This window comes from Hymenobacter perfusus, assembly GCF_003944765.1.
Lineage (GTDB): Bacteria > Bacteroidota > Bacteroidia > Cytophagales > Hymenobacteraceae > Hymenobacter > Hymenobacter perfusus.
The window spans coordinates 461,373-519,043 of sequence record NZ_RWIU01000003.1 but is presented as its reverse complement, the minus strand read 5'-3'; the positions used below and the strand labels follow the sequence as shown (position 1 = coordinate 519,043).

Here is a 57,671-nt window from a genome sequence, read left to right as displayed (position 1 = left end):
TTTATTTTTATCGCACCATACTTCCACTACTACTTCATTCAACCATAATCTAAAAAAATCCTCCTTGTAACTTGTCACTATATCCTCTGCTTGAATCTTTTCTCTTCGACTATTCATGTATTCATACCAAAATACATCTATACTATCATTGGAAACTAATGATTGACTCATTACATTTTTCGATAATACCGTAAGCATTATAGTTAAAAAAACACCAAGAACCAGCTTCATTTTATCAAGAATTTACTCTGACTATTTTCCCGATTTTCTGCATCCCGCCCAAACAGCCACCCGTAGTACCCCAGCCCGGCCACGCAGGCCCACTGGATGGCGGTGAGGCCCCAGCCGGCCGGGGCGGGCGTGGGTTTGAGGAACTCCACCAGCAGCCGGAACAGCAGGTAACCTACCATAAAAAACCGGAACCGCCAGCCATCCGGCAGCGGCCCGCGCCGCTCCCGCAGCCAGAGCAACGCCCCCAGCAGCAGCAGCCACAGAATTTCGTAGAGGTTGGTGGGGTGGCGCGGCACGCCGTCGCCGAAGTTGATAGCCCAGGGCAGCGTGGTGGCCGTGCCGAAAGTGCCATCCTCAAGGCCCGAGAAATGGCAGCCGAGGCGGCCGATGCTCATGCCCAGAATGACCGGGTACACCATCAAATCCCCGCTGGAAGAAGTTACCCCGAGGCGCTTCTTGGTCAGTTCCACGCCTACCAACCCGCCCAGTAGGCCGCCCACGATGGTTTTGTTGGTGAAGTAGTACAGCCAGCCGCCGGGCGGATTCGCCAGCAGTTCCGGGTGCTCCAGCAGCCCCAGCATCCGGGAGCCGAGCAAAGCTCCGGCCGCGCAGCCCACGAATATCCAGAGGCGGTTTTCCTCCGAAATCGGGTCGAGGGTGCGGCGGCGCAGGTGCTGGTAGAGCCGGTAGCCGCCGGAATACGCCAGCACCTCCAGCAGCAGATGCACCGGCAGCACCAGCGGCCCCAGGGAAAGGTGAACGGGATAAGTCAAGTCGGTTGCCGGTTGTTGGCGGCAATATAGCGGCTTCCGGGATGGTGCCACCGGTCCGGCGGGCGGAGCCCGTCGGGCCGGTTGTTGCGTGCTGACGTTGTGACGTCGTTGTTCTCACAATGCAGACGACAACCGGCCCGACGGCTTCCAGCCGCCGGACCGGAACGCCCTACTGCTTTGTTCGGGCGATTCACTAGCCCAGGGTTTAAACCCTGGGCTATGGAGCGGTTACGGCCGGTTACTTTGGCAACCTCAGCACGCAAGATGCTTCGACTACGCTCCACTTGATGCGCAGAATGCTCAGCATGACGTTCTTTGAATTATTACCGGCAACGCACAACCAACTACACGCCCCCCCTAACGCTCGTTATTCTCCGCTTCAGCTTTGCGGGTCAGGGTGGTGAGCCAGGATTTGGTTGCCTCCGATTCGGCCTCGTAGCCGAAGCGCCGCTCGTTGCCGACGACGTCGGCGGGGCCGGGCAGGCTGCGGTTGGCCCAGCTGAGCAGGTCGGCGGTGGTGCCGGGCAGCAGGCCGTGGAAGAGGGAAAGCAGCTTGGCCGGCAACCCCAGAATCACCTCGGCGTCGCCGCGGCGGCAGGCGTTCCAGATTTCGCGGCCGGCCCGCTCCGCATCCATCGAAATGGCCGGCAACGAATCGGCAATGCTGAACCAAGCGTACTCCTTCTCGTGCTGGCCCTTGAGCGTGGCGTTGCGGGGGCTGCCGGTGCGCATCAGGCCGGGGCACACGGTGGTTACCTGAATGCCGTACTGCAATAGCTCGGCCCGGAAGCCTTCCGAGAGGCCCACCAGCGCAAACTTGCCCGCGCTGTAGGGCACGAGGTGCGGCACCGCCACCTTGCCGCCCACGGAGGCAATGTTCACGATACGGCCCTCACCCCGGCGGCGCATGGCCGGCAGTACGGCCTGCATGGCATGCAGCGGAGCCCAGAAATGCACTTTCAGCGAATCCTCGTAGTCGCGCACCTCCATGTGGTCGAGGGCGCCGACGCTGATGAGGCCGGCGTTGTTGATGAGCACCTCCACCGGCCCGAAGCGCTGCTCTACTTCGGCCACCAGCGTACGCACCTCGGTGGGCTCCGACAGGTCGCGGGCCAGGGCCAGCACGTCGGCCCCAGCGGCGGCCAGCTCCTGGCGGGCCCGCTCCAGCTCGTCGGCGTCGCGGGCGCAGATGGCCACGCGGGCACCCTCGGCCACGGCCTGCCGGGCCAGAATCAGGCCCAGCCCTCGCGAGCCGCCCGTGATGAGCACCACCCGCCCGCGCAGGTCGTAGTCGCCCCGGCGGTTGGCGTAGAGCGTGGCGGCGAACAGACCGATGGCGCTGGCAGCGGCCACCAGCAGGGAATTGCGGGTATCAGGTTTCATACGCGGGAGGGTTGGGGAGAGTAGACTGCCGTTGTAAGCGAATCGGGGGGGAAAGGTTACGCCGTGTATGCAGGTGCCCGAATATTTTTCCGCCCGAAATGGAATACCCCAGCCCGTTGTGGCGTTCTGGCAGTCCGGTTTACAAAACTGGCATCATCTTTACTGCCTCAACTCCGAAGCGGCGCTTCCCGCCGGCTTCGCTACTCACTACTTTCAGATTACATGAAGACTCCTTTGCTGGCCGCGCTGCTGACCCTCACTGCCACTCCGGCCCTGCTGGCCCAGACCACGCCGGGCCGCTCTGCTTCCCAGGCCAAACCCTCTACCACCGCTGCCGCCCGCCCTGCCCCGGCCCTTAACGAGCAGCAGGTGGAAGCCCGGGCCAACGCCCTCACCGACAACATGCAGAAGGCGCTGGGCCTGACGCCGCAGCAGCTGGAAAAGGTGCGCCAGATCAACCTCATCAGCGTGCGGGGCGTGGAATCGGCCCGCCAGAAGTACGCCCGCAACGTGCGCAAAATGGCCGGTGTGGTGGACGACATCGGCCAGTCGCGCCTCTCCATGCTGAAGGAAACCCTCACCCCCGCCCAGTTCGACAAATACCAGCGCAAGCGCGAGGAAAAGATGGGCGTGCCCAGCTCGCAAGGCGCACAAGGCAACCCCGTTCCCGGCCTGCCCGGCGGGGAGTAAGAGTTAGGGTAAGAGTGTGTGAGGGTAGGAGTTAAAAAGGTGTCATCCTGAGTATGTCGCGCATCAAGCGAAGATGAAGGACCTTATCACTTCTGAACGGCAACCGGCAGTGCGGTTCGTGCCAACGTGATAAGGTCCTTCATCTTCGCTTGATGCGCGACATCTGCTTAACTCCTACCCTCACACACTCCTACCCTCCTACCCTAAACCTCGCTCACCATCTGCCAGCCCAGCTTCAGGATAAAGGCCGAGACGACGACCAAAAACAGCCCGCGCACGAAACCGGTACCGTGGCGCAGCGCCAAGTGCGCGCCCAGCGTGGAGCCGATAATGTTGCTGATGGCCATAGGAATAGCCACCGCCCACAGAATCTGGCCGGTGTAGGCGAAGTAAGCCAGGGCCGCTAGGTTGGTGGCAATGTTCACCAGCTTCGCCGAGGCAGAAGAGGTTATGAAGTCGAAGCCGAACAGCCCCACGAAGGCAAACAGCAGAAACGAGCCCGTGCCCGGCCCGAAAAACCCGTCGTAGAACCCAATGACCACGCCCACGGCCGCCCCATAGAGCGGCTCCCGCTGCGGGGACAGCTTGGGTGCGTGCAAAGAGCCGAAATCCTTGCGCCAGAAGGTGTAGATGGCAATGACTATTAGCAAGCCCAGCACCAGTTTCGGGAGCAGCTCCTGGGGCAGCTGGCTTACCACCCGCGCCCCCAGAAACGAGAATACACCCGCCACCACGGCCGCCGGCCCCACCGCCCGCCACTGAATGGGCACCTGCCCGGCGTAGCGCCGAAAGGCCGCCGCCGTCCCCAGCAGCGAGGATACTTTGCCCGTTCCCAGAATCGTGGGCGTGGGCATGCCCTTCAGCAGCAGCAGCATGGCCGGTAGCTGAACCAGGCCGCCACCGCCCACAATGGCATCAATTAAACCGGCCAGAAAAGCCGCCCCACACAACAACCCCAGCGTCAGCGTCGAAATCATACGGCCGCGAAGGTACTGTGGCAGGTGGCTACATCCGCGTATGTTTGCCTCTCATTCTACCCGCTATGACCGGCCCCAACCCTTCCACCTTGCACCCGCTGCCCCACCACCGCAAGCTGGTGTTTCTGAAAAATCTGGTCACGCGTCCTACTATCGAAGTTGGCGACTACACCTACTATGATGACCTGGAAGATCCAGCCAACTTCGAGCGGAACGTGCTGTATCACTTCGACTTCATCGGGGACCGACTCATTATCGGCAATTTCTGCGCTCTGGCTTCCGGGGTGAAGTTCATCATGAACGGCGGCAACCACGAAACTGCCCCCGTTTCCACCTATCCGTTTGCCATTTTCGGCGGCGGCTGGGAAGCGGCCATGCAGGGGCAGTCGGTAGCCGAAAAATATCCTTCCAAGGGCGACATCGTGGTGGGCCACGACGTATGGATTGGGCACGAGGCCACCATCATGCCGGGCGTGCGCATCGGCAACGGGGCCGTGGTGGCTACCAAGGCCGTGGTGACGCGCCATGTACCGGCCTACGCCATCGTGGCCGGCAACCCCGCCCAGGTAGTGCGCTTCCGCTTCGATGAGGACACCATTGCCCGCCTGGAAAAGCTGGCGTGGTGGCACTGGCCGGCCGAAAAAATTACGCGTAATCTGGCGTTGCTCGGGGCCGCCGACGTGGCCGCCCTGGAGCAAGCCCAATAGCCGGCAGCGGCAAAACTCAGAACGTCATGCTGAGCAACTCCGCTAACCGTTCCATAGCCCAGGGTTTAAACCCTGGGCTAATGAATCGTTGAGACGAAGCAGAAAGAACCGGGAACCAAACCGGCCGGCCGATTTGTATACATGAACAAATGATCATACATTTGCATACCGTATGGCTCCTACCACTGCTCCCGTCGAAATGAACCTGTCCATCGAGAAGATGGAGAAGGTGGCCTTCATCCTCAAAACCACCGCCCACCCCACCCGCATTGCCATTGTGCAGTTGCTGGCGGCCCAGGAAAGCCTGTCGGTAAACGACATCAGTGAGCGGCTAAACATCGAGCAGAGCCTGGCCTCGCACCACCTCTCGGGCATGAAGCTGAAAGGCATCCTGAGCAGCTCCCGCGACGGCAAAAACGTGTTCTACGCCCTCAAAATGCGCGAAGTGGTGGATGTTATCCAGTGCATTGCCGCGTGTACGTTTCTGTAACGGCGCGGCTTTTTTTTGCCGTAATACATGAACAATCATTCATAAATACATACGTTCAGCTTTTCATGTTACACGCCATTGGATACTTCGCCGCCATTTTTATCGGGCTTTCGCTGGGCATCATGGGTGGGGGCGGCTCCATCCTCACGGTGCCCGTGCTGGTGTATCTGATGGGCGTGAGTCCGGTGCTAAGCACGGCCTACTCGCTGTTTGTGGTGGGCTCGACTTCGGTGGTGGGCGCTTCGGGCTATTTCCGCAAGGGGCTGGTGTCGCTGAAAACGGCACTGGTGTTTCTGGGGCCGTCATTGGCGGCGGTGTTTGCGATGCGGCGGCTGGTGATGCCGGCCATTCCGGCGGAGCTGTTCGTGGTGGGTGGCCTCGTGGTGACCAAGGATTTGCTAGTGCTGGTGGCCTTCGCCGGGCTGATGGTGGTGGCCGCCGCATCCATGATCCGGAGCCAAGGGCCGGAAGCGACGCTGGAAACCGATATAAATCCGCCGTTCAACTACCCGCTGGTGCTGGGCATCGGGCTGGTGGTGGGCACGCTCACGGGCTTTGTGGGGGCGGGCGGCGGCTTTCTGATTATCCCGGCCCTGGTGCTGGGCGCGCGCCTGCCCATGAAGCTGGCCGTGGGCACGTCCCTGGTCATCATTGCCCTGAATTCGCTGATTGGGTTTAGCGGCGACCTGAGCGCGGGCACGCCCATTGCGTGGCCGTTTCTGCTGGGGTTTCTGGCGTTTGCGCTGGCGGGCATCGTGGCGGGCACCTACTTGGCCCGCTTCATTCCCGGTCACAAACTCAAGCCGGCTTTCGGGTGGTTTACCCTGGCGATGGGCACGTTCATCCTGCTGCGGGAGCTGGTTTTCTAGCGTTCCGGCGGCGTTTTACGGGGCCGACGCTGGCGGCCTCGCTATCCATTCATTTTCCTGTTTAGTTGCTTTTTACCATGAAAATCGAGCAGTTTGAAGACAAGGGCCTGGCCCACTTTTCCTACGCCATTCTGAGCGAGTGCGCCCGCGAAATCGTGCTCATCGACCCGGCCCGCGACCCGCAGCCGTACTACGATTTCGCCCAGGCCCACGAGGCCCGCATCGTGGCCGTTATCGAGACGCACCCGCACGCCGACTTCGTGAGCAGCCACCTGGAAATTGCCCAGACCACCGGGGCCGTTATCCGCGTCAGCCAGCTTGTGGGGGCCGATTATCCGCACCAGCCGTTTGATGAAGGCGACTCGTTTACCAGCGGTAAGCTCACCTTCCGGGCCCTGAACACGCCCGGCCACTCACCCGATTCCCTCAGCATCGTACTCAGCCACGAGGGGCAAGACGTAGCCGTTTTCACCGGCGACACCCTGTTCATCGGCGACGTGGGCCGGCCAGACCTGCGCGAAAAAGCTGGCAACCTCACGGCCCGGCGCGAGGAGCTGGCCCGGCAGCTCTACCATTCGTTGCATACGAAGCTTATGCCTTTAGCCGATGCGGTGCTGGTGTACCCGGCCCACGGCGCGGGCAGCCTCTGCGGCAAGGCCCTAAGCGGGGCCAGCAGCAGCACCATCGGCGACGAGAAATTCGGCAACCCCATGCTACGGAAGATGAGCGAGGCGGGTTTCGTGCGGGAGCTGCTCCAGGATCAGCCCTTTATTCCCAAATACTTCGGCTACGATGTGGCCCTGAACAAAGCCGGCACCCCGGCCTACGCCCCCGGCGTGCAGCAGGTGCCGCGCCTGGCGGCCGGTGCGGCCCTTCGGCCCGGCGCGGTGCTGGTAGATGCCCGGCACGAGGCCGAATTCAAACAAGGCCATGCCGAGGGCGCGCTCAACTTGCAGCAAGGCGGCAAATTCGAAACCTGGCTGGGCTCGATTGTCGGGCCGGAGGAACAGTTTTATTTGGTGGCTCCCGACGAAGCCACACGGGAAGACCTGATCCGGAAAGCGGCCAAAATCGGCTACGAAGCCCGGTGCGTGGGGGCGCTGGTGGGCACGCCGGGTACGGACGCCACCCTGCCGCTGCTGGAGGTGGCGCAGTTCCGCCAGCACCCGGCGCAGTACACCATCGTGGATATCCGCTCAGTTACCGAGCACCGCGACGAGCCGTTGTTTGCCGGTTCGCTCAGCATCCCGCTGCCCGAGCTGCGCGAGCGGGCCTCGGAAATTCCGGCCGATAAGCCCGTGGTGGTGCATTGCGCCGGCGGCTACCGCTCGGCGGCGGGCAGCAGCATCGTGGCCGCCGCGTTGCCCGATGCTACCGTTTTCGACCTGGGCGAAGCCGTGAAATCGTTCTTCTAGTTTGCATTTCCTGCTCCTTCCAACGCCAGATTGCTCCGGCAGCCTGCACCTTCTTTTCCTCTGTCTTCTTCCTGAATTATGCTTGATTTTCTTCGCCAGCCCTGGCCCTGGTACGTGGCCGGGCCGCTCATTGGCCTGACGGTGCCGGCGCTGTTGCTACTCGGCAACAAGGCGCTGGGCATCAGCAGCTCGCTGCGCCATATCTGCGCCGCCTGCGTGCCCGCCGGGCTGCCGTTTCTCACCTATAACTGGCGCAAAGAAGCCTGGAACCTGTGGTTTGTGCTAGGCATTGCCTTAGGCGGCTTCCTGGGTTACCGCGTGCTGGGCCACCCCGAGGTCATTGCCATTTCGGCAGCTACCGTGCGCGACCTGCGGGCCGAGCTGCACCTCACCGATTTTTCCGGTTTGCTGCCCCGGGAGCTGTTTGCTCTGGAAAACCTGAGTAACTGGCAGGGCTGGGTATTTATGGTGCTGGGCGGCTTTCTGGTGGGCTTCGGCACGCGCTACGCCGGCGGCTGCACCTCGGGCCACGCTATTTCGGGCCTGTCCAACCTGCAATGGGTGTCGTTGGTGGCCGTTATCGGCTTTTTCGCGGGCGGCCTGCTCATGACCTGGGTAGTGTACCCGCTGTTGTTTTAATCCAGCCTGCTTTTCATGAAAAACCTTAAATACCTGGTGATGGGCACGCTGTTCGGCGTTATCCTGACCAAAAGTGAAGTGGTGAGCTGGTTCCGGATTCAGGAGATGTTCCGGTTTCAGAGCTTCCACATGTATGGCGTCATCGGCTCGGCCATTGTCGTTGGGATGCTGTCCATTCAGCTCATCAAGCGCAACCGTCTGCGCACCATTAATGGCGAGGAAATCCGGCTAGCCGACAAGCAGTACAGCCACGGCGTCTGGCTGGGCGGGCTGCTATTCGGGCTTGGCTGGGCCATTACGGGCGCGTGCCCGGGGCCGCTTTTTGCGCAGCTGGGTAGCGGCGTACCGGCCGCCGCCATCATGATTCTGGCGGCCCTGGCCGGCACCTGGACCTACAGCGCCCTGCGCGACAAACTGCCGATGTAGCCCGGCGCATCGGTTATGCGAAAGGGCCAGTAAACTAACCGGCCCGTTCGGTGGTTATACTCCCTATGAATTCCACTGACTTGACTTCCCCAACTATACAACTCAGCGTGCTCGACCAGTCGCCGGTGCCGCTGGGACGCACCCCGCGCGAGGCTCTGCAGCACACCGTGGAGCTGGCCCGCCTGACGGATCGGCTGGGCTTCACCCGCTTCTGGGTTTCGGAGCACCACAACACCCGCACGTTGGCTGGCTCCTCGCCGGAGGTGCTGCTGGCCCGCCTCGGGGCCGAAACCCAGCGCATCCGTCTGGGCTCGGGCGGGGTGATGCTGCCCCATTATGCCCCACTCAAAGTAGCCGAGAACTTCCGCCTGCTCGAAGCTCTCTATCCCGGCCGTATTGATCTGGGCATTGGCCGCGCCCCCGGCACCGACCGGATTACGGCCCACGCCCTCAACCCCCACAACCAGTTCCGCGACGAAGATTTTGCCGAGCAACTGATGGATCTGCGGGCTTTCCTGCGGGATGAGGTGGTGGAGGACACCATTCATGCCCGCGTGAAGGCGGCCCCCTTCGTGGATACCGTGCCCGAAATGTGGCTGCTGAGTTCCAGTGGCCAGAGCGGGCTGTTTGCGGCCCACGTGGGCGCGGCGTTCAGCTTCGCCCACTTCATCAACCCCAACGGCGGCCCCCGCATGGTGCAGACCTACCGGGAGCGGTTCCGGCCCTCGCCCGAGTTGGCGGCTCCGCAGGCCAACGTGGCCACCTTTGTAGTATGCGCCGATACGGCCGGCCATGCCCAAGCGCTGGCAGATAACCTGGCTTTGCAGATGCTGAAGCTGGAAACCGGCCAGTTTACGCCCATTGAGGCCGTGGAAACGGTGAACGTGCGGGGCCTTTCCGCCGATTTGCAGGCCCGCCTGGCCTACCACCACACTCGCATCGTGAGCGGTACGCCCGACAAGGTGAAAGCCGAGCTGGAAGCCCTAGCCGCCTCCTACGGCGTAGACGAAGTAGTAGCTGTTACCATCACCCACGACTACGACGACCGGCTCCGCTCCTACGAGCTGCTGGCCGATGCCTTTGCTTTGAAAGCCCAGCACGCGCGGCAGCCGGCCCTGGCCGTGTAGCGGCCCGGGAAATCGTTCTTCCCCGCCAATACAGCTATCCGAAAACACCGTTTCAATTAATGCTCCGGCCACCTGGCCGGAGCGTTTTTTATGGCAGCCCTTTCGGCGTACCCAGCACAACCATAGCATATTGGACCCGTGACTGTGCGGGCACTGCGTAATCGGCCCGTATTTTATGTTCTGGCGAACCTCCTCCGCAGCGTAATCAGCGTACACCTTTTACCAAAGGCTTGCCGAAAAGTCAGGCTCTGCCCCGGAAATCAGGGCCGCGCCCTGCGCCGGTTGGTCTACGGTACGTACGCGTTCTTAATTAACAACACGACTATATGCTGAACATCAGCCACGACAAAACCGACACCAGCAGCTTTGATATGCAGGGCAAGTGCCCCTTCGGCGGCGACCGGATCGGCGGCGCTACCGGCACCCCGCCCGCCCTCTCCGATTGGTACCCCAACCGCCTGAAGGTGGAGCTGCTGCACCAGAACAGCCCGCTGGCGAACCCCCTCGGCGAGGATTTCAACTACGCCGAAGCTTTCAGCCGCATTGATCTGGAAGCCCTGAAGCAGGAAATCAAGTCGTTCCTGACTACTTCCGTGGACTGGTGGCCTTCCGATTACGGCAACTATGGCCCGCAGATGATCCGGATGGCCTGGCACTCGGCCGGCACCTACCGAATTGCCGACGGCCGGGGCGGCGCGGGCGAGGCCATGCAACGCTTCGCCCCCGTTGAAAGCTGGTGGGATAACGGCAACGTGGACAAGTCGCGCCGCCTGCTGTGGCCCATCAAGCAGAAATACGGCAGCTCCCTGTCTTGGGCCGACCTGATTGTGCTGACCGGCAACTGCGCGCTGGAAATCATGAACTTCCCCACCTACGGCTTTGCCGGGGGCCGCGAGGATGCTTGGGAAGCCGATAGCGTGACCTACTGGGGCCCAGAGGTAATTCATGATCTGCGCACCGCCGAGTCGCCCGACAAGATGGTGAACCGGGACAAGCGCTGGCAGGGCCGCAATGGCGACGCCAATTATGACCTGGAAAACCCGCTGGCTGCTACCCATCAGGCCCTCATCTACGTGAACCCCGAAGGCCCTTATGCCGACGGCGACGTGATGGGCTCGGCCCGCGACATTCGGGTGGCTTTCACCCGCATGGCCATGAACGACGAGGAAACCGTGGCGCTGATTGCCGGCGGCCACGCCTTCGGTAAGAGCCACGGCATGGTGCCGTCCGCCAAAATCGGGATGCCGCCCGAAATTTCGCCTTTAGAGCAGATGGGCCTGGGCTGGCACAACCCCGTGGGCTCGGGCAACGCCGAAAACACGATGACCAACGGCATCGAAGGCAGCTGGACCCAGAACCCGACTCAGTGGGACAACAGCTACCTCGAAAACCTCTTCAACCACGAGTGGAAGCAGACCAAAAGCCCCGCCGGCGCTTTGCAGTGGACGCCCGTGGACGCCGACGCGCCCCGCACGCCCGATGCCCACATCCCCGGCAAGACGCACGCGCTGATGATGATGACCACCGACTTAGCGCTGAAGGAAGACCCCGAATACCGCAAGGTGTGCGAAAAGTTTCTGAATGACTTCGACGCCTTCACCCAGGCCTTCTCGAAAGCCTGGTATAAGCTCACCCACCGCGACATGGGCCCCCGGGAGCGGTACCTGGGTCCCGAAAAGCGCCTGGAGAACGACCTACTCTGGCAGGACCCGATTCCGGTAGCCGACTACGCCATCATCGACGCAACTGACGCGGATGCCCTGAAAAAGGACATTCTGGATCTGGGCGTATCGGTTTCCGACCTGGTATTTACGGCCTTCTCGGCCGCCGTTACCCACCGCCACAGCGACAAGCGCGGCGGTGCCAACGGTGGTCGTCTGGCCTTGGCCCCGCAAAAAGACTGGGAAGTAAATCAGCGCACGGTGCCCGTTATCGAGAAGCTGCGCACGGTGCAGTCGAAGTTCAACGACCAAGCTGCCGCCGGCAAGCAGGTTTCATTGGCTGACCTGATTGTGCTGGGTGGTTGCGCGGCCCTGGAAAAAGCCGCCGCCGATGCCGGCGTGCCCACCACAGTGCCCTTTACCCCCGGCCGCCGCGACACCACTCAGGAACTGACCGACGTGGAAATGTTCACCTGGCTTAAGCCCGTGGCCGACGGTTTCCGCAACTACCTGGATGCCGACTTTAATAAGATTGCACCGAAAGTGGCCCCCGAAGAGCTGTTCCTCGATAAAGCCCACCTGCTGAATCTCACCGCCCCCGAGTGGGTGGCACTCACGGGCGGCCTGCGGGCCATGAACGTCAACCACGATAACTCGGAGCACGGCGTGTTCACGGACCGCGTGGGCGTACTCACCAACGACTTCTTCACCGTGCTGACCAGCATGGACTACGAGTGGAAGAAGGCCGATGCGAAAGGCTACGCCCTCACCCTCAACGACCGGAAAACCGGCGAAAAACGCTTCACCGCCACCCGCACCGACCTCGTGTTCGGCTCCAATAGCCAACTGCGGGCCGTGGCCGAAGTGTACGCCGGCCAGGATGGGCACCAGCGTTTCGTGAAAGCCTTCGTGAAGGCCTGGGACAAGGTGATGATGCTGGACCGCTACGACGTGAAGGCGTAAGCAGCACCCGCAGCCCCGTTTCAACTATTGTATTCCGGCAACGCCCGGCTTCGCTGTACTGCGGGGCCGGGCGTTGCTTTTTGAAGCGGGCTTTGTTCCGGTCCGGCGGGCCGGTTGATGCGTGCTACCTCCCGCACGATGACGCCTGCTGACACCCCCGCGACGAAGTAATAACCTCACCGAACGGCATCCGGCCCGACGAGCTGTGCCCGCCGTACCGGAGCGGTTTACGCATTCCCTGCGCAGATCTTGCACAGTAACCAGTTGTCTGTCAGCGTCCAATTTCACTATATAGATTTTTTCTAAGCAACTGTTTTGAATCTATCTAAATAGAGCCGAGCTTTGCATTGTTTTAAATCAATCTAAACAAGCTGCCCCCGCTCTGATGTCTCGTCCGCTACCGCTTCTGCTCCTGCTTTCCCTCGCTGCTGCTCCCGCTTTAGGGGGTGAACTCACGACAAACAGCCCGCTACACAACGGCGACGATGATACTGCGCAGCGGGGCCGCCTGAGCGGGCGGGTGTTGGATGAGAAAGGGCAACCGGTAGAAGGCGTGACGGTGGCACTGAAAGGCACGGCCTTCGGCACTACCACCAACACCGATGGCAGCTTCCGGCTGTCGGCTCCGGCGGGCACCTACCAGCTGGTAGTGAGCAGCCTGGGCTACGGCACCCAGGAAGTGGCCGTGACCGTAACCGCCGGTGAAACCACCAGTGTTCCGGCCTTCGCGGTGCAGCAGAACCAGCAGCAGCTCAACGAGGTACGCGTAACCGGCAGCCGCAGCCTCAACGAGCGGCCGGTGGCCGTGGGCAAAGTCGCCATTGCCCCTTTGGATCTGCCCCAGAGCACCTTTACCGTGGAGCGCCAGACCCTAGAGCAGCAGCAGGTATTGCGCGTGAGCGACGTGCTGGCCAACGTGAGCGGCGTGTACGTGAGCGGCAACACGGGCGGCTATCAGGAAGAAATTTCAGGCCGTGGCTTTGCTTTCGGCAGCAGCAACACCTTCAAGAACGGGGTACGTTATAACAACAGCATTCTGCCCGAAACCAGCTCTTTGGAGCGGTTTGAGGTGCTGAAGGGCAGCAACGCCATCCTCTACGGCAACGTGGCGGCCGGCGGCGTGCTGAACCTGGTCACCAAAAAGCCCCGCTTTGAGCAGGGCGGCTCCGTGGGGCTGCGCGTAGGCAGCTATGATTTCTATAAGCCTACTTTGGACCTGTACGGGGCCGTGAACGGCAGCGAGCATGTGGCCTTCCGGGTGAACACCACCTACGAAAACAGCCGCAGCTTCCGCAATGAGGTGAAAGGCGAGCGGTTCTACGTGAACCCGTCGCTGCTTGTGAAGATTGGCAGCAAGACCGATTTCCTGCTGGAGGGCGACTACCTGAAGGATGACCGCACGCCTGATTTCGGCATCGGGGCCATCAACTACCGCATTCCGGATGTGCCGCGCGGCCGTTTCCTGAACACCAGCTGGGCCAACATCGGTACGGAGCAGAAATCGGCCACCGCCACCCTCACCCATCACCTCAACGACACCTGGCAGGTGCGCGGCGTAGCGGCCTACCAGGGCTTCAGCAACGACCTGCGCTCGGCCTCCCGCCCCAGCAATGTGCGCGACTCGGTGGACGTGTTCAGCGGCGTGGACAAGAATGGCAAACCCATCAAAATCCTGACCGGCAGCTCCGCGCTGTATGGCAACCAAGTACGCGGCCTCCAAGCCAGTGAAACCAATGAGGACTACTTCCTGGGCCAGCTGGACGTAACCGGCAAAGTACAAACCGGCTTCCTCAAGCACACCGTGCTGGTGGGCATGGACGCCGATAAGTACAACACCCGCGCCATTGCCTACAACGCCATTGGCCGCTACGATTCCATTAACGTGTTCAACGCGGATCGGTATGCTGAAAACAGCGCCGTGCCCAACTTCACCCGCAACACCCGCACCTATTCGCCCATCCGGCGCGTGGGCGTGTACGTGCAGGACCTCATCGAAATTACCGAAAAGCTGAAGCTGCTGGCCGGCGTGCGTTACAGCTACCAGGAAACCGGCAGTATCGTGTACGGCTACGCCAAGCAGACCGATACCCGTACCAAGCGCTACGACGATGCTTTCTCGCCCCGGCTGGGACTGGTGTATCAGCCATTGAAGACCCTGTCGGTTTTTGCTTCTTACGCCAACTCTTTCAACACCAATGGCGGCATGGATAACACCGGCGCGGCTTTGCCGCCCTCCATCATCGACCAGTACGAGGTGGGCGTGAAAAACGAGCTGTTCAACGGGTTGCTGTCGGCCAACGTGACGGCCTACCGCATCGTGAACAGCAACCTGGCCCAGACGATTCTGGTGGGCACACCTAATTACAACATCAACATGCCCACGGCCCAGGAGCTGGCCGGGGAGGTGACCAGCAAAGGCGTAGAGCTGGACGTGCAGAGCAAGCCCATGCTGGGCTGGTCGGTGATTGGGGGGTACAGCTACAACCGCACCGCCTACACCGAGAGCAACATTTACACCGTGGGCAGCCTGCTGCGCTACAATCCCAACCACACGGCCAACGCCAGCGTGTTCTACACCTTCGAGAACGGCCTACTTCACGGGCTGAACCTGGGCCTGACCACGCTCTACATTGGGGAGCGGCAGGCCGGCCGCAGCACCCGGGGCAACGTGCAGGGCGACGCCTTCCGCCTGATTCCGCTGCCCTCCTATACCCAGCTCGATGCCTCCGTGGGCTACACCTACGACCGGCTGAGCCTGCGCCTGAAACTCTCCAACGTGCTCAACAAGTTGAGCTACAACGTCCACGACGACAACAGCGTGAACCCCATTGCCCCCCGCGTGTTCGCGGCCACCGTGGGCTACCGACTGTAAAAAACGAGTGAGTGAGTGAGTGAGTGAGTGACGAAAGCCCGGAGGCTGCTGGCTGCAACCAGTGACCTTCCGGGTTTTCACCCGATTGTCCGACCCGTGTTTTTCTGAGTTATGAAAGTCTTTTTCCGCAACATTCACCTCTACCTCAGCCTGGTTTCGGGGCTGATTATTGCCGTGGTGTGCCTGACCGGAGGCGTGCTGGTATTCGAGAAAGAGCTGGAACAAGCCTGGCACCCCGAGCGGTACTTCGTGCAGCCCGCCGCCACGGCCGCCCTGCCCCTGGCCCGCCTCCAGGAGGCCGTAAAAGCCTACAAAGCCGACGCCAAAATCACGGGCGTGAAAGTGTACGCCGACCCGGCCCGCACCGTGGAGTTCAGCCTGGCCGGCGCGCCCGGCGGCCCCGGCGGCGAAAAAGGCGGCAAGCCCGGCGAAGCCCGCGCAGAGGCCCGCCCCGAAAGTCCACGCGGCGAAAACCGGGGCGAGAGAGGCACCGAAGGCAAAGGCGGTAAGGGAGAGAGTGGCAAAGGTGAGAAAGGCGGTAAGGGTGGCGGCGAAGGTGGCCGGGGACCAACCGTTTTCGTGAACCCCTACACGGCCGCCGTCACCGGGGAGCTGAACTACCGGGAAACCGTGTTTTTCACCATGATGGTCCTGCACCGGGGCATGGTGGGCGGTGCCATCGGCAAGCTCGTGGTGGGCGTGAGCACCGTTATGTTCCTGTTCATCATCGGGACGGGCATTGTGCTGTGGTGGCCGGCCACGCGCAAAGCCGTGAAGCAGCGCCTCCAGGTGAAGTGGAGCGGCGGCTGGAAACGCCTCAACCACGATTTGCACATTGTGCTGGGTTTTTACTCGGCCCTGTTCCTGTTCGTGTTTGCCTTTACGGGGCTGGCGTGGTCGTTTGAGTGGTTCAACAAGGGTATTTACGCCGTTACCAACTCGCCCATGGAGCGCCCCGAGCCACCTATATCGGCCGCGCCGGTTGCCACTGCTCCGGAGGTTGCCGCCGCGCCGGCCGCGCCCCAAAGCCTGACCGCCGACGCGGCCCTGGCCCGTGCCCGGCAACTGGCTCCCACGGCCGTATATTACACGTTGCAACTTCCCAAAGAGCCTACCGCCAGTATTAAAGTGGCCACTCTGCGGCCCGATGCCACCTACGAAAACGCCACCGACGAAGTGTACCTCGACCAGTATAGCGGCCAGGTATTGCGCACCCAAACCTACGAGCAGCGCAACCTGGGACAGCGCGTACGCGGCCTGTTCAAGCCGGTGCATACTGGGGCTATTTTCGGCTGGCCTTCCAAAATCTTTAGCCTAGTGGTATGCCTGCTGGGCTTTACCTTCCCCATTACCGGCGTTATTATGTGGCTGAACCGGCTGAAAAAGGGCCGCAAACAGAAACGGCGCGTAGCGGTGGCCTAACCCCGCGCGGTGTTTAACCTTCCGGCCGCCGCTGCCGTACGTTTCTCAGGCGTCGGGCTACTTGTTAGCCCGACGCTTTTATTTTGCCCCGATATGCTCCAAACTGCTTCTTCTCCTGCTCCCGTGCCACCCACCGAAAACCGCTTGGTTGCCCTGCTGCGGCGGGCCGGTCTGCTCGATTGGTTTCTGCTGGGTCTGGTGGGCGCGGTAGCACTGGCGTACCTGTTCCCCGGTTTCGGCAGCAAAAGCAGCCCGATTCCCTGGAAAACCCTTACCACGGCCGGCGTGGCCCTGATTTTTTTCTTCTACGGACTGCGTTTGAGCCTTGACAAGATGAAGGCCGGCCTGCGCAACTGGCGGCTGCACGTAGTGGTGCAGCTGATTACGTTCGTGGCGTTTCCGGTGCTGGCCCTGCTGTTTCGGCCGTTGTTTGAGGGGCAGAAAGGGGTGCAGCTGTGGCAGAGCATTTTCTTTTTATGCACGCTGCCCAGCACGGTTTCCACGTCGGTGGTGATGGTGAGCATTGCCCGGGGCAACCTGCCGGCGGCCATCTTCAACGCCAGCATCAGCAGCCTGCTGGGCATTGTGCTGACGCCGCTCTGGACCAGCCTGTTTCTGCACACCTCTGCCGATGGCGGCCATCTTTGGGGCCTGGCCCTGAGCCTGACTTGGCAGGTGATTCTGCCGGTGGTGGCAGGCGTGCTGCTCAACCGCCGCTTCGGGGCGTTTGCCGAGCGCCACAAGGGCCGCCTGCGCGTCTCCGACCAAGTGGTGATTCTGCTGATTGTGTTTACCGCCTTTTGCGAGTCGTTTGCCGAGGGTATTTTCCGCAGCTACGCCCCCGCCGATGTGGCCCTGCTGGGCCTGGGAATGGTGGGGCTTTACCTGGCTATTTTCGGGGTGGTGTGGGGGCTGAGCCGGCTGCTGGGCTTCTCCCGCGAGGACCGGATTACGGCCCTGTTCTGCGGCTCCAAAAAGTCGTTGGTACACGGCAGCGTGATGGCCAGCCTGCTCTTCCCGGGTATGGCCGGCACGGGGCTGCTGCTGCTGCCGCTCATGCTGTATCATGCTTTGCAAATCATTCTGGCCAGTATGATGGCCCGGCAGATGGGCCAGCAACCGGAGTCGGCCGCGCCGGCCGGCCCCGTTGCCGGATAGGGATATTCCGGCAACCGGAACCTATATTTGACTTTGGTTCCCACCCGTCGGCCGCATTTCCCGTCATGAAAAAACTTCTTCTCGTTTTTGCGCTATTCCTGTCTACTTTCTCTTGCCTGCTGGCCCAGACGCCCACGCAAAAAGTGTACGCGGCCGTGATGAAAAACCAGCCGGCCGATGTGGAAAAGCTCCTGGCTGCCGGGGCCGATGCCAACGCTCCGGTGGAAATGATGCCGGGCTTCCCTACCACATTTCTGGTTATTGCGGCCGGCAATGGCCATCTGGAAGTCGTGCAGGCGTTGCTCAAGAACAAAGCCCAGGTAGATAAGCCCGATTCCTTTGGCGTGACGCCGCTCATGGCCGCCGCCGCCCAGGGCAGCCTGGAGGTAACGCAGTTTCTGCTCAGTAACGGGGCCAATCCCAAAGCCAAGGATAAGGATGGCAAAGACGTACTGGCAACGGCCAAAGAAGGCGGCAGTGCTGAGGTAGTGAAATACATCCAGAGTAAGCTGAAATAAACTTTCTCTATTCACAAAACGGCAACGGCCGGGCAATGTGCCCGGCCGTTGCCGTTTTGTATTTTGTCCATACACGCTCTGGATACTGATTCTTACCTGACGGCGTCAAGTCGCCGGGTCATCGGCACAATAGCAGCTATGGGTGCCCGGCTTGTGCTTTTTTCGACTGTTAGGTAGCCCAAGCAGCTGTACTATAAGCTCAACCACAACAGCACTAAACACATATATAATTGCCGAAAAAACAGAACCATTGGAACTATATATAGCTGTATCCGGCTTTGTATCGACGAACACCCTTTACTCACCACATGCTTGATTTACAGCTTACTAACGCAGGCTTCTTTGAAATATCCGGTTCCGTGGAGCCGCACCAGCTTGGCACTACCTACGTGCGGCCCCGGGAGGCGGAGGTAGTTCGGGTATTTGTACCGGCCGGAGCCGCCGAAGTGGAAGTGTACGCCGGCCCATTACGGACGGGCCGGCTGGTGTTTCGGGGGTCGGTGGAGCAGGCGCTTACTCTTCCGTGGCTGAGCCCGCAACCCAATTAGCCGCTACTGCTTCAGGCTCACGGTGGCGCAGCAGGCGCACAATCAGGCCCGTCCAGCCGGTTTGGTGGCTGGCACCCAGGCCCCGGCCATTGTCGCCGTGGAAGTATTCGTGGAACAGGAGGTAATCTTTAAAGTGCGGGTCGGTCTGCATCAGCTCGTCGTTGGCGAAGGCCGGGCGGCGGCCATTCTCGTCCTTGAGAAACAGCTTGGTGAGGCGGCCCGACAAGGCATCGGCAATTTCCTGGAGCGTGTGCTGCCGGCCCGAGCCCGTGGGATATTCCACCTGAAACGCGTCGCCGTAGTAAGCGTGGAAGCGTTGCAGTGACTCAATAATGAGGTAGTTGATGGGAAACCAGATGGGGCCGCGCCAATTGCTGTTGCCCCCGAACATGCTGCTTTCGGCCTCGCCGGGCACGTATTGCACCGTAAAATCCGTGTCGGGGGTGCTGTACACGTAGGGGTTTTCCAAGTGGTAGCGCGACATGGCCCGGATGCCGAAATCGGACAGGAACTCCCGCTCATCGAGCATGCGCTTGAGCAGGTTGCGCAGGCGGCTGCGGCGCAGCAGGCTCAGCAGGTGACGGGCTCCTTTGCCCTGCTCCTGCCAGCGGGCTACCAGCTGGGCCAGGTGCGGACGGTTCTCAATCAGCCAGCGTGCCCGTTCCGTGAATTCGGGCAGGGAGCTGAGCAGTTCCTCATCAATGACTTCCACGGCGAAAAGCGGAATCAGGCCCACGATGGAGCGCACGCGCAGCTTGGTGCGGGCGTCGTCGGGGGTGTGCAGCACGTCGTAGTAGAACTGGTCTTCCTCGTCCCAGAGGTTGAACTGGCCGTCGCCGCCGCGCGTCATGGCGTCAGCAATGTAGAGGAAGTGCTCGAAGAATTTGCCGGCAATTTCCTGGTACACGGGGTTGGTGCGGGCCAGCTCCATGGCCATGCGCATCATGTTCAGGGCGAACATGGCCATCCAGCTCGTACCGTCGCTCTGCTCGATGTAGCCGCCGGTGGGCAGCGGCGCGCTCCTATCGAACACGCCGATGTTATCCAGTCCCAGGAAGCCGCCCTCGAAGATATTCCGCTCGCTCTTGTCTTTCCGATTAACCCACCAGGTAAAGTTCAGCGTCAGCTTATGAAAAACCGCTTCCAGAAAGGCAGTATCGCCCTCGCCGTCGTGGAGCTTTTTGTCCATCTGATATACCCGCCAAGTAGCCCAGGCATGCACGGGCGGGTTCACGTCGTTCAGGTTCCACTCGTAGGCCGGCAACTGCCCGCTCGGGTGCAGGTACCAGTCGCGGCACAGCAGCCGAAGCTGGTTTTTGGCAAAGTCGGCGTCCACCATCGCCAGCGGGATACAGTGAAACGCCAGGTCCCAGGCCGCATACCACGGGTATTCCCACTTGTCCGGCATTGAGATGATGTCTTGGTTGTGCAGGTGCCGCCAGTTGCTGTTGCGGCCTTTGCGCCGGCGGGCCGGCAGGCGGGGCAAAGCCGGGTCGCCATCGAGCCACTGCGTGACATCGTAGTAATAAAACTGCTTGCTCCAGAGCATGCCGGCGAAGGCCTGCCGCTGAATATTGCGGGCATCGGCATTACCGGCCACTTCCTCCTGCATGCAGCTATAGAAGTCGTCGGCCTCACGTAGCCGCTCGGCTACAATCGTGTCAAAATCGGCAAACGGCGCGGCCAATTCCTGGGGGCTCAGCCGGAACCGCACCACCCGCGACTCCCCCGGCCCGATTTCCAGGCTGTGGTGGGCGGCCATCTTGGTGCCCTGGCGGTTGGGGTTCACGGCCGTGTAGTCGCCTTCTACCAGGTAATCATTGATGCCGTCCTTGAAATAGCGGCCGTTTTTGGCCGTGCCCGACGGGCCGCCGGTGCGGTGGTAGTTGGTATCGTTGTCGCAGAACAGCAGCGCGGCGGGCTGATCTGAGTAGATGTGGTAGCGGCCCAGGGCCGGGTGCTCGGCCTGGGCCGTGGCCGGGCCGGTAGCACGCAGCAGCGGCACCGCCGACTTGCTTTCGTAGCCCCAGGCCCAGGTGTTCCGGAACCAGAGTTGCGGCAGTACGTGCAGCGGGGCGGCCTCCGGACCCCGGTTGTGGGCCGTTATCTGGAGCAGAATATCATCGGGGCCGGCTTTGGCGTACTCGATGAACACATCGAAGTAGCGGTTTTCGGCGAAGATGCCGGTGTCCAGCAGCTCAAATTCGGGCTCCTGGCGGGTACGGTCGGCATTTTCCCGGCGCAGCTCCTCGTACGGAAACTCCTGCTGCGGATACTTGTAGAGCATCTTCATGTAGGAGTGCGAGGGGGTGCTGTCGAGGTAGTAGTACTGCTCCTTCACGTCCTCGCCGTGGTTGCCCTCGCCGTTGGTAAGACCGAACAGCCGCTCCTTCAGCAGCTCATCCTGCCCGTTCCAGAGGCCCACGGCCAGGCATAGGTGCTGCTGGTCGTCGGAGAGGCCGCCGAGGCCTTCCTCGCCCCAGCGGTAGGCCACGCTGCGGGCCATGTCGTGGGTGAGGTAATTCCAGGCGTTGCCGTCGGGGCTATAATCCTCGCGCACCGTACCCCACTGCCGCTCGGTGAGGTAAGGGCCAAATTTCTTCCAGAGGGCCGCACCAGTCTGGTGTTGGGCTAAGCGTAGTTGTTCCTGCGTCATACCGTCGGGCGTAATCTTCCCAGCGCAAAGGTACGCGCTTCGGCGCGCAGAGTTGGCCCGGCCGGTTGTGGGTTTGCCTGCATGCAGCGTACTTCACCCAAAAACCAGTCAAATCCCAACCAGCAGAACCGGCTACTTTCGCGAGTAAGTCATCGTATCTGGCTACGTTCCGCTGGGTAACGTCTTCTTATCATAGAGCATAATGTATTCTTTCGCAGAGCAGATTATCCGGCAAGCCTTCTTTCTATCCGTCTGGGGAATAGAACGATTCCACGACATGGCACCCTATCACCGCAAGGTGGCAGCCCTAAGCCAACTACCCGCCGGAACCGTGGGCAAAGAATTGGCCGATTGCCTGCTAACCCGTAACCTCACGCTGATTCCGGGCTTCGAGAGCCACGATTTAAAGCATGTCGTGCTGGATTACGAGTTGGAGCCGGTGGGAGAAATCCGGTTGCAGGCCTTCATGCTGGGCAATGGCAACTGGACGCTACCCAGCTTTGCCATCTTCCTCTTCGGCTTACTACTGCTGCCCCGGCAGTGGCGCAAATTTCTCCAAGATTTTCGGGCGGGCCGACAGTGTATTTCCCTGTCCAGCCTGGAAATTGACCACTGCCAGCACGAGTCATTAACTGGGTTCCGGGCCCGACTTTCCAGCCGCTATACTGAAATCAAACCCACCATGAAACCAGCTATTCTTCACCGTCGCATCAGTTACCTGGGCAGTTACAGCCTTATGATTATTGGCGCAGCAGCTATGCTGTTCTGCTTCCCCTTTCTCTGGTCGGCCAACGTGGCGGATTTGGTTGGCGCCGGCTTTCCATTCGTGGCGGGGGCTATCCTAGTAGTTGGAGGCCTGATCAGCCTGACCTTGCACACCGCGCCTCAAACTGAGACAACACAGGCTTAATTGATGGAAAAAGCCTCAAAACGCTGGCTCATCAGCCGAATGAAGACGTCCGGCAGCAAACGGCGCTACGTAGCTAGTGGCGACTACGCCGACCATCGCCGAGAGAAGCAACCTTCTTCTTTCGAGGAGCTACCCCAAAAAGAGCCGTTCCAACGCCCATCCCAATTCTACAATGGCAAAATCAACTACGATTTACTCCGACGCTTTCTGCGCGGACAGGTGGGCCAGCACTGGAACGTGGTTCATGCAGAAATTCTCGCTCGGATTCCCACGCGCCTGCTGCACTACCGGGAAATGATTCACTGGTACGTGGCCGATCAGGTAGAACTCCTGGATGGAAAAATCTGGAACAAACGTACCCAACGGTTTATTAGCCTGGAACGGCTGAGGCAGGCCGTCACTGAAGAATCAACTGAGTTTTACGTGCATCCGGAGACTGGCCTTTTGATGCGTTCAAGACCCTGAATGCCTGTGTAAACGGCTACTTTGCCGCTTCAATTTCGGCTACGGCGGCGGTTACCTGTTGGGCGGCCAGGGCGGCGTTGGGGCGGGCGGACTGCTGCTGCTGAATCTGGCGGAGCAGGCCAATAAGGCGGGCGGAATCGATGTAGGGTTTGTAGCGCACCGTGAGGTCTTTGATGCGGGTGATGCCTTCGGTGAGGGCCGTGGGGTCGTCGAGGCGGCCCATGATGCTGCCGATGCCGGGCAGCATGGCGAAGCGGCTGTTGGGGTCGGCGGCATCGTATTTGGTGCGCATCAGGGGCCATTGGGCGAGGCTGCCGGTCTGGCCGTACACCAGCACCAGGGCCTCGGTGAGGGCGCCTTTGTTATCGGCCTCAAGAGCGGTGGCGCGGGCTTGGGCCAGTTCCGGCCGCAGTGGCAGCAGCCCCAGCAGGGCCGCACCCTGCACCCGGTACGAAGAGTTTTCCAGGGCTTTCGTGAACAACGGCGCGTATTGCTTATCCTTGAGTGAACCTAGAGCCGTGAGGGCGGCGGCCCGCACTACCACCACGGTATCGGTGGCGGCCAGCCGGGCCAGGGCCGGCGCGGCGGCTTTGCGCTGGGCGGCGTTCTGCAGGTCGAGGGCTTCGATGGCAAACTGGCGCAGCACCTGCGACTTATCGGTGAGGCCGGCCGTCAGCAGCTGCCGGGCCAGCGCGTCGTTGGGCTGAGTTTTAAGCTGGGCTTGGGCGGCGGCCAGGGCTTCGCGCCGGTCGAGGTAGCGCGGGGCGAGGCGGAGCTGGGTGGCGTAGGCGGTGAGCGGCTTGTTGTCGGTTTTCTGCCAGAGCAGTACTTTGTCGGCGTCCACGTTTACCAACTCGGGCCGGGTGGCGGCCGGGAAGCGGAAGGTTTCGGTGGCTTGGCGCAGCATTACCTGATGCCGTTGCGGTTTGCCGTTCAGGTACACGTCCACCGCCAGCGGCAGCTGAAAAACGGGGCCAGACTGGGTTTGCCGGATGGTCACGGTTTGCTCCCGGCGGGCAGCGTCCCAGGTGTAGTCAATGCTAACCACGGGGTGGCCGGCGCGGTAGTACCACTGGTCGAAAAACCAGTTCAGATCCTGGCCCGAGGCCTGCTCCAGGGCCAGCCGCAGCTGGTGTGGCCCCCCGGTTCCGAAGGCCTGCTGGGTCAGGTAGGTTTTCAGCCCATTGAAGAAAGATGCCTCGCCCAGGTAGGTGCGCAGCATGTTCAGGATGCTGCCGCCCTTCTGGTAGCTCACGGCGTCAAACAGGTCTTCCTTGTCGGCGTACTGGTAGCGGGCCAAGGGCTTGGTGTGGTTGCCAGGGTCGCTGAGGTAGTTTTGCTGGCTGCGGTAGGCCTGGGCGGCACCGGCGTCGGGGCCGTACTCGTGCTCGGCCCAGAGCACCTCCGAGAAGTTGGCGAAGCTCTCGTTCACGGTCAGGTTGCTCCAGCTTTCGGCCGTCACGTAGTCGCCGAACCAGTGGTGAAACAACTCGTGGGCAATTTCGCGCTCCACGCCGGCGTACTCCCAGTCCAGCAGCTCGCGGGCCGAGCCCTGGGCCTGGGGCCCGAACAGCGAGGCCGAGGTGTTTTCCATGGCCCCGGCCACGTAGTCGCGCACCACTACCTGGGCGTACTTGTTCCACGGATACGCCACCCCGAGCCGCTCGGAAAAGAACTCCAGCATGCGCGGCGTCTTGCCGAAAATGGCGCGGGCCTGCCCGGCGTACTGCGGCTCCAGGTAGTAGCTGACTTCCTTGCCGCGCCAGGTATCGGTGGTTTTGCGGAAGTCGCCAATGGCCAGCATGAACAGGTAGGGCGCGTGCGGCTGGTCCATCTTCCAGGTATCGGTACGCAAACCCGCGCCGGCCGGCTTCTGGCTGACGAGGGCGCCGTTGCTGAGCGTGACGTACTTGGCGGGCACGGTCAGGCTGATTTCGGAGGTGGATTTCTGGTTAGGCTTGTCGATGGTGGGAAACCAGGCCGAGTTGGATTCCGTCTCGCCCTGGGTCCAGATCTGCACCGGCTTGCCCGCCACGGCACTGTCGGGGTTGATGAAGTACAGCCCCTTGGCATCCCCAATGGCCGCACTGCCCTTGGCCCCCAGCTCGTCGGGTTTGGCCACATACTCCACATACACCGTGTAGGCCTCCCCCGCCGGCACCGCCCGCCCCAGCTGCACCAGCAGCTGCTGCTTGTTGTAGGCAAATTTCAGCGGCTGGGGTGCCCCGTTCTGCACCAGCGCCACCTGCTTAATATCCATCCCCTTGGCATCGAGCCGCAACGAGTCGGTGGCGTAGCCGTGGGGCTTGAGCGTGACCCAGGCCTGCCCGTAGGCGTAGCGCTTGGCGTAGTCGAAGCGCAAATCCAGCCGGGTATGCACCAGGTCGTTGACTTTGCGCTCGGCGGCGCGGTAGGTGGTGGCGGGCGTCTGGGCGGTTGTGGCCGTAGCGGCGGCCAAGCTGAGTAGCAACGGGAGGAGTTGGCGCATAGGGAGGACAAGGTAGAAAACCTATACTCCGCCAGATGCGGCCCGGGTGCCAGACGTTGCCTGGGAGGCGGCAGAACGTCATGCTGAGCTTGCCGAAGCATCTCGCGTGCTGAGGTTGAAATAGTAACTCAACGTCAGCACGCGAGATGCTTCGGCAAGCTCAGCATGACGTGCTGTAGTATCCAAAATCAGCACGCGCGCCTACCCCACCACAAACGTGCGCATGCTCAGGCCGCCGTATTCCACGGCTTCGTAGGCGTGGCGGATGTCGTCGTCGGGTTCGGCCAAGGCGAGGCTGTAGAGCAGCGGGATGTAGTGGTCGGGGGTGGGCACGGCCAGAGGGCCGCTGGCACCGGCCTGCTGGTAGTGAGCCAACGCGTGCAGGTCGCGCTGGTCGATTTTGCGCTTGGCCCACTCGTCGAACTCCGAGGCCCAGGCGTAGGGCGTGGGGTCGTCGGCCATCAGCTTGGGCATGCTCTGGCGCAGGTTGTGCACGATGTTACCACTGCCCAGAATCAGCACGCCGCGGCGGCGCAGAAACCGCAGCTGCCGGGCCAGGTCGGCGTGGTAGGTCAGGGGCTGGTGGTAGTCGATGCTAAGCTGGAACACCGGAATATCGGCCTCGGGAAACACGTGGTGCAGCACCGTCCAAGTGCCGTGGTCGAGGCCCCACTCGTCGGTAGGGTGAGCGTCGGGCAGGGCTTGCAGCACTTCCCGGGCCACATCGGGGGCGCCGGGCGCGGGGTACTGCATGGCAAACAGCTCTTGGGGGAAGCCGCCGAAATCGTGGATGGTTTCGGGCCGCTCGTTCACGGTCACAAACGAGCCCCGCGTGAGCCAGTGCGCCGACACCACCAGCACCGCCCGGGGCGGCTGCCGGTTCCGGATATCCAAACCCATCTGATGCAGGGTTTGGGTGAAGGCGTTATCGGCCAGCGCATTCATGGGCGAGCCGTGGCCCACAAACAGCACGGGCATCTTGGCGGTGGTCTGGAAGCTGCGGGCGGTGTTGTGGAGGTCTTGCAGGGAGTTCATGGCGTAGGCGAAAGGTAAGTTGCCCACCGGGAAAATACGTTTTCTTCCCAGGGCAGCAACGCCTACAAAGGTACCGTTACGATACAGCCAAGTCCTTGATCTGGGATAAGAAATCAGCCCGCTGTTGGCCGCAACGAAGACTGCCGCACCTGCACCGTGGCATCGAGCACTACGCGGCTGTGTTCCGGCGGCAGTTCCTCGCGCAGCTGCCGGATTTCGCGCAACAGCAGCTCACTGGCCCGCCGGCCGATATCGTAGCCGGGCTGGGAAACGGAACTGACGCTGGGCTCCAGCATCCGGCACACTGACCAGTCGCTGAAACCGATAACGGCCATATCCTGGGGTACCCGCCAGCCGGCCTCCTTCAGGGCCGTAATGGCCCCGATGGCCACCGAATCGGAAACGGCGAACAGGGCCTGGGGCGGCTCGGGCAGGGCCATAAAGCGGAGCGCAAAAGTCGCCCCTTCTTCGTGCGTGACGGTGTGACACTCCGCCACGTACTCGGGCCGGAAAGGCAGCCCGTACGCCGCCAAGGCCGCTTGGTAGCCCAGGAAGCGTTGCCGGGTATTTTCGGGGTGCGGCGGCCCTTTGATATGCGCTATGCGGGTATAGCCTTGGTCGAGCAGATGAGCCACGGCATCGTAAGCCCCCTGAAAGTCATTAGTTACCACACTACTGGCATCCAGCAGCGGGCTTATTTTATCGAACAGCACCACCGGCAGGTCGTATTCCTGCAAAGCGCGCAGGTGGTCGATGCTCACCGTTTCGTTGGAAAGACACACCAACAGGCCATCCACGCCGGTAGCCTGCAGCATCTGCGTCACCCGGATTTCCTTCTCGTAGCTCTCATTGCTCTGGCTGAGGATGATGTGGTAACCCAGGGCTTCCATAACATCTACAATGCCGCTGATGACATCCGAGAAGAACGGGTGCACAATATCGGGCACTACCACCCCTACCACTTTGTAGGCTTGCTGGCGCAGCTTCACGGCCATTGGGTGCGGGGCGTAGTGCAGCCGCTCGGCAGTGGCCAGCACCGTCTGCTTGGTGGCACTACTGATGTCCGGGTAATTTTTCAACGCCCGCGACACGGTGGCCACGGTAACTCCCAGGACTTGGGCAATGTCGCGTAGCGTAGCTCTTTTCATGTGAGGGGAAGGTAAAGAAGCAGAACAGAGGAAGAGAAAACATCGGCACCGACATCAGCCGGCCGCAGTCAGTGAGTAAGCAACCACCCACCCAGCCTGCTACAATCGACAAAAAAGCCGGGACATAGCCAGAATCACAAAAAAAGAATGGCGTTCCGAAATCGATTACGTTACCGATTTCGGAAGAAAAATCGTATTTTCCACTGTGTTACTGCTTGATTTTGTTGGAGTTAATACTGCACCTTTAGCAGCATTCCCACTTCAAAATCCCACTGCTTATGTCGGCATTCTTACAGATTCGAGCCGGACTGGTAACCGGCTTCGTGGCGCTAACCAGTGCTGCCATGGGGCAAGGTATCATCCGAGGTACCGTGGCGGAGCCTAACGGCAACCCCGTCATTGGAGCAACGGTGCTTGTGAAAGGCACCACCGTTGCCGCCCCCACCGATGCCACCGGCAGGTACGAGCTGCGCATTGCGCCGGGCAGTTATGAGCTGCTTGTCTCCTCCATTGGTTACAAGTCCCAGACCCGGGCCGTTACCGTGGGCACGGAACCCGTGGCCCTCAACATTACTATCTCGGAAGATGCCCAGGCGCTGAGTGAGGTGGTGGTGGTAGGCTACGGTACGGCCCGCAAGCAGGACGTCACCGGGTCGGTGGCGGTAGTAGGTGAGAAAGACTTCAACCGGGGCACCTTTACCTCACCCGACCAGCTGCTGCAGGGCCGCGTATCGGGGGTGCAGGTAGGCAACAACAGCGGCCAGCCCGGCGGGCCGGCTACTATCCGGATCCGGGGTAACTCGGCCGTGACGGGCACCGGACAGCCGTTGTACGTGGTAGATGGCGTGCCGCTGGATGGTCGCACGGCCCGGCCGGGCTTGGTAGCTTCTGCTGATGTGGGAGCTGGCGCGGATAGCAATCCGCTCAACTTTCTTAACCCCGATGATATCGAAACCTTTACCGTCCTGAAGGATGCCTCGGCAACGGCCATTTACGGCTCCCGGGCGGCCTACGGGGTGGTAATTATCACGACCAAAAAAGGCAAATCAGGCGCTCCTTTACTGAATGTGGGCGTATCCGGGGGCTTCTCCAGCTTACTGCGCCGGCCTGAATTCCTGAATGCAAGCCAGTACCGGGAAGCCATCAAATACTACGGTGCGCCGGCCGCCAACGACAAGGGAGGCGACGTGGACGCCCTCGATGAAATTCTGCGCACCGGCTACCTGCAAAACTACAACGTGGCCATGAGCGGCGGCGGCGAAACCGGCCGGTATCGGCTCTCTTTGGGCTACCTCGACCAGGACGGCATCGTGCGCAAAACCGGGTTTAAGAAGTACAGCGCTAACCTTTCCACGAACCTGCAGTTTCTGGAAAGCAAGAAGCTGGGCGTGGACGTGAACATTGCCACCAGTCAGTTTCGGGAAGAGCTGGCCAATATCACCACCGACGCCGGCTTCCGGGGTAGCCTCATCGGGCAGGCCCTGCAGTGGAATCCCACGCAGCCGCTGCGCAACCCCGACGGCTCCCTCTACATTGTGGCGGGCGACGTAGTGAACCCTCTGGCCGCCCAGGAGCTGTACAACGACAATTCGCGGGTGAACACCATCCTGGCCAGTATTGCGCCCTCGTTTAAATTCACCGACTGGCTCAACTACCGGCTGCTGCTGAGCGTGAATTACAACTCCGGTGAGCGGCGTACTTCCATCAACCAACGCCTGATTAACTACCCGGGCATCGAAAACCAGGGCTTCGCCGCCATCAGCAACAATGAGCTGACCACGCAGCAAATTGCCCATACGCTGAACTTCAACAAAGCCATTACCACCGATCTGAACCTGAACGCGGTGCTGGGCTACGAGTACACGAAGTTCATTAACCTGGGCTCCGGCGTCAGCGCGTTTGGCAACCCCGCTACGGGCGGCTTCGGCAATTTCGGCCTCGACTACACCGACTACATCCAGACGTCGGCGACCGGGTCGCGCAGTATCACCTCGTTCAAGGACCCCACGTACGCCCTACAATCATTCTTTGGCCGGGCCATTTTCAACTTCAAGGAACGCTACGTACTGACTGGTACGCTGCGTCGCGACGAGAGCAGCAAGTTCGGTAGCAACAACAAAGTAGGCTACTTCCCCTCGTTCGCCTTCGCCTGGGATTTAAGCCAGGAAGCCTTTTTCCCGTCCGAACAGCTTACCCAGCTGAAGCTGCGGGCCGGCTATGGCCTCACTGGCAACCAGGAGTTTCCGGCGGGTGCCGCCCAGGACCGATTCGAGGTGCGCGACAACGGGGCGCAGATTCCTCTCAACAGCCGCAACGAGAACCTAAAGTGGCAATCCGACCGCCAGTTCAACGTCGGCATTGACATTGGGGCGCTGGACAACCGCTTCACCTTCACGGCCGACTATTTCAACAAGACCACCACCGACATTCTGTTTCCCACCGTGCCCGGGCAGCCCGCACCACAGGTGCAAGCCATCTTCTGGGATAACCTCGACGGTAAAATCGTGAACAAAGGGGTAGAAATGGCTTTGAACACGGTGCTGCTGCGCAGCGAGAAAATGGAAGTGGGCTTTAATGCCAACGCCACGTTTATCCGCAACGAAGTGAAGGACCTGGTAGGGCCCGAAATTATCACCGGCGCTATTAATGGGCAGGGCTTGTCGGGGGCTACGTCGCAGCTTATCCGGAACGGGAACCCCATCAACGCCTTCGTGCTGCCCAGGTACAACGGCCTCAACGACCAAGGACTGTCGAATCCGGTAGACCTCGCCAACCCGGTGTACGCAGGCAGCCCGAACCCCCGCACGCTGCTGGGCCTGAGCGCCAATGCCCGCTACGGCAAACTCTCCCTGATTGCCAACATGACCGGCGTGTTCGGCCAGTACGTCTACAACAACACGCTGAATGCAGTGGGCAACGTGGGCCAGATCGGGGCCGGCAAAAACATTGCCCTCTCTACGTTCGAAAACCCCATTAAGGAATCTATCGGCAACCCGGCGGCGGCCACCACGCGCTACCTGGAAAAGGGTGACTACCTGAAACTGTCCAACCTGACGCTGGCCTACGGTTTTGGTGACATAGGCAGCTTTGTGAAAGGTGCGCGCGTGTACATCACGGGGCAAAACCTATTCGTGATTACGAAATACGATGGGTTTGATCCGGAAATCAATACGGTGAAGCGCGGGGCCAACCAGGTGCCTTCGGTTGGCATTGATTACCTGCCCTACCCCAGTGCCCGAACCTTCACGCTGGGCGTCAATTTCAACCTGTAACCTCTAAGTCATTCCCACCATGAAATACGCTAAGATTGCCTATGCAACTGCCTTGCTGTCTTTGCTGCAGGGGGCTACTAGCTGTGACGTTGAAGAAACCCTGCAGGGGCAGCTCGCGCTGGATCAGATTCCGCGCGGTGACCCCGCGGCCCTGCTGCAAGGCGTGTACAACGCGCAGCGCGACCCTATTCAGGGGTGCGTGAGTGTATTTGCCCTTGAGGAAGTCTCGACTGATGCGCGCATTATGCCCACCCGCGGGCCTGACTGGGACGACAATGGCAAATGGCGGGCCCTGTTCAACCATACCTGGGACGGCAACAACGAGCGGGTGCGCGACACCTTCAACCAGCTGGAGGGCATCATTTTCGCCTCCACCGACCTGTTGCGCTTCGAACCTACTGTGCAGCAGCAGGCTGAGGCGCGGTTTCTGCGGGCCTGGGCCACCTTCCTGCTGCTCGACCTCTACGACCAGGTACTGTACCGGGAACCCGGCGAACCGCTGAACAACCTGGCCAAGGTGCGCAAAGGGACGGAGGCGCTCAACTACATTGTGAGTGAGCTCAACGCCATTCAGAAAGACCTCCCTGATGCCCCCGTCAGCCGCGCTACCAAGGACGCCGCCCGGGTGCTGCTCATGAAGTGCTACCTCAACAAAGGCGTGTACGCCAACCGGGCGGCCCCAACCTTTGCTGCCGCCGACATGAACCAGGTAATCACGCTGGCCGACGAAATCATCAACAGCGGGAAATATTCCTTCACCACCAACTTCTTCGACAACTTTGCGCCCAACAACGGGGCCATCGGCCGGGAGAATATCTTCACCCAGGAAAACACGTTCGGCAACGCCGGGCCCACGCGCGACTTCTGGAAGTTTGTGTCGCACTACAACATGCGCCCCGTAGATGGCTACAACGGCCCGGCTACCACGGCCGAATTTTACGATCTGTTTGAGGCGGCCGACAAGCGCCGGGGCGTGGCGTACGACATTGCCGGCGGCCCCGCTAACCCCGGCCGACGCATTAATGTAGGCTTCCTAGTTGGTCAGCAATACAACCTCACCACCGACGCTGCGCTTACTACGCGGGGCGGGGCACCGCTGAGCTTCACCAAGGATATCAACCTGTCTGAAACTGGTGCCGACCTCGAAGCCAAAGGCATCCGCCCAATCAAATACCCCGTCGATTACGTGAGCGAGGGCAAGGGTGGCAACGGGTGCGAAAATGACCACGTAACCTTCCGGCTGGCCGACGTGCTGCTGATGAAGGCGGAAGCTATTCTGCGGGGCGGCACGGGCACCAGTGCAGGCTCGTACGGCGCCACGCCGGTAGCCATCGTCAACTCTTTGCGGACGCACCCTTCGCGCGGGGCCAGCTCCCTCAGTTCGCTCACGCTCGATGTGCTGCTGGCTGAGCGGGGCCGGGAGCTGTACGGCGAGTCGTGGCGGCGGCAGGATATGATCCGGTTCGGCCGGTTTCTGCAGGCGCGCAAAGACAAGCCCCAGAGCGACCCAAAATATCTGCTGTATCCTATTCCCAAAAACCAGCTGGATATTAACCTTAACATCACTCAAAACCCTGGCTACTAGCTTCACATCCGTATTCAACAGCGTATAGGCAGGCCGTTGGCTACTGCTGCCCGGCAGCGGCCAACGGCCTGTTTGCGCCTGGCATATTTTCTACTATAGTTTCCGGCAATGAGAATCCTCACGAAACTACTCCTGGCGGTGTTGCTTGTGGCGGGCCTGCCAGGCAACGTCTGGGCGCAACCAAAACCTGCCCTAAAACCCGCAGCCACAAGTCAGGCCGAAACCTGGTGGAAGGAAACGGTGGTGTATCAGATTTACCCGCGCAGCTTCCAGGACAGCAACGGCGACGGCGTGGGGGATTTAAAGGGCATCATCAGCCGGCTCGACTACCTGAAAAGCCTGGGCGTGGGGGCCGTGTGGCTGAACCCCATCTACGCCTCGCCCAACGACGACAACGGCTACGACATTTCCGACTACCGCCGGATTCAGCCAGAGTTTGGCACGATGCAGGACTTCGATGCTTTGCTCAAGGGACTGCACCAGCGCGGCATCCGGCTGGTGATGGACATGGTGGTGAACCACAGCAGCGACGAGCATGAGTGGTTCCGGCAAGCCCGCAGCTCCCGCACCTCACCCTACCGCGACTATTACCACTGGTGGCCCGCCGAAAAGGGCAAGCCCACGCCGCGCTACAGCTTTTTCGACGTGAACAGCGACGCCTGGAAGTACGACTCGCTTACCAACAGCTACTACCTGCACTACTTCTCGCGCAAACAGCCCGACCTGAACTGGGAAAACCCCAGGCTGCGCCAGGAAGTGTACAGCATGATGCGCTTCTGGCTGGATAAGGGCGTGGATGGCCTGCGCATGGACGCCTTTCAGTACGTGTCGAAGGACCCCAGCTTCCCGGTGCTGCCGGCCGGTTACGAGAAAGACATCATCCGGTACTACGGCGGCGGCCCGCACCTGCACGACTACCTGCAGGAAATGAACCGGGAAGTACTCAGTAAATACAACATCATGAGCGTGGCCGAAGGAGCCGGCTCCGGCCCCACCGACGCCATGCTGTTCGTGGACCCAGCCCGCCGGGAACTGGATATGGCCTACCACTTCGAGGGCGTGGATCTGGGCAGTGGCCCTGATGGCTATAAACTCACGGATTTCAAGCGCATCTACACTCGTTGGGACAGTGCGTTTGCACAGCGCGGCTGGCTCGCCATCTTTCTGGCCAACCACGACGTGCCGCGCATGGTCAGCAAATTTGGCGACGACCGGCCCGCGTTCCGGGACGCTTCTTCCAAGCTGCTGACGACGTTTATCCTGACCATGCGCGGGACACCCTACTATTTCAACGGGGACGAGCTGGGCATGACCAATATTCGCTTCGAGCGGATTGAGGACTACCGCGACGTGGCGACGCTCAATGGCTACCAGCAGGTGAAGAACCAGGGCGGCGACCTAACGGCGTTTCTGGCCACGGCCAAGCGCCAGGCCCGTGACAACTGCCGCACGCCGTTTCAGTGGGATGCCACGGCCAATGCGGGTTTCACCACCGGCACGCCCTGGCTGAAGGTCAACCCCAATTACCGCACCCTCAACCAGGCCGATCAGAATAAGGACTCGAACTCCGTACTCAACTATTTCCGCAAGGCTACGGCCACCCGCAAACAGCATAAGGTGCTGGTGTACGGGCGGTATCAACTGCTCGACGCGCGCAATCCGCACATTTACGCCTACACCCGCACGCTGGGCAAGGAGAAGGTGCTGGTGGTGCTCAACTTCACGGCTGAGCAGCGCAGTTGGCCGCTGCCCACTGGCCTGACACCTAGCGGGCAGCCCTGGCTCAACAACTACCCCAGCTTTATGGCGGGCCCAACGCTGGCGCTGCAGCCCTGGCAGGCCGTGGTAGTACCGCTGCGCTAAACTTGCCTCCACCCGATCCGGCAGCAACCAGCTTATCCCTTTCCCGCGCTCCACTCCCACCCGTATGTCCACCTGCTTTCGTTTTCTCTTACTCTTCCTGCTGGCCACGTCCGCCGCGGCCCAGTCGGGCGCGCCCGACCCGTGGCGCCTGACGGCTACTACCATCGACTCCAAGAATTACTACGGCGTGACGGTGGCCAACGGGATGCTGGGCATTGTGTCGTCGCCGGAGCCGTTTCAGGTGAAGAGCGTGGTGCTGGCCGGGGCCTACGACCAATACGGCCGGGGCCGGGTGAGCAACTTCCTCAACAGCTTCAACCTGCTGAACATGTACCTGGAAGTGGATGGCCGCCGCCTCTCGGGCAAGGATGCCAGCAACTTCCGCCAGGAGCTGGACATGCAGCGCGCCAGCCTCACCACCTCCTTCGAGTACGCTGACAAGGCCACCATCCGCTACACCTACTACGCCCTGCGTCACCTACCCTTCACGGTGCTGCTCGACGTGAGCATCACGGCCAAAAAGGACCTGCAGCTGGGGGCCGCCAGCGTGATGGAAACCCCCGATGCTTTGCGCGACGCTCAGAACTACTACAACGAAATCGACCGGCCGCACGTGACGCTGAGCCTGCTCACGTCGTCGGCCCGCAGCCCCACCGGCAAGATGCAGTTGTGCGCTTCCAACACGTTTTTGTTTGGAGAAGGCCACGGCCAGGAGCCCAAGGTGATCCATGAAATGTGGGACAACAACATGCACCTGATGAAGTTCGGCAAGGCCCTGAAGGCCGGGCAGACCTACTCCTACGCCGTGGCAGGCTCCAGCATCACCTCCAGCCACCACCCCGACCCGCTCAACGAGGCCGAGCGCCTGACCATCTTCGCCCGCCTCGAAGGCAAGGACCGCCTGCTGGCCTACCACGCAAAAGCCTGGCAGGAGCTATGGCAGAGCGACATTCAGATTACCGGCGACGCCCAGGCCCAGCAGGACGTGCACAGCATGCTCTACCACCTCTACAGCTTCACCCGCGCCGGCACCGACTTCTCGCCCTCGCCCATGGGCCTCTCGGGGCTGGGCTACAACGGCCACGTGTTCTGGGATACTGATGTGTGGATGTTCCCGGCCCTGCTGGTGCTGCACCCGGACATGGCCAAATCGATGATTGAGTACCGGTTTCGGCGGCTGGAAGCGGCCCGGCGCAACGCCTTCGGCCACGGCTACCAGGGCGCACAGTACCCCTGGGAAAGCGCCGATACGGGCGTGGAGGAAACCCCGGTCTGGGCCCTGAGCGGGCCGTTTGAGCACCACATTTCGGCCTGCGTGGCCCTGGCAGCGTGGCAGTACTACTGCGTGACGCAGGACAAGGACTGGCTGCGCGAGAAAGGCTACCCCATCCTGTCAGCCACGGCTGATTTCTGGGCCAGCCGGGTGGAGCGTAACGGCCCCGGCCACTACGATATCAAGAACGTGGTGGCGGCCGATGAGTGGGCCGAAAACGTGGATAACAACGCCTTTACCAACGCCGCCGCCCAGGTAAACCTGCGCAACGCCACGGCCGCCGCCCGGCTGCTGGGCCTCAAGGCCAATCCCGACTGGGCGCACGTGGCCCAGAACATTCCGATTTTGAAGATGGCCGACGGCGTGACCCGGGAGCACGCCACCTATCAGGGCGAAGGCATCAAGCAGGGCGACGTGAATCTGCTGGCCTACCCGCTGGGCGTCATCACCGACCCCGCGCAAATCCGGAAGGATTTGGCCTACTACGAGACCCGCGTCCCCACCGAAGGCACGCCCGCCATGACGCAGGCCATCTTCGCGCTGCTGTACGCCCGCCTCGGCAACGCCGACAAGGCCGCCCACTTCTTCCAGGATGCCTACGTGCCCAACCTGCTGCCGCCCTTCCGGGTGGTGGCCGAAACCAAGGGCGGCACCAATCCCTACTTCGCCACCGGCGCGGGCGGCGTTCTGCAGGCCGTTCTGATGGGCTTTGGCGGCCTCGACATCACGCCCGCCGGCATTTCGCAACGCAAAACCACCCTACCCACGGGCTGGCAATCAGTCCGCATTACGGGCGTTGGGCCGCAGCGCAAAACCTACTCCGTCACGCGCTGACGGTTATTCGTTGGCCTTGCTTGACGCGCAACAAGCCCGGAATCATAACAGAAAACACATCCGTAACGCCCGGGCTGGCTGCAACCGGCCGCGTGGCGCTGCCGGGCTGGGGAGTGGCAGGAGGCCTCGTGGGAAGGGCCGCGTGTCCGCCGCTCGCCGCAAGGCGGGCGGCACTTTCCCCCTCCCGTACTCCCTGCCCCCATACCCTCCTACCCCACCACTATGGCCCTTAGCTCTACTCTTCCACACGCGGCCCCGGCCGTGGCCTCGGTGCCCAAGCCGCGGCTGGCTTTCTGGCAGATCCTGAATATGAACGTGGGCTTCTTCGGGATTCAGTACAGCTTCGGCTTGCAGCAAACCAACATGAGCCCCATTTACAGCTACCTCGGTGCCGACCCCGAGAAGCTGCCGTTTCTGTGGCTGGCCGGGCCCATGACGGGCCTGCTGGTGCAGCCCATCATCGGGGCGCTGAGCGACAAAACCCTCAGCCGCTGGGGCCGCCGCACGCCCTACTTTCTGATTGGGGCAGTGCTCTGTAGCTTTTGTCTGCTGGCTATGCCCTTCAGCCGGGCCGTATGGATGGCCGCCAGCTTGCTCTGGATTCTGGATGCGGCCAACAACATCACCATGGAGCCGTACCGGGCCTTCGTGAGCGACAAGCTGCCGCCCCCGCAGCACAGCGTGGGCTTCCTCACGCAGAGCTTCTTCACGGGCCTGGGCATCACGTTGGCCAATTTCACGCCCTCGGTGCTGGTGTATTTGGGGCTGGTCAGCGCCACAGCCCGCAGCCAGAACAACATCCCGCACACCACCTACGCGGCCTTCCTGATTGGGGCGGCCGTGAGCATTGGGGCCATTCTGTACTCGGTGTTCACCACCAAGGAGCACCCGCTCAGCGACGAGGAAGTGGCCGCCATCCGGGCCCAGCCCAAGGGCCTGAGCCACACCCTGGCGGAAATCGGCGGGGCTATCCGCGACATGCCGCTGACCATGCGCCGCATGGGCCCCATGATGCTGTGTACCTGGTACGCCATGTTCTGCTACTGGCAGTATATCACCCTGAGTCTGGCCAGCACCGTGTACGGCGTCAGCAGCTCGGCCGCGCCGGATTTTGCCAAGGCCCAACTCCTGACCGGGCGCGTGAACGGCACTTATAACGTGGTAACGTTTTGCGCGGCGTTCGGGCTGGCGTGGCTGGCGCGGCAGTGGGGCCCGCGGGCAGTTCACATGCTGAGCCTGAGTCTGGCCGGTCTGGGGCTGCTGGCGTTGCCCCTGATTACCGACCCCAACCTGCTGCTGGCTCCCATGATCGGGCTGGGCATTGGGTGGGCCAGCATGATGGGCACCACCTACGTGATGCTGGCTGGGGCCATTCCGAAGGAGCGCACTGGTGTGTACATGGGCATTTTCAACATGTTTATTGTGCTGCCCATGCTGCTCCAGACGGTGTCGTTTTCCTGGGTGTACCGCCATTTGCTCAGCTCCCGCCCCGAAAACGTGATTCACCTGGCCGGGGCCCTGCTGCTGGCGGGGGCGGTATGCGTGCTGTTCATTCCGCGCACCAGTCCGAACCTACAATTTGAGGAGCCGGCTGCTACCTGAACCGAACCAGCGGCCCATAGAGACGCGTACTCGCGTCTCGAGGCATGCTGATGGTATTTACTGATGCGCGGTTTCGGTCGCTCTGGCGGGAGATGCGAATACGCGTCTCTACAGGCCACTATCCCCTTTTGCCCTCGCGCGGCCCCACTCCCACCTTTCCCGTCATGACCTTTCAGTCCGAACCCGCCCTCGACCTCCTGCGCCGCGCTGCCACGCCTTATGGCTTTGTGGCCAGCGTGCAGGACATCAGCAACTACCAGCGCATCTGGACGCGCGACGGCGTGATAACCGGCCTGGCTGCTTTGCTCTCCGGCGAAGAAGACCTGCTGGAAGCCACTGAAGCAACCCTGCGCACCCTGTTCGGGGCCCAGCACGCTGTGGGATTTTTTGCCTCGAACGTGGATCCGCGTACCGGCCAGGCCAGCTACGGCGGCAACTGCGGCCGCGTCGATAACGTGAGCTGGGCCATCATCGGGCTGCTGCAGTTTGCGCACTGCACGGGCACCACGGCCCTGGCTACGGCCTTTCGGCCCCAGGTGGAGCGGGGGCTGACGGTACTGGATGCCTGGGAGTTCAATGGCAAGCACCTAGTATACGTGCCCCAGAGCGGCGACTGGGCCGATGAGTACGTGCAGCACGGCTACGTGCTCTACGACCAGCTGCTGCGGGTGTGGGCGCTGGAGCTGGCTGGCCACTACTACCAGCGGCCCGAGTGGCTGGCTAAGGCCGCCACCATCCGGCGGGTACTGGAGCGCAACTACTGGAACGATGATACGGCCACCGAGTCCACCGAGACAGCTCCGCTCTACGCGCCCAACCTCGTTCACCAACGGCGGCAGGCCCCGCGTACCTTCTGGCTGATGGGCTTCAACCCGGCCCGCGTGTACGGGCAGTTTGATCTGGCAGCCAATGCACTGGCCCTGCTGCTGAACCTGGGTCCGGCTACCCGGCAGACCACGCTCGTCACGTATCTGCAGACGCAGTGGCAGCAGCGGCCGTTTCTGTTCCCGGCCTTCGCCCCGGCCCTCACGCCCGCCGACGGCCTCATGGCGGAGCTTACCGACAACTACGCCTACGAGTTCCGGAACCACCCGCACGAGTTTCACAACGGCGGCCTCTGGCCCGTGTGGAACGGCTGGCTGGCGGCGGCACTACACCAGTTGCAGCCCGAGCTGGCAGCCCACCTCCGCACCAGCCTGCACGCGGCCAACCAGCTTAACCCCCAAAGCAACGACTGGGGTTTCTACGAAAACTTTCACGGCCTCACCCACGCCCCCATTGGGGTGCCCTACTGCACCTGGAGCGCCGCCGGGCAGCTGTTCGCCGAAGCCTATGCCGCCGGGCAGCGGCTGTGGGTGCCGTCGCCCCTGGCAGACTAGCCGCTGCCTGCCTGAAGCTCATTCTCTCACGCCTGCTTACAACGTCACTCATGCGCCCTTCTTCCGCTTCCGTTGCCGGGCCCGTCGGGTCGGTATCCGCCGGTCGGCTGCTCGCCATTGGGGAGGCCCTGCTGGATATTCTGACCACCGATTTTGTGGGTGACCTGTCCCAGGTGACCACCCTGCAGGCGGTGGCAGGAGGCAGTCCGGCCAACCTGTGCCGCTTTGTACAGCAGTGCGGCGGCACAGCTACGCTGGTAGCGGCCGTGGGCCAGGATGGCCTGGGCGACCTGCTGCTGCGGAGCCTGGCGGCGGCGGGCCTCAGCACCCAGCACGTTCACCAGCTCGCCGACCGCGCCACCAGCCTGATTGTGGTGGGCCGTAGCCGCGATACGCCGGCCTTCATCCCCTACCGCAGCGCCGACCGGTACCTACCCCCCATCGACCCGGACCTGATTGCGGATGCTACGTTGGTGCACACCACTGCCTTCGCCCTCAGCCGCCAACCCGCCCAGGACCACATTCTGGAAGCCTTGGCCACCGCTTACGACCAGGGCCGCGCGGTATCAGTTGACTGGAACTACGCCGCCCCCATCTGGCGGCGCGCCGACAATGCCCCCGACGTATGGCAGCGGCTGCTGGCCTACGAGCCCCTGCTCAAAGTCAGCCTCGATGATGTGGCCCGCTTCGGCAAGGTGCCGGCCACGGTCGAAGCCGCCAAGGAGTTTCTGCACGATACGCCGGCCCGCGTGCTCTGCCTCACCTGCGGCTCCGAAGGCGTGTGGTACCGCCACCGGGGCGGCCAGTGGCAGCATCAGGCCGCGCCCCCCGTGGAGGTTATGGACGCCACCGGAGCCGGCGACGCCTTTTGGGCGGGCTTTCTGACGGGCTGGATGCGGCAGGCCCCCATACCGGAATGCGTGCAGGCGGGCATCAGCACGGCGGCGCGGCGGCTGCAGGGGCAATTGGCGTAGCGTAACTCAAAGCCCCTCTGCTAACAATTCTGTTTGCTAAGTCATTTGAAACTACCTGAACCGTCATGCTGAGCGGAGCCGAAGCATCTCTCCCGCTTCGCCTGAGTACTACTGCAACGAAGCGGTAGACATGCTTCGGCAAGCTCAGCATGACGTTCAGGTAGTTATCAGACAAAACCTGATTGTATAGCCGTCAGCATAAAGTAGGCCGCCGTTGGCGTCTCATTATTGAACGCCTTGCTGCTTATTACGCACAAGACCGCCCCGAAACCGGTGTTTCGGGGCGGCCCTGAGAGTGGTGGCGGGGCGGAATTACGCGCCTTTCGAGGCCAGAATGTCCACCATTTCGATGGTGGGCTCGGCGGCCAGCAGGTCGGGAGCCTGAGCGAACAGGGCTTCGGCTACTTTGCCGCCCAGGTGGGCCTTGCGGCCGGCCTCATCGGGGAAGGTGTCGAAGATGCCGAACGTGGAGGGGCCGAGCTGGATGCCGTACCAGGTGGCGGTTTCGGGCTCCTGCTCTACCAGGGCCAGCCCGCCGCGCAGGAAATCGGCCACGGCCTGCTCTTTACCGGGCTTCGCTTCGAGACGCACTAACAATCCTACTTTTGCCATGATACAAGGGGGTTAACGGATGGAACGCCCTAACTACCGCCCCACCACCCGATTGTTTGCCGCCAAGCCGCCGCGCCGCCGCCGCTACCCGCGAATTTGGGTACTTTCGCGCCTCTCTCCCGCCTGCCTCTCTCCCACCCGCTCGCTCATGTCCCGTATTCTTCCCACCATCGTGGGGGCGCAGTTCTGCTGCACCTCGCTGTGGTTTGCCGGCAATGCCGTGGCGCCCGAGCTGGCGGCGCGGTTCCAGCTGCCCCCCGGCTTCGTGGCCTCCCTCACCAGCGCCGTGCAGCTGGGATTCATCAGCGGCACGCTGCTGTTTGCGCTGCTGGCCCTCGCCGACCGGTTTTCGCCCTCGCGGGTGTTCTTTATAAGTGCACTGGCGGCGGCGGCGGCCAACCTGGGCGTGCACCTGAGCGGCCTCGGGGCCGAGGGGCTGCTGGCCTGCCGCTTCCTCACGGGCTTTTTCCTGGCCGGCATCTACCCGGTGGGCATGAAAATAGCGGCCGACTACTACCAGGAAGGCCTGGGCCGCTCGTTGGGGTGGCTGGTGGGGGCGCTGGTGCTGGGCACGGCGTTTCCGCACTTGCTGCGCAGCGTTATGGGGCAGCTGCCGTGGTACTATGTCACGGGGGCTACCTCCGGGCTGGCGGTGCTGGGCGGGGTGGCCATGCTGCTGCTGGTGCCCGATGGCCCCCACCGCCGCCCCGGCCAGCGGCCCCGCCTCACGGCGTTTCTGGCGGGGTTCCGGCAGCCGGAGTTTCGGGCGGCGGCGCTGGGCTACTTCGGGCACATGTGGGAGCTGTACGCGTTCTGGGCGTTTGTGCCGGTGGTGCTGGCGGCCTTTCAGGCGCGGCACCCGGCGGCGGCGTTGCCGGTGCCGCTGCTCTCGTTCGGCATTATTGGCGGGGGCAGCCTGGCCTGCGTGGGCGCGGGGCTGCTGGCCCGCCGACTGGGACCGGGCCGGGTAGCCGCCACGGCCTTGGCGCTGTCGGGGGCGTGCTGTCTGGCTTCGGGGCTGGTGCTGGGCGGCGGCTCGGCGGTGGGGCTGGTGGCGTTTCTGGCGTTCTGGGGGCTGGTGGTGGTGGCCGATTCGCCCATGTTCTCCACCCTGGTGGCCCGGCACGCCCCCGCCGAATCGCGCGGCGCGGCCCTGACCATCGTCAACTGCCTGGGGTTTGCCCTCACCATCGGCAGCGTGCAGCTCACCGGCTGGCTGGCCCCGCGCCTGCCGCCTCAGCTGCTGTTGCTGCCCCTGGCCCTCGGCCCGGCGCTGGGGCTGTGGGCGTTGTGGCGCGGGCGAAAGGAGGTGATATCCTAAGATTATCATGTACTCAACTACTATATTTCTGCTATCTACCAACCAACAACAGGTCTTGAACAATGATGGAAATAGAAATCAATAAGAGACTCGCATTATTAGAAGAGCTTGAGACATCCGGCAATTTGATTAGACTAGGCCTTGGCGAGTTACAGAATCTAGGAAGTGGGAATTATTTTTACTTTCTACCATTTCAACTCCTTTCACAAGGATTTGAAAGATTCATGAAATCCTACATATGCATTGCTTATTACAACAAGAATGGAATATTACCTGATTTTAATTACTTAAAAAAATTTAGTCACGATTTAGAAAAAATATTGGATGAAATCAAAAGTCAATATTATCACAAATTTGAACGACCTCAATTTGAGCAAGATAGAATGTTTATAGAAAACGACAATGATCTAAAAAGTCTAATATATATAATATCCGAGTTCGGTAAATTATCTAGATACTATAATTTTGATGTAATCACAAGCAGTAACAAGATAGGTCTGAATGCTGTAGAAGCTTGGCAAGATTTTGAACACAAATTGATAATTTCCAATAATGATAGGCTTTTGAAAATATCTGATTTTGAATTGAACCACGAAGTTCAACACGAAATCAATAGCCATGTAGTAATAGTTTTCGAGAAATTCGTATCAGGTTTATCAAGACAGTTTATTTTCGGAAATCTAGGCGAATTTGGAAAACAATTTATTTCCAATACGCTACATGATTTTGGATTGATTTATGACAATAATCTTGGAAAAACCGATTACAGAAAATCAACTACTAAATATAAAGAAACACCCAAGAGAGTTCACAAACGAACACTTGCAGATGAGATAGACAGAAAGTTTAACCCTAATTATAAATCAAAGAAAGTAACAAGAGCAGAGTACCAAGGTGAATGGCCTTTTTACGTTGACGAAGTGATTATAGAATGTCGCCATAATCATTGGTGCATTGTAACAATAGACGGGCATGATTATTCATTGAGTGGAAATGCGAAGGGCAGATACAAGCTTGAAAATCCACATGATGCTGGCATGGCCATTCTTGGAAAGAGCTTTCATAATTTCATTACTATGGCTCGGGAATTATAGATACTTCATCCCGCCACACACAAAACCGCCCCGCAACCTCACGGTTACGGGGCGTTTTGCGTTACGGCAAGCGGCGGTGGTTACAGCAGCTTGTCAATCATCACGGGTAAGTCGCGGACGCGCTTGCCGGTGGCGTGGAAGACGGCGTTGGCCACGGCCGCGGCCACGCCCAGCATGCCTACCTCGCCGATGCCTTTCACACCCAGCGGGTTCACGATGTCGTCTTCCTCCTCCACAAACAGCACGTCGATGTCGTGGATATCGGCGTTGACGGGCACGTGGTACTCGGCGAAGTTGTGGTTCATGTAGCGGCCGAACTTGTGGTCCATCACCGTTTCCTCCATCAGCGCCATCCCGATGCCCCACACCACCGAGCCCAGCACCTGCGAGCGGGCAGTTTTGAGGTTGAGGATGCGGCCGGCGGCCACGGCGTTCAGCACGCGCGTCACGTGCACGGTGCCCAGGTCCTCGTCCACGGTTACTTCCACAAACACCACGTTGTGCGAGTGCAGCGAGTAGCCGTTCTGCTTCACCATGTTGGGCATCACCGACGAATCGGCTTCCAGCTTGGCTTCGCCGCTGGCCTGCAGCACGTCGCGCAGCACCACGGCCTGGCTGTGGTCGGCGCGCAGGCGGAGCTGGCCGCTGGCAAATTCCACGTCCTCGAACTTGGCATCACGCAACGGCGAATCGTCCATTTTCTGGGCTAGCTTGAAGATTTTCTCGCCCAGGGCCGCGCAGGTGCTCTGCACCGCCGAGCCCACCGAGGCCGCCGTCCAGGAACCGCCCTGCAGCGGCGACTCCGGCAAATCCGTATCGCCGAGCTTGAACGTCACGGCCTCGATGGGCAAACCCAGCGTTTCGGCCGCAATCTGCGACATGATGGTGTAGGTGCCGGTGCCGTTTTCGCCGGTGGCCGTCGAAACGGTCAGCTTGCCATCGGCCGTGATGCTGGCCTTGGCGGCGGCTTTCTGCTGGGTGGCATCCCACACGCCACCGCCCACACCCCAGCCCATGAGCTTGCCGTCGCCGTTGCGCATGGAGCCGGGGGCCTGGGTGCGCTTGTCCCAGCCGAATTTGGCCGCGCCCTGGTGGTAGCAGTCACGCAGCTTTTTGCTGCTGAAGGGCTTGTCCACGTTCTGGTCCCGCTCGGCGTAGTTGCGCAGGCGGAACTCCAGCGGGTCGAGGCCGGCGGCGTAGGCCATTTCGTCCATGGCAATTTCGAGGCCGATGGAGCCCGACGCGGCGCCGGGGGCACGCATGTCGAGGGGCGTGTACATGTCGAGCTTGGCAATCTGGTAGCCCAGCTTCACGTTTTCGCACTGGTAGAGCATGCCCGACCAGTTCACCACGTTTTCGGTGTAATCCTCAAACTGCGAGGTTTCGTGTAGCGCGTGGTGCTGCAGCGCGGCCAGCGTGCCGTCGGCGTTGGCGGCCAGCTTGAGGTATTGCAGCGTGTGGGGCCGGTGGCCGAAGCTGAACATCTGCTCGCGGGTGAGCGTCAGGCGCACCGAGCGTTTCAGCTCCAGTGCCGCTAGTACGGCCAGAAACGCCGAGTACTGCGGGCGCAAACCGGCTCCGAAGCCGCCGCCCATGTACTCGTTCACCACCCGGCAGTCGTCCTTTTTCAGGCCGAAGATTTTGGTGAGGTACTGCTGCACGTTGTACACGCCCTGCGTTTTGTCGTAGGCCGTGATTTTGCCCTCGCCGCGCCATTCCACGGTGGTCGTGAACAGCTCCATGGGGTTGTGGTGCTGGGCGCCGTGCACGTACTCGGCCTCCATGCGGTGCGGGGCCTCTTCCCAGGCTTTGTCGGGGTTGCCGCGGGGGGCCGGTGGCGGCTGGAAGCCGGTTTTGCCCGCGCCGGGCTCGTAGCCCTTGGCGCGCTGGGTTTCGAGGCTGGTTTCGTGGTCTTCCTGCTGGTACTCGATGCGCAGCACCGAAGCCGCGTAACGGGCCAGCTCGAAGTTTTCGGCCACAATCAAAGCCACGGGCTGCTGGCTGAACTTGATTTCAGCATCGTGCAGCGCCCGGAACGGCGAGCCGCCGGGAGCCACCAGGTCCTTGTAGCTTCTATCGAACCAGGCCAGGGAGGGCACGTTTTCGTGCGAAAACACCTGCACTACGCCCGGCAGCGCCAGCACTTCGTCGGCATGGATTTTCGTGATTTTGCCTTTGGCAATGGGGCTGCTCACCACATAGCCGTAGGCCATGTTGGCCACCTGATACTCGGCGGCGTAGGTGGCCGTGCCCGTCACCTTGGCCGGCCCATCGACGCGGCTGGTCGGCTTGCCGATATAGTTAGTCGTGCTCATACGGATTAGGGATTCGAGTTGAGAAATACGTCGGCGGCGTGTTGGTTGCCCTCGGCGGCCTGCTTGAGGGCCCGCACAATGGCGCGCTTGGCCAGCTCAATCTTGAAGTCATTCGAGCCGTGCCCCTTAGCATCGGCCACCACTTTGGCTGCCACGCGCCGGAATGTGTCCTCAGTGGCGGGCTGACCTTTCAGCATGTTTTCGGCCTCCTGGTCGCGCCAGGGCTTGTGGGCCACGCCGCCCAGCGCCAGGCGGGCATCCGTGATGGTGTTGCCCTCCAGCTCCAGCCCCGCCGCCACCGATACCAAGGCAAAGGCGTAGCTGCTCCGGTCGCGCAGCTTCAGGTAGCTGAAGTTCTTCTCAAAGCCTTTGGCCGGCAGATCGAGGCCCGTAATCAGCTCGCCGGGCTCCAGGGTGTTGTCTTTCTCGGGCTGGTTGCCGGGCAGGCGGTGGAAGTCGTCGAAGGCAATGGTCCGGTCGCCGTTGGGGCCGCTCACGCGCACCGTGGGGGCCAGGGCCGCCAGGGCCACGCACATATCACTCGGGTGGGTGGCAATGCACGACTCGCTGGTGCCCAGGATGCCGCACACGCGGTTGTAGCCACCGATGGCCGAGCAGCCCGAGCCGGGCTCCCGCTTGTTGCAGGGCGTGGCCAGGTCGTAGAAGTAGTAGCAGCGGGTGCGCTGCATCAGGTTGCCGCCGTTGGTGGCGGCGTTGCGCAGCTGCGGCGAGGCCCCGGCCAGAATGGCCTGGTTGAGCAGCGGATAGCGGCTTTTCACCTCGTCGTGCCAGGCCGTGTCGGCGTTGGTGGCCAGCGCGCCCAGGCGCAGGCCGCCGTCGGGCAGCGTCTCGATGTCGGCCAGCGGCAGCTTGTTGAGGCCCACCAAGTGCGTGGGGCGGGCCACATTTTCCTTCATCAAATCGATGAGGTTGGTGCCGCCCCCAAGGTATTCAGAGTCCGGATGGCTGGCTTTATCACGCACGGCGTCGGCAACGGCCGTAGCGCGGGAGTAGGTAAATGGGTTCATGTGTCAGAATTGAGTAGTGAGTAAGTGGTATTGAGTATTCGGTGGAATCGAGTAGCCAGACGCAACGTCTCACTACTCAATACCTGGTACTCACTACTTTTTGTCAACAACTTCTTTCACCGCGTTCAGGATGCCTACATAGGCGCCGCAGCGGCAGACGTTGCCGCTCATGTGCTCCCGAATTTCGGCTTCGGTGTGGGCGCGGTCCTCGTTGATGAGGCCCTGGGCCGAGCAGATCTGACCGGGCGTGCAGTAGCCGCACTGGAAAGCATCGTGGTCGACGAAAGCCTGCTGCAGCGGGTGCAGGTTCTCGGGGGTGCCGAGGCCTTCGATGGTGGTGATTTCGTCGCCCTCGTGCATCACGGCCAATGAGAGGCAACTGTTGATGCGCTTGCCGTCGACCAGCACTGTGCAGGCGCCGCACTGGCCATGGTCGCAGCCTTTCTTGGTGCCGGTCAGGTGCAGGTACTCGCGCAGGGCGTCGAGCAGAGTGGTCCAGGGGGCAATCTGCAGCGTATGCTGCTGGCCGTTGATGGTGAGCTGCACCGGGCTGGTGGGCGGCGGCGCGGCCACTCCGGCGGCATTGGCCAGTGAATTGGTCGGGTGCTGAGGCATAGAAAGAAGCGTAGAGGTTAAGGAGGGCAAACGGTAGCCGGCCGGAGCCAAACGGCTGGGCAGGTCCGTTGGCTTACGGGGCTTTGCGCTTTGGCGTTATGCTTTCCGGCGTATTTTGCCTGTACAAAATCCTATCCTTGCCTTATCCGCATTTCTGCACCTTACTTATCAACTTCTTAGCCAATTATCCATATTCAGTCTAAATAGCCAACCTTTTTGAATACAGTTACCCCGCATTACTTCTATATTTCGTCATATTATCTAAAATATAACGTTCCTAGTTTACGCCCGGCTTCTACTCGCCCGCAGCCGGCTCAACGACTCCGGCGTAATGCCTAGGTAAGCCGCAATGTGGCGCTGGGGCAGCCGCTGGGCCAGCGTGGGATACAGCTGCTGAAACTCTTGATATCGAACCTCAGCCGGAGCGCTCAGCACCCCAATCAGCCGCCGCTGCATGGCCACCAAGCTCCGTTGCAGCAGTTCGTAGAAAAACGCCTGAGACCCCAGCCCGAACGCCGGCAGCTGCGCGTAGAACCTAGCCCCGAACAGCAGCACCTCCGAATCTTCCAACGCATCAATGGCAAACAGCGCGGGCTCGTGGCGGCGCAGGCTTTGCTGGTCGGCAATCCACCAGTTTTCGGGCGCGAACTGCAAGATGTGTTCCTTCTGCCGCTCATCCGTCACGTAACTGCGCAAGCACCCCCGCACCACAAACGCCCCGTAGCGGGCCGGCTCGCCCTGCCGCCCCAGCACCTCCCCTTTCGCCAAATGCCGCGGCGTCAGCAGGGCCGCCAACTCCGTAAACTGGGTTTCAGTGAGCGGGAGTTTGTCGTGGAAGTAGGTACGGAGCGCGTTTAGCATGGCACTAAAATTAGTGCTAAGTATAAAAGCTAGTTTCTGAAGCTTCCTACAACCCATACGTGAGCTGCAGATAATAAAGGCCGCCGACGCTGGGCCCGCCGAGGTAGCTGACGTAGTAATGGTTGAGCACGTTGCTGGCTCCCAGCTTCAAGCGCAGGTTGGGCTCGGGCAGGCGGTAGCTGAGTTGGGCATCGAGGGTGCCGTAGGCGGGCACGTAGCCGGTTACCAGGAAGGTTTGGGAATAGTAGCGCTGCTGCCAGTGGTAGTTGAGGCCGAAACCGAAGTTGTGGGCCACGTTTTCGTTGCCTAGGCTCAGGTTGGCGGCCCAGCGCGGCGTGTTGAAGCCATCCTCCAGCCCGTCGCCCAACTCAGTGCGGCGCAGGCGGGCGTAGGTGGTGCTGGCCCCGGCCAGGTAGCCGCCGGACGTTTCGTAGCGCAGCCCTAAGGAGCCGCCGTAGTTATACACCCGGCTGCGGGAGTTGGTCCAGAGGCGGTAGCGGGCCTGGCCGGCGCGGGCGCTCAGGGCGGTGGCCACGGCGTTCAGGTCGGTGCCCGAATTCAGCGGTTGGCCGGCAGCATCCAGGGGCACGTAGGCTTCTACCTGGGCAATAAAGTCGCGGTAGGTGTTGGCGTAGAAGTCCACATCGGCCAGCAGCCGGCCGCCGGGTAGCAAAGCCGCCTTGTAGCCCGCCTCCCAGGATTTGATGTACTCGGGCCGCAGATAAGTGTAGGGGTTGGGTTGCAGCAGGCCCTGGTTCTCCCTGATGGCCTGGCTGCGCGAGAGGCCGCCGGTGTTCACGCCCCGCGTCACGGCCGCGTTGAAGGCATCAATGGAGCTGCGCAGGTAGCTGTTCTCAAACACTCCATCCGACATCACGCGCAGCCCCCCGATGCGCTTCACCTGCCCGCTGTTCACGTTGGAAAAGCCCTCAAACAAACTCGGAAACCGGTAGCCGCTCTGGTAGCTCACCCGGAAATTGTGGCGTTGGGTGGGCGAGTACACGGCCGTCAGGCGCGGGTTGAAGCGGGTGCTGAAATAGTCGTTCTTATCGGCCCGCAGCGTGGCCGTCAGGCGGATTTTCTCCTCCCACAGCCGCGCCCCGACCTGCACGAAGCCGCCGGTTTTGCCGTAGGTGAGTGTGCTGAACGGGTCCTCCCCTGCTTCGGGGTTGATGAAGTAGTTGCCGTCGGGCTGAATGAAGTAGGTGCGGTGGTCGAGGCCCAGCAGCACGTCGGCCCAGGCAGGCAGGCTTTTGCTACCGCTCCGGCGTAATGCTTCGCCGAGGTTCAGCTGGCCTTCCAGATGCAGTAAATCGGCCTGCACGCGCAGGGCCGCGCCCTGGTCCCAGTTGTTGATGTCAGCCAACTCGCGCAGGCGCTGTTGGAACTCCGGCGTGCCGGGCTGCAAACGGCCAGCATCGGCAGCGGCGCGGGCGGCGGCGTGGGCCTGCGTTACGGTCTGGCCGTTTTGCGTGGCGGCGTTCCAGGCGGCGGTGTAGTCCTGGTTCCAGCGGGCGTCGGGCTTGAAGCTACGGTCCAGGTTTTCGGCGGCGGAGCGTAGGTTGTAGCTGCGGCCGGTATTTTCCTGGGTGAAATAGGCGCGGGCCTGCACCACGGGGCCGGTAAGTTGCAGGGCGTGCTGCTGCAGGTGGTAGTTTTCGAGCCGGAACCGGTTGCTGCGCTGGTACACGTTGTCGAAGTGGCTGCCCCGGTAGGTGTAGGCCAGCTCCGTTTTGTCGGTTAGCTTGTAGTGCAGGGCCGCGTCGTAGCGCAGGGTTTGCAGCTGGTAGTCGGTCACTTCCTGCTCGCGGTAGCCGGTGCGGGCCACCTGGTAGCTCTTGCCGCCCAGCGTCAGTGCCGAGCGGTTCGAGGATTCGTTGCCGTAGCTGCTCACCGGGTCGCGGGCCGGGTTGTCGGGGCCCAGCAGGCCGGTGGTGGCATTGCCGTTGGGGTTGATGTCCGTCAGGTCGCGGGCAATCCAGTCGTAGCCGCGCAGGTAGGTACCGTTCACCTTGAAGGCCCACTTCGGATGCAGCACCCGGGCGTATCGCACACTGGTTTCGGAGAAGGCGTGCGCGCCGGTGGCCGGGTTGTTCAGGTGGTTGACGCCGGTCTTCTGCTGCACGCTCAGGCCGGGGCTACGGAACGGGTTGCGGGTGCTGAAGTTGGCCAGCCCGTTGATGGCGTTCAGCCCGTACAGCGCGGCGGCCGTGCCCGGCACCAGCTCCACCGCCTGAATATCCAAATCACTCGGCCCCAGCAGGTTCCCAATGGGTGCTCCGATGTGCGGCGCCTGATTGTCGATGCCATCCACGAGCTGGGCGAAGCGCACGTTGGTGGTGTTGCTGAAACCCCGGGCATTCAGCACCCGAAACCCCAGGCTGGGCGTGAGCATCTGCACGCCCTTCAGGTGCTCCAGGGCATCAAAAAACGAAACCGCTGGCGTAAGCCGCAGCTGTCGGGCACTGAGCTTTTCCACTGTTACGGGTGACTGCAGGATACTTTCCTCCACCTTCGAGGCCGTCACTACCACCTCCCCCAGCCGCGTGGTGTCGGCGGGGGCCTGGGCGTAGGCCAGTATCGGAAGCAGCAACAGAGCGGGCGTAACGTATTTCATGCGTTATATTTTTCCAAACATAACGAATATTGAGCTTACGGAGTTTTCTCGCAGAGGTCCGCTGAGGGATGCGCTGAGGACGCGGAGGTCGTTCTTATGCGTACCTCCGCGAAGCCTCTGCGGACCTCTGCGGGAACCGCCGCTAGAACATCCGCGCCGCCTCCGCTGCCAGAAACACCTGAAACCGCGCCTGCAACGCCTCAAACTCCGCAATCAGGGCCTCGCCCTCCGGTGTTACCACGGTACCGCCGCCGCGCTTGCCCCCGGTTTGGGTAAGTACCAGCGGCCGGGCCGCCTGCGCGTTCAGGGACGACACCAAATCCCAGGCCCGCTTGTACGACATGCCCATTTCCTGCGCCGCCTTTGAGATGGAGCCGTGCTGCTGAATCTGGCGCAGCAACTCCAGCCGCCCGATACCCATAAACCGGTCGTCGGCAGATTCCACCCAGAGGCGGCCGGTGAGGCGGAAGGTCAGGTCAGGGCGGAGCAGGTCTTTCATGCGGGCAAATATCGGAGTTTACGCAAGGGTTGGAAATTGTAAGCCATAGTTCAGCTCCAGAAAGCCGGAAGGCTGGTATTGATGGCTCCAGCGCGGTTTTGGCGCAACCTGCCTGGCCGGCCAGGCGCGGGCCGAGGGCCGTTAGAAACCGGAAACCGGCCGCACCGCCGCACCTGCCCGGTTAACCCGAGCGGTATACTGGGCTTTTGACCTGCCGCCGGAGTAATTTCTGTAACGTCCTACGCCCTGATCAACCGACTCTTTTCGATGGAACTGACTGCCCCACAAGGCCTTTACCGCCCCGAGTTTGAACACGATGCCTGCGGTACGGGCTTTATTGCCTACGTGGATGGCCGCCGCTCGCACCAGATTGTGGCCGATGCGCTGACGATTCTGGAGAATATGGAACACCGCGGGGCCTGCGGCTGCGACGCCGAATCCGGCGACGGCGCGGGCCTGCTGCTGCAGCTGCCCCACTGGTTTCTGCTGGAAGAATGCACCACGCTGGGTATCCGGCTGCCCGAGCCCGGCGAGTACGGCGTGGGCATGACCTTTCTGCCCAAAAACGAGGCCCTGCGCCACATCAGCCGTGATATCATCAACCAGGCCGCCGCCCGGCTCGGGTTTCCGGTGCTGGGCTACCGGCCGGTGCCGGTAAACCCCGCCGGCATCGGCCCCACGGCTCTAGCCGCCGAGCCGGCTATGGAGCAGCTGTTCGTGGGCCGGCCGGCCGGCGTGGTCACGTCCGAGGAGTTTGAGCGCAAGCTCTACGTGCTGCGCCGCCTCATCAGCCACGAAACCGCGGCCCAGCTGCCCCAGGAAGAGGTGTACTTTACCTCCCTCTCCTGCCAGGTCATCATCTACAAGGGTCAGCTGACCACCTACCAGGTGCGCGGCTACTTTCCGGAGCTGTCGGATGCGCGCGTGACGTCGGGGCTGGGGCTGGTGCATTCCCGGTTTTCGACGAATACCTTTCCCAGCTGGCGACTGGCCCAGCCCTTCCGGCTGCTGGCCCACAACGGCGAAATCAACACCCTGCGCGGCAACCTCAACTGGTTTTACGCTGGCCTTCCCTCCTACCTCTCCCCTTATTTCTCGGCCGAGGAAATGGAGATTCTGCTGCCCGTCATCGACTCCGGCCAGTCAGACTCGGCCTGCCTCGACAACATTGTGGAGCTGCTGCTGCACTGCGGCCGCAGTCTGCCCCACGTGATGATGATGCTGGTGCCCGAAGCCTGGGACGGCAACGAGCAGATGGACCCGCTCAAAAAGGCCTTCTACGAGTTTCACGCCACGTTTATGGCCCCTTGGGACGGCCCGGCGGCCCTCCTGTTCACCGATGGCCGCATGGTGGGGGCCATGCTGGACCGCAACGGCCTGCGCCCCCTGCGCTACGCCCTCACCGACGACGGCCGGGTACTGGTGGCTTCCGAAGCTGGGGTACTGGGCGCGGGTCTGCCCGAAGCCCGGGTGGTGCGCAAGGGCCGCCTGCAGCCCGGCAAAATGCTGCTCATCGACACCGTAGCGGGCCAGATCATCACCGATGAGGAGTTGAAAACCCAGGCCGCCACACGCCAGCCCTACGGCCAGTGGCTGAGCGAGTACCAGATTCGGCTGGAGGAATTGCCCGAGCCCCGGCTGGTGTTCACCGACCTCGCGGCCGAATCGGTGTTCAAGTACCATCAGGTATTCGGCTACACCCGCGAGGACATCGACACGATTCTGACGCCGATGGCCGTGGAGGGCAAGGAGCCGATTGGCTCTATGGGCGTGGATTCGCCGCTGGCGGTGCTTTCCGACCAGCCCCAGCACCTGAGCAGCTACTTCAAGCAGTTCTTCGCCCAGGTCACCAACCCGCCCATCGACCCCATTCGGGAGCGGCTGGTGATGAGCCTGGCCACCTTCATCGGCAACAACGGCAACATTCTCGACGAGGACAAAATGCACTGCCACTGCGTGGCCCTGCGGCAGCCCATCCTCACCAACCACGAGCTGGAAAAGCTGCGCAGCATCGATACGGGCCTGTTTAACGCCAAAACCATCAACACCTACTTCCGGGCCGATGGCCGGCCGGGTGCCTTGCAGGCCGGCCTGGAGCGCCTCTGCCGCTACGCCGAGGACGCAGTGGACGACGGCTTCGAGGTGCTAATCCTGTCGGACCGGTCGCTTGACTCAGAGCACGCGGCTATTCCCTCGCTACTGGCCGTGTCGGCGGTACATCACCACCTCATCCGCAAGGGCTACCGGGGCTCGGTGGGCCTGGTAGTGGAGGCCGGCGACGCTTGGGAAGTGCATCATTTTGCCTGTCTGCTGGCCTTCGGGGCCACGGCCATCAATCCCTACCTGGCCCTCAGCACCATCCGGATCCTGCACTACGAGGGCCGGCTGGGCGGGGGCCTGACGGTGGCCAAGCTGGAAGCTAACTACCAGAAAGCCGTGTGCGACGGGCTGCTGAAAATCTTCTCGAAAATGGGCATCAGCACCCTGCAGAGCTACCACGGCGCGCAGGTATTCGAGATTCTGGGGCTGAACCGCGTCGTGGTGGACCAGTACTTTCACGGGGCCATGACGCGCATCGGCGGGCTGGGGCTCGATGAAATTGCCCGTGAAACCCTGTTCAAACACTTCCAAGGCTTCCGCAGCAGCACGCTGGAGGAGCAGGCCCTGCTGCCCGAAGGCGGCGTGTACCAGTGGCGGCGGCGGGGTGAGGCCCACCAGTTCAACCCCGAAACAGTGCACCTGCTCCAGCAGGCCACCCGTACCAACTCCTACGACACCTACCGGCGCTACGCCCGCCTGGTGAACGAGCCCGGCAAAGGCGCCTTCACCCTACGCGGCCTCCTGGACTTTGCTCATCACCGCCCGGCCGTACCGCTGGCGGAGGTGGAGCCCGCCGAAAACATCATGCGGCGCTTTGCCACCGGGGCCATGTCGTTCGGCTCGATTTCGCACGAGGCGCACAGCACCCTGGCCATTGCCATGAACCGCATCGGGGGCAAGAGCAACACCGGCGAGGGCGGCGAGGACCCCATGCGCTACGAAGTGATGGAAAACGGCGACTCCATGCGCTCGGCCATCAAGCAGGTGGCCTCGGCCCGCTTCGGCGTGACGGCCCACTACCTCACCAACGCCGACGAGCTGCAAATTAAGATGGCCCAGGGCGCCAAGCCCGGCGAGGGCGGCCAGCTGCCCGGCCACAAGGTAGACGAGTGGATTGCAAAGGTGCGCCACGCCACGCCCGGCGTGGGCCTCATCTCGCCCCCGCCCCACCACGACATCTACTCCATCGAGGACCTGGCCCAGCTCATCTTCGACCTCAAAAACGCCAACCGGGCGGCCCGCATCAACGTGAAGCTGGTGAGCAAGGCCGGCGTGGGCACCATTGCGGCCGGCGTGGCCAAGGCCCACGCCGACGTGATTCTGATTGCCGGCTTTGATGGCGGCACCGGCGCTTCGCCCCTTAGCAGCATCCGTCACGCCGGGCTGCCCTGGGAGCTGGGTCTGGCCGAAGCGCACCAGACGCTGGTGCGCAACCAGCTCCGCAGCCGGGTGGTGCTGCAGGCCGACGGCCAGCTGAAAACCGGCCGCGACCTGGCCATTGCCACGCTGCTGGGGGCCGAGGAATGGGGCGTAGCTACCGCCGCGCTGGTGGCCGGGGGCTGCGTGATGATGCGCAAATGCCACCTCAACACCTGCCCCGTGGGCGTGGCCACCCAGGACCCCGAGCTGCGCCGTTTGTTCAGCGGGCAGCCCGAGCACATCGTGAACCTATTCCGGTTTCTGGCCGAGGAACTGCGCGAAATCATGGCCGAGTTGGGCTTTCGCACCGTGAACGAGATGGTGGGCCGGGCCCAGTTCCTCAAGCCCCGACCCGACATCACGCACTGGAAAGCCCGCCACCTCGATTTGCGTGACCTGCTGTACCTGACCTCGCCGGAGCCCGGCAGCACCCTGCACAAGAGCGAAGCCCAGGACCACGGCCTCCAGGGCATCCTCGACTGGCAGCTGCTGGAACACGCCGGCCCGGCCCTAGACCACCAGCAGCCAGTGCAGGCCGAGTTTGCCGTCCGCAACATCGACCGCACCATCGGCACGCTGCTTTCCAACGAAATTACTAAGCGCTACCACGCCGCCGGACTGCCGGAGGGCACCATCGAGTACACCTTCCGCGGGTCGGCGGGGCAGAGCTTCGGGGCGTTCAGCGTGCGGGGACTGGCGTTCCGGCTGGAAGGCGAGGCCAACGACTACGTGGGCAAGGGCCTGAGCGGGGCCCGCCTCATCATTCACCCCGCGCCTGAGGCCCACTTCGAGCCCACGCAAAACATCATCATCGGCAACGTGGCACTGTACGGGGCTACCTCCGGCGAGCTGTTCGTGCGCGGGCAGGCCGGGGAGCGGTTCGCGGTGCGTAACTCCGGGGCCACGGCCGTGGTGGAAGGTGTGGGTGACCATGGCTGCGAGTACATGACCGGCGGCCGGGCGCTCATACTGGGCCGCACCGGCCGCAACTTCGCTGCCGGCATGAGCGGAGGCATTGCCTGGGTGTACGACGCCGACGGCTCCTTCCCCCAAAACTGCAACCCCGAAATGGTAGAGCTCGACCCGCTCGACGCCGACGACGAAACCCACATCCAGCACCTGCTCCGCCAGCACCACGAGCTCACCGGCAGCCAGCTGGCCAACTTCCTGCTCAGTAACTGGCCCGAGGAAGTTGGCAAGTTCGTGAAGGTATTCCCGAGCGAGTACAAAAAGGTGCTGCAAAAGGCCCGGGTGGCGGTGGGGTAACCCCTCCGGCCATGAACGATGTAGAGACGCGACACTTCGCGTCTTCCGCCAGAACGACCAGCACCGCACCAGTTCAAACAACATCAGCAACGACGAGACGCGAAGTGTCGCGTCTCTACAACCGCCAAAGCCGTCTGGCTCCCTCTCTCCCCCTTGAGAGGGGGCCGGGGGGTGAGGCACCACGCACATGGGCAATAGCACCGGTTTCAAGGAATTTCAGCGGGAACTGCCCGCCAAAGCCGCCCCGCATGAGCGCGTGGCGCACAACCGCGAGTTTGTGGGCCAGTACGCCGACACGCAGTTGCGGCAACAGTCGGGGCGGTGCATGGAGTGCGGTATTCCGTTCTGTCACGCGGGCTGCCCGCTGGGCAACATCATCCCCGAGTTCAACGACGCTGTGTACCGCCAGGACTGGGAGTCGGCCTACCAGATTCTGAGTTCGACCAACAACTTCCCCGAGTTTACCGGCCGCATTTGCCCCGCCCCCTGCGAGTCGGCCTGCGTGCTGGGCATCCATGCCGCGCCGGTGGCCATTGAAGAAATCGAGAAGCACATCATCGAAACGGCGTTTGCGCGGGGCTACGTGCGGCCCACGGCTCCGGTGCTCAAAACCGGCAAATCGGTGGCGGTGGTGGGCTCCGGTCCCGCCGGGCTGGCGGCGGCGGCCCAGCTGGTGCGGGCCGGCCACGCCGTCACGGTGTTTGAGCGCGACGACCGGCCCGGTGGCCTGCTCCGCTACGGCATTCCCGATTTCAAGCTGGATAAGTGGGTGATTGACCGCCGCATCCGGGTGCTGGAAGAAGACGGCGTGCAGTTCCGCTGCAACACCGAAATCGGCCGGGATATTCCGGCCCCGGACCTGGCCGCGCAGTTTGATGCCGTGGTGCTGGCCGGCGGGGCGCTGGTGCCCCGGGAACTGCTTCTCCCCGGCCGCAAGCTGGCGGGCGTCCACTTCGCCATGGACTACCTCACCCAGCACAACCGCCGCGTGAGCGAATTGCCCATCGACAGCGAGGAGCTGCTGGCTACCGGCCTCGACGTGGTGGTTATCGGCAGCGGCGACACAGGCTCCGACTGCGTGGGCACGGCCAACCGCCAACAGGCCCGGTCCGTCACGCAGTTTGCCCTTATGCACCAGCCCGCCCCCGAGCGGCCCAAATCCGAGCCCTGGCCCCACTACCCCAACTACATGTTCCGCACCAGCACCTCCCACGAAGAAGGCTGCCAGCGCTACTGGGGCATCAACACTAAGGCCTTTCTGGGCGACGAAAATGGCCACCTCCGCGCCCTGCTCGTCACCGACGTAACCTGGGAAACCGACGTACTGGGCCGCCGCTTAGCCTTCAGCGAGGTAGCAGGCTCAGAGCGCGAAATTCCCTGCCAGCTGGCCCTGCTGGCCCTGGGCTTCGCCTCCCCCCGCTACGAAGGCCTGCTGGAGCAACTCGGGGTGGCCCTGGACGACCGTGGCAACGTGCGCACCGCTTCCGATACGGACTTCCTCACCTCCCAACCCAACGTATTCGTGGCCGGCGACATGCGCCGGGGCCAGTCCCTGGTCGTCTGGGCCATTT

At 62.0% G+C, this 57,671-nt stretch carries 42 protein-coding genes (2 of these 42 cut by a window edge); 27 read left to right on the top strand and 15 right to left on the bottom strand.

Going from position 1 to position 57,671, the window contains the following annotated elements; translation table 11 throughout:
• The 3 genes from EI293_RS12030 to EI293_RS12020 all read right to left on the bottom strand — a co-directional run.
• A protein-coding gene (locus EI293_RS12030) for a hypothetical protein (RefSeq protein ID WP_125437922.1) crosses the window boundary here: on the bottom strand, positions 1 to 231 show its 5' end (the start). It extends 498 nt beyond the left edge of the window; the window shows 231 of its 729 coding nt (coding positions 1-231); it begins with the start codon at positions 229 to 231; the stop codon falls past the left edge of the window.
• Positions 228 to 1,004, bottom strand: coding sequence for a prolipoprotein diacylglyceryl transferase (locus EI293_RS12025; protein WP_125437920.1), 777 nt, complete (start codon positions 1,002 to 1,004; stop codon positions 228 to 230). The genes EI293_RS12030 and EI293_RS12025 overlap by 4 nt, the downstream gene beginning before the upstream one ends.
• A gap of 357 nt (positions 1,005 to 1,361) precedes the next feature.
• Complete coding sequence (locus EI293_RS12020) at positions 1,362 to 2,387, bottom strand: SDR family NAD(P)-dependent oxidoreductase (RefSeq protein WP_125437918.1); 1,026 nt, start codon at positions 2,385 to 2,387, stop codon at positions 1,362 to 1,364.
• A 222-nt stretch (positions 2,388 to 2,609) separates the two neighbouring features.
• Between EI293_RS12020 and EI293_RS12015 the strand changes: the two genes are divergently transcribed.
• Positions 2,610 to 3,077 (top strand): hypothetical protein, encoded by a 468-nt coding sequence (locus EI293_RS12015; RefSeq protein ID WP_125437916.1) that lies wholly within the window; start codon positions 2,610 to 2,612, stop codon positions 3,075 to 3,077.
• Positions 3,078 to 3,280: 203 nt separating this feature from the next.
• On the opposite strand, the gene EI293_RS12010 is transcribed toward EI293_RS12015, so the two are convergent.
• Positions 3,281 to 4,054: a sulfite exporter TauE/SafE family protein gene (locus EI293_RS12010; protein WP_125437914.1), complete on the bottom strand. Its 774-nt coding sequence runs from the start codon at positions 4,052 to 4,054 to the stop codon at positions 3,281 to 3,283.
• Positions 4,055 to 4,119: 65 nt separating this feature from the next.
• On the opposite strand from EI293_RS12010, the gene EI293_RS12005 reads away from it, so the two are divergent.
• From EI293_RS12005 to EI293_RS11945, 13 genes are all read left to right on the top strand, one after another.
• A complete protein-coding gene (locus EI293_RS12005; protein ID WP_125438077.1) occupies positions 4,120 to 4,761 on the top strand; it encodes a CatB-related O-acetyltransferase in 642 nt (213 codons plus the stop codon).
• Positions 4,762 to 4,933: 172 nt separating this feature from the next.
• Positions 4,934 to 5,251 (top strand): ArsR/SmtB family transcription factor, encoded by a 318-nt coding sequence (locus tag EI293_RS12000; RefSeq protein WP_246010622.1) that lies wholly within the window; start codon positions 4,934 to 4,936, stop codon positions 5,249 to 5,251.
• 65 nt (positions 5,252 to 5,316) lie between these two features.
• The gene (locus tag EI293_RS11995) at positions 5,317 to 6,120 is read left to right on the top strand and encodes a sulfite exporter TauE/SafE family protein (protein WP_125437912.1); all 804 of its coding nucleotides are present in this window, start codon (positions 5,317 to 5,319) and stop codon (positions 6,118 to 6,120) included.
• A gap of 77 nt (positions 6,121 to 6,197) precedes the next feature.
• A complete protein-coding gene (locus tag EI293_RS11990) occupies positions 6,198 to 7,535 on the top strand; it encodes an MBL fold metallo-hydrolase (protein ID WP_125437910.1) in 1,338 nt (445 codons plus the stop codon).
• Between the two features lie 78 nt (positions 7,536 to 7,613).
• Positions 7,614 to 8,174: a YeeE/YedE family protein gene (locus tag EI293_RS11985; protein WP_125437908.1), complete on the top strand. Its 561-nt coding sequence runs from the start codon at positions 7,614 to 7,616 to the stop codon at positions 8,172 to 8,174.
• Between the two features lie 15 nt (positions 8,175 to 8,189).
• On the top strand, positions 8,190 to 8,600 hold the full coding sequence (locus EI293_RS11980) for a DUF6691 family protein (protein WP_125437906.1): 411 nt from the start codon (positions 8,190 to 8,192) through the stop codon (positions 8,598 to 8,600).
• Positions 8,601 to 8,665: 65 nt separating this feature from the next.
• The gene (locus EI293_RS11975; RefSeq protein WP_125437904.1) at positions 8,666 to 9,727 is read left to right on the top strand and encodes an LLM class flavin-dependent oxidoreductase; all 1,062 of its coding nucleotides are present in this window, start codon (positions 8,666 to 8,668) and stop codon (positions 9,725 to 9,727) included.
• A 326-nt stretch (positions 9,728 to 10,053) separates the two neighbouring features.
• Positions 10,054 to 12,351 carry a catalase/peroxidase HPI gene (gene katG / locus EI293_RS11970; protein WP_125437902.1) on the top strand — a complete coding sequence of 766 codons (2,298 nt, stop codon included), beginning with the start codon at positions 10,054 to 10,056 and terminating at the stop codon, positions 12,349 to 12,351.
• Between the two features lie 385 nt (positions 12,352 to 12,736).
• On the top strand, positions 12,737 to 15,223 hold the full coding sequence (locus EI293_RS11965; RefSeq protein WP_125437900.1) for a TonB-dependent receptor: 2,487 nt from the start codon (positions 12,737 to 12,739) through the stop codon (positions 15,221 to 15,223).
• A gap of 111 nt (positions 15,224 to 15,334) precedes the next feature.
• Positions 15,335 to 16,645 (top strand): PepSY-associated TM helix domain-containing protein, encoded by a 1,311-nt coding sequence (locus EI293_RS11960; protein ID WP_125437898.1) that lies wholly within the window; start codon positions 15,335 to 15,337, stop codon positions 16,643 to 16,645.
• Positions 16,646 to 16,738: 93 nt separating this feature from the next.
• Positions 16,739 to 17,803: a bile acid:sodium symporter family protein gene (locus EI293_RS11955; RefSeq protein WP_125437896.1), complete on the top strand. Its 1,065-nt coding sequence runs from the start codon at positions 16,739 to 16,741 to the stop codon at positions 17,801 to 17,803.
• 65 nt (positions 17,804 to 17,868) lie between these two features.
• Positions 17,869 to 18,321: an ankyrin repeat domain-containing protein gene (locus tag EI293_RS11950; protein WP_125437894.1), complete on the top strand. Its 453-nt coding sequence runs from the start codon at positions 17,869 to 17,871 to the stop codon at positions 18,319 to 18,321.
• A gap of 308 nt (positions 18,322 to 18,629) precedes the next feature.
• Complete coding sequence (locus EI293_RS11945; protein ID WP_125437892.1) at positions 18,630 to 18,869, top strand: hypothetical protein; 240 nt, start codon at positions 18,630 to 18,632, stop codon at positions 18,867 to 18,869.
• On the opposite strand, the gene EI293_RS11940 is transcribed toward EI293_RS11945, so the two are convergent.
• A complete protein-coding gene (locus EI293_RS11940; protein WP_125437890.1) occupies positions 18,835 to 21,525 on the bottom strand; it encodes an MGH1-like glycoside hydrolase domain-containing protein in 2,691 nt (896 codons plus the stop codon). The two genes, EI293_RS11945 and EI293_RS11940, sit on opposite strands and share 35 nt — an antisense overlap.
• A 202-nt stretch (positions 21,526 to 21,727) precedes the next feature.
• Here EI293_RS11940 and EI293_RS11935 point away from each other — a divergent pair, with 202 nt between their 5' ends.
• Positions 21,728 to 22,435 carry a hypothetical protein gene (locus tag EI293_RS11935; RefSeq protein ID WP_125437888.1) on the top strand — a complete coding sequence of 236 codons (708 nt, stop codon included), beginning with the start codon at positions 21,728 to 21,730 and terminating at the stop codon, positions 22,433 to 22,435.
• A 3-nt stretch (positions 22,436 to 22,438) separates the two neighbouring features.
• Positions 22,439 to 22,900, top strand: coding sequence for a hypothetical protein (locus EI293_RS11930; RefSeq protein WP_125437886.1), 462 nt, complete (start codon positions 22,439 to 22,441; stop codon positions 22,898 to 22,900).
• A 16-nt stretch (positions 22,901 to 22,916) separates the two neighbouring features.
• Here the strand turns inward: EI293_RS11930 and EI293_RS11925 are convergent, their stop codons facing one another.
• The 3 genes from EI293_RS11925 to EI293_RS11915 all read right to left on the bottom strand — a co-directional run bounded on the left by EI293_RS11925 (position 22,917) and on the right by EI293_RS11915 (position 27,571).
• On the bottom strand, positions 22,917 to 25,388 hold the full coding sequence (locus tag EI293_RS11925) for a M1 family metallopeptidase (protein ID WP_125437884.1): 2,472 nt from the start codon (positions 25,386 to 25,388) through the stop codon (positions 22,917 to 22,919).
• 201 nt (positions 25,389 to 25,589) lie between these two features.
• Positions 25,590 to 26,423 (bottom strand): 4,5-DOPA-extradiol-dioxygenase, encoded by an 834-nt coding sequence (gene ygiD / locus EI293_RS11920; protein WP_125437882.1) that lies wholly within the window; start codon positions 26,421 to 26,423, stop codon positions 25,590 to 25,592.
• Between the two features lie 113 nt (positions 26,424 to 26,536).
• Positions 26,537 to 27,571, bottom strand: a complete 1,035-nt coding sequence (locus EI293_RS11915; protein WP_125437880.1) for a LacI family DNA-binding transcriptional regulator — start codon at positions 27,569 to 27,571, stop codon at positions 26,537 to 26,539.
• 278 nt (positions 27,572 to 27,849) lie between these two features.
• Between EI293_RS11915 and EI293_RS11910 the strand changes: the two genes are divergently transcribed.
• From EI293_RS11910 to EI293_RS11880, 7 genes are all read left to right on the top strand, one after another.
• Positions 27,850 to 30,843 (top strand): SusC/RagA family TonB-linked outer membrane protein, encoded by a 2,994-nt coding sequence (locus EI293_RS11910; protein ID WP_125437878.1) that lies wholly within the window; start codon positions 27,850 to 27,852, stop codon positions 30,841 to 30,843.
• 19 nt (positions 30,844 to 30,862) lie between these two features.
• On the top strand, positions 30,863 to 32,428 hold the full coding sequence (locus EI293_RS11905; RefSeq protein WP_125437876.1) for a RagB/SusD family nutrient uptake outer membrane protein: 1,566 nt from the start codon (positions 30,863 to 30,865) through the stop codon (positions 32,426 to 32,428).
• Between the two features lie 108 nt (positions 32,429 to 32,536).
• Complete coding sequence (locus EI293_RS11900; RefSeq protein WP_125437874.1) at positions 32,537 to 34,291, top strand: glycoside hydrolase family 13 protein; 1,755 nt, start codon at positions 32,537 to 32,539, stop codon at positions 34,289 to 34,291.
• Positions 34,292 to 34,355: 64 nt separating this feature from the next.
• Positions 34,356 to 36,398 (top strand): glycoside hydrolase family 65 protein, encoded by a 2,043-nt coding sequence (locus EI293_RS11895; RefSeq protein WP_125437872.1) that lies wholly within the window; start codon positions 34,356 to 34,358, stop codon positions 36,396 to 36,398.
• 222 nt (positions 36,399 to 36,620) lie between these two features.
• On the top strand, positions 36,621 to 38,000 hold the full coding sequence (locus EI293_RS11890) for an MFS transporter (protein WP_125437870.1): 1,380 nt from the start codon (positions 36,621 to 36,623) through the stop codon (positions 37,998 to 38,000).
• A gap of 164 nt (positions 38,001 to 38,164) precedes the next feature.
• The gene (locus tag EI293_RS11885; RefSeq protein ID WP_170170353.1) at positions 38,165 to 39,379 is read left to right on the top strand and encodes a glucosidase family protein; all 1,215 of its coding nucleotides are present in this window, start codon (positions 38,165 to 38,167) and stop codon (positions 39,377 to 39,379) included.
• A 50-nt stretch (positions 39,380 to 39,429) separates the two neighbouring features.
• Positions 39,430 to 40,353 carry a carbohydrate kinase family protein gene (locus EI293_RS11880; protein ID WP_125437866.1) on the top strand — a complete coding sequence of 308 codons (924 nt, stop codon included), beginning with the start codon at positions 39,430 to 39,432 and terminating at the stop codon, positions 40,351 to 40,353.
• Positions 40,354 to 40,665: 312 nt separating this feature from the next.
• Here the strand turns inward: EI293_RS11880 and EI293_RS11875 are convergent, their stop codons facing one another.
• Complete coding sequence (locus EI293_RS11875) at positions 40,666 to 40,965, bottom strand: putative quinol monooxygenase (protein ID WP_125437864.1); 300 nt, start codon at positions 40,963 to 40,965, stop codon at positions 40,666 to 40,668.
• Positions 40,966 to 41,113: 148 nt separating this feature from the next.
• On the opposite strand from EI293_RS11875, the gene EI293_RS11870 reads away from it, so the two are divergent.
• Together EI293_RS11870 and EI293_RS11865 are read left to right on the top strand one after the other, a co-directional pair.
• A complete protein-coding gene (locus tag EI293_RS11870; RefSeq protein WP_125438071.1) occupies positions 41,114 to 42,286 on the top strand; it encodes an MFS transporter in 1,173 nt (390 codons plus the stop codon).
• Between the two features lie 62 nt (positions 42,287 to 42,348).
• Positions 42,349 to 43,380: a hypothetical protein gene (locus EI293_RS11865; RefSeq protein WP_125437862.1), complete on the top strand. Its 1,032-nt coding sequence runs from the start codon at positions 42,349 to 42,351 to the stop codon at positions 43,378 to 43,380.
• 80 nt (positions 43,381 to 43,460) lie between these two features.
• Here the strand turns inward: EI293_RS11865 and EI293_RS11860 are convergent, their stop codons facing one another.
• The 6 genes from EI293_RS11860 to EI293_RS11835 all read right to left on the bottom strand — a co-directional run bounded on the left by EI293_RS11860 (position 43,461) and on the right by EI293_RS11835 (position 51,315).
• Positions 43,461 to 45,695: a xanthine dehydrogenase family protein molybdopterin-binding subunit gene (locus tag EI293_RS11860; RefSeq protein WP_125437860.1), complete on the bottom strand. Its 2,235-nt coding sequence runs from the start codon at positions 45,693 to 45,695 to the stop codon at positions 43,461 to 43,463.
• Positions 45,696 to 45,700: 5 nt separating this feature from the next.
• On the bottom strand, positions 45,701 to 46,723 hold the full coding sequence (locus tag EI293_RS11855; RefSeq protein ID WP_125437858.1) for an FAD binding domain-containing protein: 1,023 nt from the start codon (positions 46,721 to 46,723) through the stop codon (positions 45,701 to 45,703).
• A gap of 93 nt (positions 46,724 to 46,816) precedes the next feature.
• Positions 46,817 to 47,338 (bottom strand): (2Fe-2S)-binding protein, encoded by a 522-nt coding sequence (locus EI293_RS11850; protein WP_125437856.1) that lies wholly within the window; start codon positions 47,336 to 47,338, stop codon positions 46,817 to 46,819.
• A gap of 282 nt (positions 47,339 to 47,620) precedes the next feature.
• Positions 47,621 to 48,199 (bottom strand): Crp/Fnr family transcriptional regulator, encoded by a 579-nt coding sequence (locus EI293_RS11845; protein WP_125437854.1) that lies wholly within the window; start codon positions 48,197 to 48,199, stop codon positions 47,621 to 47,623.
• A gap of 46 nt (positions 48,200 to 48,245) precedes the next feature.
• Positions 48,246 to 50,816 carry a TonB-dependent receptor gene (locus tag EI293_RS11840; protein WP_125437852.1) on the bottom strand — a complete coding sequence of 857 codons (2,571 nt, stop codon included), beginning with the start codon at positions 50,814 to 50,816 and terminating at the stop codon, positions 48,246 to 48,248.
• A gap of 142 nt (positions 50,817 to 50,958) precedes the next feature.
• Positions 50,959 to 51,315, bottom strand: coding sequence for a winged helix-turn-helix domain-containing protein (locus EI293_RS11835; RefSeq protein WP_246010621.1), 357 nt, complete (start codon positions 51,313 to 51,315; stop codon positions 50,959 to 50,961).
• 267 nt (positions 51,316 to 51,582) lie between these two features.
• Here EI293_RS11835 and gltB point away from each other — a divergent pair, with 267 nt between their 5' ends.
• Together gltB and EI293_RS11825 are read left to right on the top strand one after the other, a co-directional pair.
• Positions 51,583 to 56,100: a glutamate synthase large subunit gene (gltB, locus tag EI293_RS11830; RefSeq protein WP_125437850.1), complete on the top strand. Its 4,518-nt coding sequence runs from the start codon at positions 51,583 to 51,585 to the stop codon at positions 56,098 to 56,100.
• Between the two features lie 187 nt (positions 56,101 to 56,287).
• On the top strand, positions 56,288 to 57,671 hold the 5' portion of the coding sequence (locus tag EI293_RS11825; RefSeq protein WP_125437848.1) for a glutamate synthase subunit beta. It continues 92 nt past the right edge of the window; only the first 1,384 of its 1,476 coding nucleotides appear in the window; its start codon is at positions 56,288 to 56,290; the stop codon falls past the right edge of the window.

Bases quoted from the DNA above. Each gene is read 5' to 3' on its own strand.
- EI293_RS11915 (WP_125437880.1), bottom strand. From the start codon at position 27,571: ATGAAAAGAGCTACGCTACGCGACATTGCCCAAGTCCTGGGAGTTACC.
- EI293_RS11850 (WP_125437856.1), bottom strand. From the start codon at position 47,338: ATGCCTCAGCACCCGACCAATTCACTGGCCAATGCCGCCGGAGTGGCC.
- EI293_RS11990 (WP_125437910.1), top strand. From the start codon at position 6,198: ATGAAAATCGAGCAGTTTGAAGACAAGGGCCTGGCCCACTTTTCCTAC.
- EI293_RS11980 (WP_125437906.1), top strand. From the start codon at position 8,190: ATGAAAAACCTTAAATACCTGGTGATGGGCACGCTGTTCGGCGTTATC.
- EI293_RS12020 (WP_125437918.1), bottom strand. From the start codon at position 2,387: ATGAAACCTGATACCCGCAATTCCCTGCTGGTGGCCGCTGCCAGCGCC.
- EI293_RS11865 (WP_125437862.1), top strand. From the start codon at position 42,349: ATGATGGAAATAGAAATCAATAAGAGACTCGCATTATTAGAAGAGCTT.
- EI293_RS12005 (WP_125438077.1), top strand. From the start codon at position 4,120: ATGACCGGCCCCAACCCTTCCACCTTGCACCCGCTGCCCCACCACCGC.
- EI293_RS11840 (WP_125437852.1), bottom strand. From the start codon at position 50,816: ATGAAATACGTTACGCCCGCTCTGTTGCTGCTTCCGATACTGGCCTAC.
- EI293_RS11875 (WP_125437864.1), bottom strand. From the start codon at position 40,965: ATGGCAAAAGTAGGATTGTTAGTGCGTCTCGAAGCGAAGCCCGGTAAA.
- EI293_RS11910 (WP_125437878.1), top strand. From the start codon at position 27,850: ATGTCGGCATTCTTACAGATTCGAGCCGGACTGGTAACCGGCTTCGTG.
- EI293_RS12000 (WP_246010622.1), top strand. From the start codon at position 4,934: ATGGCTCCTACCACTGCTCCCGTCGAAATGAACCTGTCCATCGAGAAG.
- EI293_RS11900 (WP_125437874.1), top strand. From the start codon at position 32,537: ATGAGAATCCTCACGAAACTACTCCTGGCGGTGTTGCTTGTGGCGGGC.
- EI293_RS12010 (WP_125437914.1), bottom strand. From the start codon at position 4,054: ATGATTTCGACGCTGACGCTGGGGTTGTTGTGTGGGGCGGCTTTTCTG.
- EI293_RS11930 (WP_125437886.1), top strand. From the start codon at position 22,439: ATGGAAAAAGCCTCAAAACGCTGGCTCATCAGCCGAATGAAGACGTCC.
- EI293_RS11885 (WP_170170353.1), top strand. From the start codon at position 38,165: ATGACCTTTCAGTCCGAACCCGCCCTCGACCTCCTGCGCCGCGCTGCC.
- EI293_RS11945 (WP_125437892.1), top strand. From the start codon at position 18,630: ATGCTTGATTTACAGCTTACTAACGCAGGCTTCTTTGAAATATCCGGT.
- EI293_RS11845 (WP_125437854.1), bottom strand. From the start codon at position 48,199: ATGCTAAACGCGCTCCGTACCTACTTCCACGACAAACTCCCGCTCACT.
- EI293_RS11860 (WP_125437860.1), bottom strand. From the start codon at position 45,695: ATGAGCACGACTAACTATATCGGCAAGCCGACCAGCCGCGTCGATGGG.
- EI293_RS12015 (WP_125437916.1), top strand. From the start codon at position 2,610: ATGAAGACTCCTTTGCTGGCCGCGCTGCTGACCCTCACTGCCACTCCG.
- EI293_RS11905 (WP_125437876.1), top strand. From the start codon at position 30,863: ATGAAATACGCTAAGATTGCCTATGCAACTGCCTTGCTGTCTTTGCTG.
- EI293_RS11950 (WP_125437894.1), top strand. From the start codon at position 17,869: ATGAAAAAACTTCTTCTCGTTTTTGCGCTATTCCTGTCTACTTTCTCT.
- EI293_RS11890 (WP_125437870.1), top strand. From the start codon at position 36,621: ATGGCCCTTAGCTCTACTCTTCCACACGCGGCCCCGGCCGTGGCCTCG.
- EI293_RS11895 (WP_125437872.1), top strand. From the start codon at position 34,356: ATGTCCACCTGCTTTCGTTTTCTCTTACTCTTCCTGCTGGCCACGTCC.
- EI293_RS11995 (WP_125437912.1), top strand. From the start codon at position 5,317: ATGTTACACGCCATTGGATACTTCGCCGCCATTTTTATCGGGCTTTCG.
- katG (WP_125437902.1), top strand. From the start codon at position 10,054: ATGCTGAACATCAGCCACGACAAAACCGACACCAGCAGCTTTGATATG.
- ygiD (WP_125437882.1), bottom strand. From the start codon at position 26,423: ATGAACTCCCTGCAAGACCTCCACAACACCGCCCGCAGCTTCCAGACC.
- EI293_RS11935 (WP_125437888.1), top strand. From the start codon at position 21,728: ATGTATTCTTTCGCAGAGCAGATTATCCGGCAAGCCTTCTTTCTATCC.
- gltB (WP_125437850.1), top strand. From the start codon at position 51,583: ATGGAACTGACTGCCCCACAAGGCCTTTACCGCCCCGAGTTTGAACAC.
- EI293_RS11985 (WP_125437908.1), top strand. From the start codon at position 7,614: ATGCTTGATTTTCTTCGCCAGCCCTGGCCCTGGTACGTGGCCGGGCCG.
- EI293_RS11955 (WP_125437896.1), top strand. From the start codon at position 16,739: ATGCTCCAAACTGCTTCTTCTCCTGCTCCCGTGCCACCCACCGAAAAC.
- EI293_RS11940 (WP_125437890.1), bottom strand. From the start codon at position 21,525: ATGACGCAGGAACAACTACGCTTAGCCCAACACCAGACTGGTGCGGCC.
- EI293_RS11855 (WP_125437858.1), bottom strand. From the start codon at position 46,723: ATGAACCCATTTACCTACTCCCGCGCTACGGCCGTTGCCGACGCCGTG.
- EI293_RS11965 (WP_125437900.1), top strand. From the start codon at position 12,737: ATGTCTCGTCCGCTACCGCTTCTGCTCCTGCTTTCCCTCGCTGCTGCT.
- EI293_RS11835 (WP_246010621.1), bottom strand. From the start codon at position 51,315: ATGAAAGACCTGCTCCGCCCTGACCTGACCTTCCGCCTCACCGGCCGC.
- EI293_RS11925 (WP_125437884.1), bottom strand. From the start codon at position 25,388: ATGCGCCAACTCCTCCCGTTGCTACTCAGCTTGGCCGCCGCTACGGCC.
- EI293_RS11870 (WP_125438071.1), top strand. From the start codon at position 41,114: ATGTCCCGTATTCTTCCCACCATCGTGGGGGCGCAGTTCTGCTGCACC.
- EI293_RS11960 (WP_125437898.1), top strand. From the start codon at position 15,335: ATGAAAGTCTTTTTCCGCAACATTCACCTCTACCTCAGCCTGGTTTCG.
- EI293_RS11975 (WP_125437904.1), top strand. From the start codon at position 8,666: ATGAATTCCACTGACTTGACTTCCCCAACTATACAACTCAGCGTGCTC.
- EI293_RS11880 (WP_125437866.1), top strand. From the start codon at position 39,430: ATGCGCCCTTCTTCCGCTTCCGTTGCCGGGCCCGTCGGGTCGGTATCC.